At 70.0% G+C, this 57,671-nt stretch carries 47 protein-coding genes and 2 pseudogenes (1 of these 49 cut by a window edge); 37 read left to right on the forward strand and 12 right to left on the reverse strand.

Annotated features, from left to right (window positions below):
- Positions 1 to 92 precede the first annotated feature (92 nt).
- Positions 93 to 722 carry an NUDIX domain-containing protein gene (locus ACFVAV_RS08930; protein WP_379032291.1) on the forward strand — a complete coding sequence of 210 codons (630 nt, stop codon included), beginning with the start codon at positions 93 to 95 and terminating at the stop codon, positions 720 to 722.
- A gap of 19 nt (positions 723 to 741) precedes the next feature.
- Here the strand turns inward: ACFVAV_RS08930 and ACFVAV_RS08935 are convergent, their stop codons facing one another.
- Positions 742 to 1,482: a metallophosphoesterase gene (locus tag ACFVAV_RS08935; protein WP_379032294.1), complete on the reverse strand. Its 741-nt coding sequence runs from the start codon at positions 1,480 to 1,482 to the stop codon at positions 742 to 744.
- Between the two features lie 174 nt (positions 1,483 to 1,656).
- On the opposite strand from ACFVAV_RS08935, the gene ACFVAV_RS08940 reads away from it, so the two are divergent.
- The 21 genes from ACFVAV_RS08940 to ACFVAV_RS09040 all read left to right on the forward strand — a co-directional run bounded on the left by ACFVAV_RS08940 (position 1,657) and on the right by ACFVAV_RS09040 (position 28,393).
- Entirely contained in the window at positions 1,657 to 3,324 is a 1,668-nt protein-coding gene (locus ACFVAV_RS08940) for a fatty acyl-AMP ligase (protein ID WP_379032297.1), read from the forward strand.
- A gap of 28 nt (positions 3,325 to 3,352) precedes the next feature.
- Entirely contained in the window at positions 3,353 to 3,619 is a 267-nt protein-coding gene (locus ACFVAV_RS08945) for an acyl carrier protein (protein ID WP_379032300.1), read from the forward strand.
- The gene (locus ACFVAV_RS08950; protein ID WP_379032303.1) at positions 3,616 to 7,869 is read left to right on the forward strand and encodes a type I polyketide synthase; all 4,254 of its coding nucleotides are present in this window, start codon (positions 3,616 to 3,618) and stop codon (positions 7,867 to 7,869) included. The genes ACFVAV_RS08945 and ACFVAV_RS08950 overlap by 4 nt, the downstream gene beginning before the upstream one ends.
- Positions 7,870 to 7,988: 119 nt before the next feature.
- Positions 7,989 to 9,005, forward strand: a complete 1,017-nt coding sequence (locus tag ACFVAV_RS08955) for an alkaline phosphatase family protein (RefSeq protein ID WP_379032306.1) — start codon at positions 7,989 to 7,991, stop codon at positions 9,003 to 9,005.
- Positions 9,006 to 9,167: 162 nt separating this feature from the next.
- Positions 9,168 to 11,537, forward strand: a complete 2,370-nt coding sequence (locus ACFVAV_RS08960; protein WP_379032309.1) for a RelA/SpoT family protein — start codon at positions 9,168 to 9,170, stop codon at positions 11,535 to 11,537.
- 255 nt (positions 11,538 to 11,792) lie between these two features.
- On the forward strand, positions 11,793 to 13,397 hold the full coding sequence (locus ACFVAV_RS08965) for a cutinase family protein (RefSeq protein WP_379032312.1): 1,605 nt from the start codon (positions 11,793 to 11,795) through the stop codon (positions 13,395 to 13,397).
- Positions 13,398 to 13,455: 58 nt separating this feature from the next.
- On the forward strand, positions 13,456 to 14,514 hold the full coding sequence (locus tag ACFVAV_RS08970) for a hypothetical protein (protein ID WP_379032315.1): 1,059 nt from the start codon (positions 13,456 to 13,458) through the stop codon (positions 14,512 to 14,514).
- Between the two features lie 12 nt (positions 14,515 to 14,526).
- Entirely contained in the window at positions 14,527 to 15,378 is an 852-nt protein-coding gene (locus ACFVAV_RS08975) for a MinD/ParA family protein (protein ID WP_379032318.1), read from the forward strand.
- Positions 15,375 to 16,019, forward strand: a complete 645-nt coding sequence (locus ACFVAV_RS08980; RefSeq protein WP_379032321.1) for a hypothetical protein — start codon at positions 15,375 to 15,377, stop codon at positions 16,017 to 16,019. Before ACFVAV_RS08975 ends, ACFVAV_RS08980 begins: the two co-directional genes overlap by 4 nt.
- A gap of 94 nt (positions 16,020 to 16,113) precedes the next feature.
- The gene (locus ACFVAV_RS08985) at positions 16,114 to 16,410 is read left to right on the forward strand and encodes a hypothetical protein (RefSeq protein WP_022566424.1); all 297 of its coding nucleotides are present in this window, start codon (positions 16,114 to 16,116) and stop codon (positions 16,408 to 16,410) included.
- Positions 16,407 to 16,661: a hypothetical protein gene (locus ACFVAV_RS08990; protein ID WP_379032323.1), complete on the forward strand. Its 255-nt coding sequence runs from the start codon at positions 16,407 to 16,409 to the stop codon at positions 16,659 to 16,661. Before ACFVAV_RS08985 ends, ACFVAV_RS08990 begins: the two co-directional genes overlap by 4 nt.
- 11 nt (positions 16,662 to 16,672) lie before the next feature.
- Positions 16,673 to 17,269, forward strand: a complete 597-nt coding sequence (locus tag ACFVAV_RS08995; RefSeq protein ID WP_379032326.1) for a hypothetical protein — start codon at positions 16,673 to 16,675, stop codon at positions 17,267 to 17,269.
- Entirely contained in the window at positions 17,266 to 18,081 is an 816-nt protein-coding gene (locus ACFVAV_RS09000; RefSeq protein ID WP_379032329.1) for a hypothetical protein, read from the forward strand. The genes ACFVAV_RS08995 and ACFVAV_RS09000 overlap by 4 nt, the downstream gene beginning before the upstream one ends.
- An 89-nt stretch (positions 18,082 to 18,170) precedes the next feature.
- Positions 18,171 to 19,586, forward strand: a complete 1,416-nt coding sequence (locus tag ACFVAV_RS09005) for a hypothetical protein (RefSeq protein WP_379032332.1) — start codon at positions 18,171 to 18,173, stop codon at positions 19,584 to 19,586.
- Positions 19,583 to 21,079 (forward strand): SCO6880 family protein, encoded by a 1,497-nt coding sequence (locus ACFVAV_RS09010; protein WP_379032335.1) that lies wholly within the window; start codon positions 19,583 to 19,585, stop codon positions 21,077 to 21,079. The genes ACFVAV_RS09005 and ACFVAV_RS09010 overlap by 4 nt, the downstream gene beginning before the upstream one ends.
- 7 nt (positions 21,080 to 21,086) lie before the next feature.
- Positions 21,087 to 23,498 carry a hypothetical protein gene (locus tag ACFVAV_RS09015; protein ID WP_379032338.1) on the forward strand — a complete coding sequence of 804 codons (2,412 nt, stop codon included), beginning with the start codon at positions 21,087 to 21,089 and terminating at the stop codon, positions 23,496 to 23,498.
- Positions 23,495 to 23,803 carry a transposase gene (locus ACFVAV_RS09020; protein WP_189023742.1) on the forward strand — a complete coding sequence of 103 codons (309 nt, stop codon included), beginning with the start codon at positions 23,495 to 23,497 and terminating at the stop codon, positions 23,801 to 23,803. The genes ACFVAV_RS09015 and ACFVAV_RS09020 overlap by 4 nt, the downstream gene beginning before the upstream one ends.
- 58 nt (positions 23,804 to 23,861) lie before the next feature.
- The gene (locus ACFVAV_RS09025; RefSeq protein ID WP_379032341.1) at positions 23,862 to 25,523 is read left to right on the forward strand and encodes a peptidoglycan DD-metalloendopeptidase family protein; all 1,662 of its coding nucleotides are present in this window, start codon (positions 23,862 to 23,864) and stop codon (positions 25,521 to 25,523) included.
- Positions 25,520 to 26,104: a hypothetical protein gene (locus ACFVAV_RS09030; protein WP_379032344.1), complete on the forward strand. Its 585-nt coding sequence runs from the start codon at positions 25,520 to 25,522 to the stop codon at positions 26,102 to 26,104. The genes ACFVAV_RS09025 and ACFVAV_RS09030 overlap by 4 nt, the downstream gene beginning before the upstream one ends.
- Before the next feature lie 43 nt (positions 26,105 to 26,147).
- The gene (locus tag ACFVAV_RS09035) at positions 26,148 to 27,971 is read left to right on the forward strand and encodes a type IV secretory system conjugative DNA transfer family protein (RefSeq protein WP_379032346.1); all 1,824 of its coding nucleotides are present in this window, start codon (positions 26,148 to 26,150) and stop codon (positions 27,969 to 27,971) included.
- Positions 27,968 to 28,393 carry a DUF4913 domain-containing protein gene (locus ACFVAV_RS09040; RefSeq protein ID WP_379032349.1) on the forward strand — a complete coding sequence of 142 codons (426 nt, stop codon included), beginning with the start codon at positions 27,968 to 27,970 and terminating at the stop codon, positions 28,391 to 28,393. The genes ACFVAV_RS09035 and ACFVAV_RS09040 overlap by 4 nt, the downstream gene beginning before the upstream one ends.
- Before the next feature lie 75 nt (positions 28,394 to 28,468).
- On the opposite strand, the gene ACFVAV_RS09045 is transcribed toward ACFVAV_RS09040, so the two are convergent.
- Together ACFVAV_RS09045 and ACFVAV_RS09050 are read right to left on the reverse strand one after the other, a co-directional pair.
- Entirely contained in the window at positions 28,469 to 29,011 is a 543-nt protein-coding gene (locus ACFVAV_RS09045) for a hypothetical protein (RefSeq protein WP_379032352.1), read from the reverse strand.
- A gap of 277 nt (positions 29,012 to 29,288) precedes the next feature.
- The gene (locus tag ACFVAV_RS09050) at positions 29,289 to 30,182 is read right to left on the reverse strand and encodes a peptidylprolyl isomerase (RefSeq protein WP_379032355.1); all 894 of its coding nucleotides are present in this window, start codon (positions 30,180 to 30,182) and stop codon (positions 29,289 to 29,291) included.
- An 85-nt stretch (positions 30,183 to 30,267) separates the two neighbouring features.
- On the opposite strand from ACFVAV_RS09050, the gene hisS reads away from it, so the two are divergent.
- Positions 30,268 to 31,542 (forward strand): histidine--tRNA ligase, encoded by a 1,275-nt coding sequence (hisS, locus tag ACFVAV_RS09055; protein WP_379032358.1) that lies wholly within the window; start codon positions 30,268 to 30,270, stop codon positions 31,540 to 31,542.
- A gap of 71 nt (positions 31,543 to 31,613) precedes the next feature.
- Positions 31,614 to 32,258, forward strand: a complete 645-nt coding sequence (locus ACFVAV_RS09060; RefSeq protein WP_379032361.1) for a hypothetical protein — start codon at positions 31,614 to 31,616, stop codon at positions 32,256 to 32,258.
- Positions 32,259 to 32,267: 9 nt separating this feature from the next.
- Here ACFVAV_RS09060 and ACFVAV_RS09065 read toward each other — a convergent pair whose 3' ends face one another.
- Positions 32,268 to 33,281, reverse strand: a complete 1,014-nt coding sequence (locus ACFVAV_RS09065) for an Rv2578c family radical SAM protein (protein ID WP_379032363.1) — start codon at positions 33,279 to 33,281, stop codon at positions 32,268 to 32,270.
- A gap of 180 nt (positions 33,282 to 33,461) precedes the next feature.
- Between ACFVAV_RS09065 and ACFVAV_RS09070 the strand changes: the two genes are divergently transcribed.
- The gene (locus ACFVAV_RS09070) at positions 33,462 to 34,310 is read left to right on the forward strand and encodes an SGNH/GDSL hydrolase family protein (RefSeq protein WP_379032366.1); all 849 of its coding nucleotides are present in this window, start codon (positions 33,462 to 33,464) and stop codon (positions 34,308 to 34,310) included.
- Positions 34,311 to 34,322: 12 nt separating this feature from the next.
- On the opposite strand, the gene ACFVAV_RS09075 is transcribed toward ACFVAV_RS09070, so the two are convergent.
- Complete coding sequence (locus tag ACFVAV_RS09075) at positions 34,323 to 35,297, reverse strand: NAD-dependent epimerase/dehydratase family protein (protein WP_379032369.1); 975 nt, start codon at positions 35,295 to 35,297, stop codon at positions 34,323 to 34,325.
- A 191-nt stretch (positions 35,298 to 35,488) separates the two neighbouring features.
- On the opposite strand from ACFVAV_RS09075, the gene ACFVAV_RS09080 reads away from it, so the two are divergent.
- Together ACFVAV_RS09080 and ACFVAV_RS09085 are read left to right on the forward strand one after the other, a co-directional pair.
- Complete coding sequence (locus ACFVAV_RS09080) at positions 35,489 to 35,818, forward strand: type VII secretion target (RefSeq protein WP_379032372.1); 330 nt, start codon at positions 35,489 to 35,491, stop codon at positions 35,816 to 35,818.
- Positions 35,815 to 37,446 (forward strand): hypothetical protein, encoded by a 1,632-nt coding sequence (locus ACFVAV_RS09085; protein WP_379032375.1) that lies wholly within the window; start codon positions 35,815 to 35,817, stop codon positions 37,444 to 37,446. The genes ACFVAV_RS09080 and ACFVAV_RS09085 overlap by 4 nt, the downstream gene beginning before the upstream one ends.
- A gap of 60 nt (positions 37,447 to 37,506) precedes the next feature.
- Here ACFVAV_RS09085 and ACFVAV_RS09090 read toward each other — a convergent pair whose 3' ends face one another.
- Both ACFVAV_RS09090 and ACFVAV_RS09095 read right to left on the reverse strand, forming a co-directional pair.
- On the reverse strand, positions 37,507 to 38,007 hold the full coding sequence (locus ACFVAV_RS09090; RefSeq protein ID WP_379032377.1) for a hypothetical protein: 501 nt from the start codon (positions 38,005 to 38,007) through the stop codon (positions 37,507 to 37,509).
- Positions 38,008 to 38,052: 45 nt separating this feature from the next.
- Entirely contained in the window at positions 38,053 to 38,979 is a 927-nt protein-coding gene (locus tag ACFVAV_RS09095) for a neutral zinc metallopeptidase (protein ID WP_379032380.1), read from the reverse strand.
- A 198-nt stretch (positions 38,980 to 39,177) separates the two neighbouring features.
- Between ACFVAV_RS09095 and aspS the strand changes: the two genes are divergently transcribed.
- Entirely contained in the window at positions 39,178 to 40,995 is a 1,818-nt protein-coding gene (gene aspS / locus ACFVAV_RS09100; protein WP_379032383.1) for an aspartate--tRNA ligase, read from the forward strand.
- 76 nt (positions 40,996 to 41,071) lie between these two features.
- Positions 41,072 to 42,040: a DUF389 domain-containing protein gene (locus tag ACFVAV_RS09105; protein ID WP_379032386.1), complete on the forward strand. Its 969-nt coding sequence runs from the start codon at positions 41,072 to 41,074 to the stop codon at positions 42,038 to 42,040.
- Positions 42,041 to 42,049: 9 nt separating this feature from the next.
- Here the strand turns inward: ACFVAV_RS09105 and ACFVAV_RS09110 are convergent, their stop codons facing one another.
- A complete protein-coding gene (locus ACFVAV_RS09110; protein WP_379032389.1) occupies positions 42,050 to 43,069 on the reverse strand; it encodes a hypothetical protein in 1,020 nt (339 codons plus the stop codon).
- A 193-nt stretch (positions 43,070 to 43,262) separates the two neighbouring features.
- Here ACFVAV_RS09110 and ACFVAV_RS09115 point away from each other — a divergent pair, with 193 nt between their 5' ends.
- Positions 43,263 to 44,432, forward strand: a complete 1,170-nt coding sequence (locus ACFVAV_RS09115; protein WP_379032392.1) for a phosphotransferase family protein — start codon at positions 43,263 to 43,265, stop codon at positions 44,430 to 44,432.
- Between the two features lie 188 nt (positions 44,433 to 44,620).
- Positions 44,621 to 44,887: pseudogene (locus ACFVAV_RS09120) on the forward strand (acyltransferase family protein); the annotation flags it as partial.
- Positions 44,888 to 45,073: 186 nt separating this feature from the next.
- Here the strand turns inward: ACFVAV_RS09120 and ACFVAV_RS09125 are convergent.
- The gene (locus tag ACFVAV_RS09125) at positions 45,074 to 46,756 is read right to left on the reverse strand and encodes an alkaline phosphatase D family protein (protein ID WP_379032394.1); all 1,683 of its coding nucleotides are present in this window, start codon (positions 46,754 to 46,756) and stop codon (positions 45,074 to 45,076) included.
- Between the two features lie 86 nt (positions 46,757 to 46,842).
- Between ACFVAV_RS09125 and ACFVAV_RS09130 the strand changes: the two genes are divergently transcribed.
- The 6 genes from ACFVAV_RS09130 (at position 46,843) to ACFVAV_RS09155 (ending at position 54,369) form a co-directional block, all read left to right on the forward strand.
- Positions 46,843 to 48,219, forward strand: a complete 1,377-nt coding sequence (locus ACFVAV_RS09130; protein ID WP_379033552.1) for a replication-associated recombination protein A — start codon at positions 46,843 to 46,845, stop codon at positions 48,217 to 48,219.
- A 75-nt stretch (positions 48,220 to 48,294) separates the two neighbouring features.
- Positions 48,295 to 50,961 (forward strand): alanine--tRNA ligase, encoded by a 2,667-nt coding sequence (gene alaS / locus ACFVAV_RS09135; protein WP_379032397.1) that lies wholly within the window; start codon positions 48,295 to 48,297, stop codon positions 50,959 to 50,961.
- Complete coding sequence (gene ruvX / locus ACFVAV_RS09140; RefSeq protein ID WP_379032400.1) at positions 50,961 to 51,527, forward strand: Holliday junction resolvase RuvX; 567 nt, start codon at positions 50,961 to 50,963, stop codon at positions 51,525 to 51,527. Before alaS ends, ruvX begins: the two co-directional genes overlap by 1 nt.
- A complete protein-coding gene (mltG, locus tag ACFVAV_RS09145) occupies positions 51,524 to 53,068 on the forward strand; it encodes an endolytic transglycosylase MltG (RefSeq protein WP_379032403.1) in 1,545 nt (514 codons plus the stop codon). Before ruvX ends, mltG begins: the two co-directional genes overlap by 4 nt.
- Positions 53,061 to 53,873, forward strand: coding sequence for a shikimate dehydrogenase (locus ACFVAV_RS09150; protein WP_379032406.1), 813 nt, complete (start codon positions 53,061 to 53,063; stop codon positions 53,871 to 53,873). Before mltG ends, ACFVAV_RS09150 begins: the two co-directional genes overlap by 8 nt.
- A 49-nt stretch (positions 53,874 to 53,922) precedes the next feature.
- Complete coding sequence (locus tag ACFVAV_RS09155; RefSeq protein WP_379032409.1) at positions 53,923 to 54,369, forward strand: B-4DMT family transporter; 447 nt, start codon at positions 53,923 to 53,925, stop codon at positions 54,367 to 54,369.
- A gap of 50 nt (positions 54,370 to 54,419) precedes the next feature.
- Here the strand turns inward: ACFVAV_RS09155 and aroB are convergent, their stop codons facing one another.
- From aroB to aroC, 3 genes and pseudogenes are all read right to left on the reverse strand, one after another.
- The gene (gene aroB / locus ACFVAV_RS09160; protein ID WP_189023672.1) at positions 54,420 to 55,535 is read right to left on the reverse strand and encodes a 3-dehydroquinate synthase; all 1,116 of its coding nucleotides are present in this window, start codon (positions 55,533 to 55,535) and stop codon (positions 54,420 to 54,422) included.
- 605 nt (positions 55,536 to 56,140) lie between these two features.
- A pseudogene (locus tag ACFVAV_RS09165) lies at positions 56,141 to 56,644 on the reverse strand (shikimate kinase); the annotation flags it as partial.
- Between the two features lie 125 nt (positions 56,645 to 56,769).
- On the reverse strand, positions 56,770 to 57,671 hold the 3' portion of the coding sequence (gene aroC / locus ACFVAV_RS09170) for a chorismate synthase (protein WP_379033555.1). It continues 307 nt past the right edge of the window; only the last 902 of its 1,209 coding nucleotides appear in the window; its start codon lies off the right edge, out of view — the gene reads right to left on this strand; the stop codon is at positions 56,770 to 56,772.

Here is a 57,671-nt window from a genome sequence, read left to right on the forward strand (position 1 = left end):
GGCTGCGGGGCGCGCAGGCCGGGGGCCTGCGCTGCCGGTCGCGGGCACCGCAGCTTCGCATCCGGGGTGCGCGTGCGGCAGGATGGGATGACGTGGAGCAATCCGTTGTGTCGATCGATGTCGTGACGTTGCGGTGCTGGGATACCGACAGCGGGGTGCTTATCGGGATCGCTGCCCGCGAGTTCGAGCCGTTCACCGGTGAACTCGCGCTGCCCGGTGTGCTGCTGGGCCGGGGTGAACGCCTTGCCGAAGCCGCCCGGCGTGCGGTGCATACCAAGCTCGGCGTGCCGATGGAGGCGATCGGCGCGGTCGGTCAGCTGGTCACCTTCGATGAACCGCACCGTGATCCGCGCGGGCCGACGCTGTCGATCGCCATGTGGGCCGTCGTCGCCGAGCACGAAGGGCCCGCCGAGTGGGTCGATTTCGACGCGGTGCCCCCGCTGGCGTTCGACCACAACCGCATCGTCGACACCAGCCGCGGCCTGCTCGCCGGGCTGTTGTGGAAAGACCAGGCCCTCACTCGCGCACTGGCGGGCGAAGAGTTTCCCGCGACCCGCGCGGTCGACCTCAGCACCTCGTTGCACGGCACCCGCCCCGACCAGGCAAACCTCAACCGGACACTGGCCGCGATCCCGGGTCTGGACCGCACCGGTGAACGGCGGCGGGTGAAGGCCACCGGGCGACCCGCCGTCGTGTGGGCGTTCAGCGACAGCGAGGCATAAGGCGGCGGTTGGTCACGGGCTACGCCTGATCGGCAGGCAGGTCGTAGACCGCGTAGGTCCGGCGCAGCACCGGGTACGAAACATTGCGCACGGGAACACCTCCCGCCGTCTGCCCGTACTCGCTCCCGGCGTGGGCGTGACCGTGCAGCGCGAACGTGGCACCGCCCGCGTCGATCGCCTCGCCCATGGCGTGACATCCCAGGCCGGGATAGATGGACGTGGGTTCGCCGACGAGGGTGTCGACGACGGGGGAGAAGTGGGTGAGGGCGATCCGGATCTCGCAGTCCAATCCCTCGAGTGCCCGGCACAGGCGCTGAGCGTCGAGGGGGCCACGGAGCATCCTGGCCCGATGTTCCGACGACCCCGAGTCGGGATCACCCGGGTGACCGGGGAATCCACCGGAACCGCCCATCACCCCGGCGATTCCGACCCGGTGCCCACGGATTCTGACCGTCGTCGAATTACCGTCCAGGACAACGACACCGGCCTCGGTGAGCCGCCGCGTGATCAATTCCCCGCGGTGCTCGTCATGGTCGTGATTGCCCAGGACGGCGACCACCGGCACCGGCAGGTCCGCGAGTTCTGCGCACAGCAACTCGGTGTTGGCCCGGGTACCGCCCTCGGTGAGGTCGCCACCCAACAGCAACAGGTCGGCGTGGCGATCGAGTCGGAGGAAGCCGGGCCGGAACTTGCCCGCGACGGCTGGTCGCATGTGCAGGTCGGCGGTGGCGGCGAGACGGACCGGCGCGATATTCCCCACCTGCCAAGACAGCCACAGCGGGGCCCGGCTGTCAACGCGATTCCCCGATCCACCCAGGGGGAGGGACAGCCCACCCTGAGGGTTCGGCGGGCCGCCCCTGAGGTCTCTTCCGATGTGCGGTCGAGGAGCGCAGAGTAGTAGCTACACCATCGACCACCGAAGGAAACCGAGGATATGCAGTCCAGCTACGTGCACCACGTCAGGCAGCGGTTTTCCCGGTATGCGGACACTCGGTCGTACATCTACCTGCGGGAATCCGGACGAGAGCTGGTCGAAGAGGTCGTCACCTACGGTGAACTCGATCGCGATGCCCGAGCGTTTGCCCAGTGGTTGTCCGAGCAGCCCGAGTCGGCGCAGCCGGTGGTGTTGCTCTACCTCGACGGGATGGCGTTCCTGCGGGCCTTCCTGGGCTGCCTCTACGCCGGTGTCATCGCCGTCCCCGCCCCGCTGCCCCACGATGAGCGGGCCGCGCAGCGGGTAACGGGCATCATCGCCGACTCCGGGGCGCAGCTGGTGATCACCACCACCGACTTCGCACCGCTGGTCGAGGCCGCCACCGAGGCGACCGTGGTCGCGACCGATCAGCCGCTCGGCGACGCCGACGCATGGCAGCTGCCCGCCATCGATCCGGGGACGATCGCGTTCCTGCAGTACACCTCGGGATCGACCGGCATCCCGAAGGGCGTCGTGGTCACCCACCGCAACCTACTGCACAACGAAGCCGCGATCGCCGCGACCGGTATCGACGACACGTCCACGATTGTCAGCTGGATCCCGCAGTACCACGATATGGGCCTGATCGGCACGTTGCTCGCCCCGGCCTACGCCGGCGCGAATCTGGTGCTCATGGCGCCGACGACCTTCCTCAAACGTCCGGTGCGCTGGCTGCAGGCGATCGACCGGTATCGAGGGACAATCACCGCCGCCCCGAACTTCGCCTACGACCTGATCGTGCGCCGGGTCACCGACGAGCAGATCGCCGAACTCGACCTCAGCAGCCTCGTCGCCGCGATGTGCGGCGCGGAGCCGATCCGGGCGCGGACCATCGCCGCTACGCTCGACCGGTTCGCACCGGCCGGCCTGCGACCGACCGCCTTCCTCCCGGCCTACGGGCTGGCCGAGGTGACGCTGATGGCCAGCGTCGCGACGAAGGGCGCGGCCCCGGTCCGGTACGACACGGGACGCGACGCCCCGCTGATCGGCTGCGGCCGCGCGGCCCTAGGTCTCGAGCTCCGCATCGTCGATCCGGCGACCCGGCAGGAACTGCCGGACGGTGCCGTCGGCGAGATCTGGGTGCGCGGTGACAGCGTCGCCGCCGGGTACTGGAACCGCCCGGCCGAGACCCGCGAAACCTTCGACGCCCACCTCGACACCGGCGGCCCGTTCCTGCGCACCGGCGACCTCGGCCTGCTGCACGACGGTGAGCTGTTCGTGACGGGCAGGCTCAAAGAGCTGCTGATCGTCAACGGCCGCAACCTCTACCCCCACGATGTCGAGGAAGTCGTGCGCGAGTTGCATCCCGCCCTGACCGGCAATGTGGGCGCGGTCGTCTCCGTCGATGTGCGCGATCGGGAACGGCTGGTGGTACTGCAGGGCGTGAAGCCCGACCTGCTCGGCGACAGCACCCTCGCCGAGCTCACCTCGCTGATCAAGATCGCGGTGGCCCGCGGATTCGACGTCCCCGCACCGAATGTCGTGCTCGTCGCCACCCGATCCGTGTACCGCACCACCAGCGGCAAGATCCAGCGTGGCGCGATGCGGGAAGCGTTTCTCGCCGATCGCCTGGACGGGGTCCTGCACGAGGATCTCGAACCCGCGCTGACCCGTACGACGACCGTCTGACCGAGCTGTCCCCGCCGAGGAGGCGACCATGTTCAGCACCACCACCCACACCCCGACCACGATCCAGGGCTGGCTCGTCGAGCGGGTCGCCGACTACCTCGACCGTGCCCCACACCAGGTGGATCCGGCGACTCCGCTGGCCGAACTCGGAATGGACTCCGTCTCGGCGGTCTCGCTGTGCGGGGAGATCGAGGACCGCTGGTCCCTCGACATCGACCCGACGCTGGTCTTCGACTATCCCACCGTCGCCGCCATCGCCGCCTACCTCGCAGACGAGTTCGTTCTCGCGGCATGAGCGACATCGCGATCGTCGGACTCGACTGCCGCTTCCCCCAGGCGGCCGACCCCGCCGCACTGTGGCAGCTGCTGATCGACGGCCGCGACGCGATCTCGCCGGTGCCGGCGAATCGCTGGCACGCCGAGGACTTCCACGATCCGGCAGGCGCGCCCGGCACCATCAACACCCACAGCGGCGGGTTCATCGACGACGCCGACGCGTTCGACCACGAGTTCTTCGGGATCACCCCGCACGAGGCCGACGCCATGGACCCGCAGCAGCGGCTGCTGCTGCAAGCGACCTGGCGCGCCTTCGAGGACGCCACCCTCGACCCCAGAGCCCAATCCGGTTCGCGCACCGGGGTGTACATCGGGGTGATGGCCAACGAATGGGCCAACCTGCAGATGTCGGACTACACCGCGATCACGCCACAGCACGGCTCGGGCAACGGCTACTTCATGACCGCCAACCGGCTCTCCTACCAGCTCGACCTGAAGGGCCCGAGCCTGGCGGTCGACACCGCCTGCTCGTCCTCGCTGGTCGCGGTTCATCTCGCCTGTGCCGCACTGGCTTCCGGGGAATGCGATCAGGCCGTCGCCGGTGGCGTGAACCTGGTGCTCACTCCTGCGGTCGGGGTGTTCTACACCCAGGCGGGGTTGTCGGCGCCGGACGCGCGCTGTAAGCCGTTCAGCGGCAGGGCGGATGGGATCGTCCGAGGTGAAGGCGTGGCGGTGCTGGTGCTGCGCCGCCTGGCCGACGCGCAGGCGGCGGGTCTGCCGATCTACGCGGTGATCAAGGGCAGCGCGGTGAACTCCGACGGGCGCAGCAACGGCATCACCGCGCCGAACCGGTGGGCGCAGCAACAGGTGATCGGCCAGGCCTACCGCCGGGCCGGAGTCGAGGCGGCGGCGGTCGATTTCCTCGAGGCGCACGGCACCGGGACGGTGCTCGGTGACATGATCGAGGTCAAGGCGCTGGGCGGGCTGCACGGACGCGATCGCGCGAAGCCCTGCGGAATCGGTTCGATCAAAGGCAATCTGGGCCACACCGAGGGCGCGGCGGGGGTCGCCGGAATCATCAAGGTCGCGCTGGGTCTGCACCACGGCACGGCAGCGCCGACCCGATTCGCCGACCAGGAGAATCCGCGGTTGCAGCTGGAACGCAACGGGCTGCGCCTGCTCGCCGAACCGATGCCGCTCGACGGACCGTCGCTGGCCGGTATCAGCAGCTTCGGCATCGGCGGCACGAACGCGCACCTGGTGCTGGCCGGTGCGCCGGTGGCGGAGGACGCTCCTTCGGGTGGCGGCGGGGTGCTCACCGTGTCGGCCGACAATGCGAAAGGGTTGCAGCGCAACACACTTCGGATGGCGCACCTGCTGAACTCGGTTCCCGAGAACCGGTTCGCGCAGGTCTGCTGGACGAGCAATCGGGTGAAGTCGTCGGGCAGGCACCGGCTCGCGGTCGTCGCCGCCGACCCGGCGGAGGCGATCACGCGCTTGCTCGCCGGTGCGGAATCCGGGGTGGCGGGGCCGGTTCGGGTCGGCTGGATGTTCACCGGCCAGGGTTCGCAGTTCGCCGGCATGGCGCGGCCGCTGGATGCCGTGAGCGGGTCGTTCCACCGGGCGCTGCGGACCGTCGACGCGGCGATGACCGCCCACCTCGGCTCCTCGATCCGCGAGCTGCTGCTCGACGACACCACCGTCGTCGATCGCACCGAACTCGCGCAGCCGGCGATCTTCGCCATGGAATACGCACTGGCGCAGGCTCTCGCCGACGCGGGGGTGCGCCCGGCCTGGGTGATCGGGCACAGCATCGGGGAGTTCACGGCGGCGGCCGTGGCCGGTGTCGTCGACCTCGAGGACGCCTGCCGTCTGGTCGTCGCCCGTGGCCGGCTGATGCAGCAATTGCCCGGCGGCGGTGCGATGCTCGCGGTCCGTGCGACACGCGCACAGCTCGCAGAGCTGCTCGACGGCGAACCCGAAGTGGCCGTGGCCGCCGTCAACGGGCCCACCGATCTCGTGCTCTCCGGCGCCGCGACGGCGCTCGACCGGATCCGGGCCGTCCTCGCCGAACAGCAGGTGGTCAGCAAGCCGCTCACCGTCTCCCACGCTTTCCACAGTCCGCTGATGGCGCCGATGCTGGAGAAGTTCGCGGTCATCGCCCGGGAATGTGCCTACCGGGCACCGAATCTGCCGATCTACTCGACCGTGCGCGGACGGCTGCTCGACCCGGCCGAGACGATGGACGCCGAGTACTGGGTCGAACATGTCGGTGCCACTGTGCTTTTCAAGGACGCGCTGGCCGCGGCCGTCGAGGCCGATCCCACCCATGTCGTCGAGATCGGCCCGCGCCGCATGCTGACCCCGCTCGTCGGGCGCCTGCGCCCCGATCTGCTACCGCGGTGCCTGACGCCGAGCCCGGGGCCCGGCGCGACCGGCCGTGAACTCGCGGAGACCGTCGCCGCGCTGCACCGCGACGGCCTCGACCCCGACTGGGACCACCTGTACGACGCCGAACAGCGCGTCCGCCGTCGGCTGCCGGTCTACGACTTCTCGACCGAACACCGCTTCTGGCTCGAACCGACCACCCTCACCACACCTGCCACCCCGGCGGAGGACACCACCATGGAACAGCTGATCGCGCTCTTCCGCGAACAGAACGCGCTGCTGGCGAGCATGGCGCCGGGCGCGCCGGCGACCACCGCGCCGCCGCCCGCCGTTCCTGCCGCCACCCCCGCCGTGCCCGCCGCCACCCCCGGCGAGGTCGCCCGCGTCGTGCGCGCGGAGTGCAGCCGGGTCAGCGGGTACTCCGTCGACCGGCTCCGCGATACCGAAACCCTCACCGACGAGCTCGGATTCGATTCGATGATGCTGTCGGACCTGTTCGGTGGCCTGATGCGCAAGCTGCCTGGGCTCCAGGTCGACCCCACCTGGCCGAGCGCCGCGACCACCCTCGGCGACGTCGTCGACTACGTCACCGGTCAGGTCGCCGGTGCACCCGCTTCCGCCCCGGTCGTTCCCGCTCCGGCGCCGGTCGTGCCCGAACCGGCGCCGGTGACCGTCACCCCGGAGTACCGGATCGCCGACTTCGCGGAGGTGCGGGCGATCGAGGACCGGCTCACCGGCGCGGCGGCGCTGGGGCTGGACAACCCGTACTTCCTCGTCAACGACGGCGTCACCCGCGACACCTCGCTGATCGACGGTGTGCCGGTGGTGAACTTCTCCAGCTACAACTACCTGGGGCTGTCCGGTCACCCGGCGGTCGTGTCGGCCGTGCAGGACGCCGTCGCCCGGTACGGCAGCTCCTGCTCGGCCAGCCGGGTGCTCTCCGGTGAGAAACCGGTCCATCGGGAGCTGGAGGCCGAACTCGCCACGCTGCTGGGCACCGAGGACGCGATCGCGCTGGTCGGCGGCCACTCCACGAACGTCACCATCATCGGGCACCTGGTCGGGCCCGACGACCTGGTGATCCACGACAGCCTCGCCCACGACAGCATCCTGCAGGGCTGCGTGCTCTCCGGTGCGACGCGAAGGCCGTTCCCGCACAACGACCATGCCGCGCTGGACCGGCTGCTCGGCGAGCTCCGGCACCGCTATCGCCGGGTCCTGATCCTCATCGAGGGCGTCTACAGCCAGGACGGCGACATCCCCGACCTGCCCGCGATCATCGAGATCAAGAAGAAGCACCAGGCCCTGCTGATGATCGACGAGGCGCACAGCATCGGCGTGCTCGGCGCGCACGGTGGTGGCATCGGCGAGTACTTCGCCGTCGACCGCCGCGATGTCGAATTGTGGTCGGGCACCATGTCGAAGGCACTGGCCGGGTGCGGGGGATATGTCGCGGGCAGCGCGGAGCTGATCCGCTTCCTGAAATACACGACGCCCGGATTCGTCTACAGCGTCGGCATGACGCCGATGAACGCCGCCGCCTCGGCGGAAGCGATCCGGCAGCTCCGGGCCGACGGCACACCGCTGCAGCGGCTGCGGCACAACGCGCGGCTGTTCCTGGAGCTGGCCAGGGCCGCCGGGATCGACACCGGCGACAGCCACGACACCCCCATCATCCCGTGCATCGTGGGCGATTCGCTGAAGACGATGCGACTGTCGAACACGATGCTGCGCCGGGGGATCAACGTCAATCCGATCATCTATCCGGCGGTTCCCGAGGATCTCGCGCGGCTGCGCTTCTTCGTCACCGCCTGCCACACCGAAGAACAGATCCGCGACGCCGTCGCGATCCTCGCCGAAGAGCTCGGCACCACGACTTAGCCTGCCGCCGTTGGCTTGTCGTTCAGCGGGGCAACCGGTGTGCGCGACGCCGGTGAAACGTCGATGAACACCGACGCGGTGGCCTCGCCGGGCCGTCGGCGCTCCCGCATCGTGAGGACATGCGCGAGCTGTCGGCCCCCGCGAAGGTTCTCGTGGCACTGGCCACCGCCCTGGTGACCATCCCGCTGCTGTGCTCGGCCGCGGGCTCCGACACCACCTTCGACGATCCGGGTGTCGCGATCGATCCGGCGGCCGCGTTCGGTGTCCCGCGCCGCGGTGGTCCGGCCGCGGTCGCGAAGGTCGTCGTGATCGGGATCGATGGACTGCTGTTCGACAAGGCCGACCGCCGTCAGGCACCGCGACTGCGGCACCTCGCCGCGCAGGGTCTGCTCTCCCGCGGCAGCATCGCCGGGCACATCACCGTCTCCGGGCCGTCCTGGGCGAGTGTGCTGACCGGGGTGTGGGACACCGAGCACGGCGTCACCGGCAACGACTTCGACGCGAGCCCGTTCCGCACCCACCCCAGCGTCTTCACCCGGATCGAACGCGCCGACCCCGCCCGGCACACCGTGTCGATCGGCACCTGGCACCAGATCGCGACCATCGCCGCGAGCGGTGACCGGCGGGCCGACGTCGCGCTCACCACCACGCCCGACCCTCGCGACAGCGACGAGGCGGTCACCGACGCCGCCACCGCGACCGAGGTGGTCGCCGCGATCGAGCGGAGCGGGCCCGATCTGGTGTTCACCCACCTCGATCAGGTCGACCTGGCCGGTCATCAGCACGGTGGGGCATCGCGCGCCTATCTCGCCGCCATCCGCCGCGTCGACGTGCTGGTCGGGCAGATCGTCGCCGCCGTCGACCGGCGGGCGGCCGGCCACCCACGCGAACAGTGGAGCGTGCTGGTCACCACCGATCACGGTCACCTGCCGACGGGTGGGCACGGCGGCCAGACACCCGCCGAGACCGCCAATTTCGTCATCGCCCGCGGCGCCGACTTCACCCCCGGCATCACGACCAGCGCGTACACGCTGGTCGACATCACCCCGACCGTGCTCGATCTGCTCGGCGCCCCGCCCGGCCGTCTCGACGGTCACAGCCTGCGCATGCGGCCGCAACCGATCGACGAACGCTGATCGAACCGCAGGTCGGAGGCCGATTTCGGGCCGAGTCGGGACCGTCGCACGCCCGTGACCGCCTGGAATGGAACACCCGGTCGGTGTGGGGACTAAAGTTGGTGGTCCGGGCGGTTGCAGCACTCGGCCGAAGGGTCCGAATGCAGCGTGAGAGGCGGTGGCATGACTCGACAACTCGGCGAGGCGAAGGTTGGGCAGGAGTCCACCGGCGCCCCGCGGACCGACGGTGCCCCGGCGACCCCCGAACCCGCCAAACAGTCCCCGACCGCCTCTGTGCCCAGCTCGGCATCGCGGCGCGTGCGGGCCAGGCTGGCGCGCCGGATGACCGGTCAGCGCGGCATCGCGGCGGTGAAGCCGGTCCTGGAACCGCTGGCCACCGTCCACCGGGAGCTGTACCCGAAGGCCAATCTGGCGCTGCTGCAACGCGCCTTCGACGTCGCCGACGAACGGCACGCCAAACAGTTCCGCAAGTCGGGCGACCCCTACATCACTCATCCGCTGGCGGTCGCCAACATCCTCGCCGAGCTCGGCATGGACACGACCACGCTGGTCGCCGCCCTGCTCCACGACACCGTCGAGGACACCGGTTACTCGCTCGAGCAGCTCAAAGAGGAGTTCGGGCAGGAGGTCGCCCACCTCGTCGACGGCGTCACCAAGCTCGACAAGGTCAACCTCGGCGCGGCCGCCGAGGCCGAGACGATCCGCAAGATGATCATCGCCATGGCCCGCGACCCGCGCGTGCTGGTGATCAAGGTCGCCGACCGGCTGCACAACATGCGCACCATGCGTTTCCTGCCGCCGGAGAAGCAGGCCAAGAAGGCCAAGGAGACCCTCGAGGTGATCGCGCCGCTGGCGCATCGCCTGGGTATGGCCACGGTCAAATGGGAGCTCGAGGACCTCGCCTTCGCGATCCTGCACCCCAAGAAGTACGACGAGATCGTGCGCTTGGTCGCCGATCGCGCGCCCTCGCGCGACACCTATCTGGCGAAGGTGCGCGCCGAGATCGTCAACACCCTCGCCGCCTCGCGGATCAACGCGATCGTCGAAGGCAGGCCCAAGCACTACTGGTCGATCTACCAGAAGATGATCGTCAAGGGCAAAGACTTCGACGACATCCACGACCTGGTCGGCATGCGCATTCTGTGCGACGAGGTCCGCGACTGCTACGCCGCGGTCGGTGTCGTGCACTCGCTGTGGCAGCCGATGGCCGGCCGGTTCAAGGACTACATCGCGCAACCGCGCTACGGCGTCTACCAGTCGCTGCACACCACCGTCGTCGGTCCCGACGGCAAGCCGCTGGAAGTGCAGATCCGCACCCAGGACATGCACCGCACCGCCGAGTTCGGCATCGCCGCGCACTGGCGCTACAAGGAGACCAAGGGCAAGCACTCCGGTGACGCCGCCGAGGTCGACGACATGGCCTGGATGCGGCAGCTGCTCGACTGGCAGCGGGAAGCCGCCGACCCGGCCGAGTTCCTCGAATCGCTGCGCTTCGACCTGAAATCGCCGGAGATCTTCGTGTTCACGCCGAAGGGCGACGTGATCACGCTGCCGCAGAAGTCGACGCCGGTCGACTTCGCCTATGCCGTGCACACCGAGGTCGGGCACAAGTGCATCGGCGCCAGGGTCAACGGCCGGCTGGTCGCGCTGGAACGGCAGCTCGAGAACGGCGAAGTCGTCGAGGTGTTCACCTCCAAGGCGCAGAACGCCGGACCGAGCCGGGACTGGCAGAACTTCGTCGTCTCGCCGCGCGCGAAGGCCAAAATTCGCCAGTGGTTTGCCAAGGAACGGCGCGAGGAAGCGCTCGAAAGCGGCAAGGAGCAGATCTCCAAGGAGGTCCGCCGGGTCGGGCTGCCGCTGCAGCGGTTGATGAGCGTCGACGCCATGACCGCGGTCGCGCACGAACTGCACTACTCCGACATTTCCGCGCTCTACACCGCCGTCGGCGAGCACCAGGTGTCCGCGCACCATGTGGTGCAGCGGCTCATGGCCCAGCTCGGTGGCATCGGTGACGTCGAGAACGAGCTGGCCGAACGGTCGACGCCGTCGACCACGCCCAGCAGGCAGCGGGTCACCGGCGACGCCGGCGTGCTCATTCCCGGCGCCTCGGGCACCGTGGCGAAGCTGGCCAAGTGCTGCACGCCGGTACCGGGTGACGAGATCATGGGCTTCGTCACCCGCGGTGGTGCGGTGAGCGTGCACCGCACCGATTGCACCAATGCCGGATCGTTGCAGGCACAGGCCGAGCGGATCATCGACGTCGAGTGGGCGCCGTCGCCGTCGTCGGTGTTCCTGGTCGCCATCCAGATCGAGGCGCTGGACCGCACCAGGCTGCTGTCGGATGTCACCAAGGTGCTGGCCGACGAGAAGGTCAACATCCTGTCCGCGTCGGTGGCCACGCACGGCGACCGGGTCGCGATCAGCAAGTTCACCTTCGAGATGGGCGACCCGAAGCATCTGGGCCACCTGCTCAACGTCGTGCGCAATGTCGAAGGCGTGTACGACGTCTACCGGGTGACCTCCGCCGCCTGACCCCGAACCCCGGCCTGGGCACCCTCGTTCGCGACGGTGCCCGGGCCTTTTTCTGCGCGCACCCCGATCATCGATCGCCAGGAGATTGCTGAGACAACGGGGTTTGCCGGGGGCAGTGAAAGGGCCGCTTTGGGCAGCGGTTGGGGGTCTCGGAATCTGTTACGGTTTACTGCGTTTCAACGCTCCACTGGTCAGCCGAAACGGACTGTGATGCGGATCGATATGGCTCGGTGCACGACACGACTCACGGCGACGATGATCGCGTTCGCCGTCGCTTCGGTGACGGCATCGGCAGGTGTGGCCTCCGCGGACGAGGGCGCGCCCGGCGCTCCCTCCACCCAGGTATTGATCTCGGCGTGTCCGGCACTGTACGCCTTGGGGATCCAGGGCACAGGCGAATCGTCACCGGACGCCGCGACCAGTACCGACACCGGCATGCTGTCGACGGTCTTCCGGCCGATGTTCGCCAAGGCTGCTGAGCCGGGGCTGGTCGATCGCGCGTATGTGCCGTACGAGGCCGGATTCGGTGGCGCGGTACCGGGTGGGGCCGTGCCCTACACCCAATCGGTCGACGGTGGACTCGAGCGGCTGCGGTCGATGACCGCCCAGGTCGTGCAGCGCTGCCCCGACTCGCGGATCGCGGTGGTCGGGTATTCGCAAGGCGCCCACGTGGCCTCGCTGTTCGCCCAGGAAGTGGGCGCGGGCACCGGCAAGGTGCCCGCCGACAAGGTCGCCGCGGTCGCGTTGTTCGCCGACCCGACCCGGGGCACGAACGCCCCGGTGTTCCCCGGCGCGCCCGACCGGACGACGCCGAGCGCGGCACCCGGTACCTCGGGTGAATCGCTCGACGCTGTCGCCGCGGTGCGCCAGGCCCCCGCGCCAGGCGGTGGGCTCGGAGCGAGCGGCACTCAGCCCGCCGACTTCGGCAAGCTCACAGGCCGGGTCGCGAGCTTCTGCGCGACAGGTGATCTCGCCTGCGATGCGCCGCAGGGCGCCCCGCTCCTGCGGGCGGTGACCAATCTCGTCAGCCAGGTGAAACTGTCCGGTGGCGACCCGATCGGCTCGCTGGTCTCGATCGCGCAGGCGCTGGCCTACACGTCCATCAAGACGGCCTCGACGGTCGTCAACGAGGACATCTCCGGCAGCACGCTCGCGGATGTCTCGCTCTCGCCGAAGAAGTCGATCTCCCAGCGCATCGCCGACGCCTCCGACCCGCGCAACCAGCTCGATGTGAACGCCGCCTACCAGGCGCTGCTGAAGGTCGGCATGATCGGGCTCAACGCCGTCACCACCGTGGTGAAGACCCTGCTCAACCCGGCGAGCATCGCCGAATTGGCCACCGCGACACTGTCGAATCCGCTGGTCGGGCTCACCTTGCTCGGCACCAAGATTGTCGGCGCCGTGCCGCAGCTGGTACCGCCGACCACCGGGATCCGGCTGGTCAACGAGGCGTACACGGCCGTCCAGCAGAACATCACCGACAACTCCGAGCTGCTCGACGTGACCACCTGGGTGCGCTACTGGGACACCACGCAACGCCACGACGCATACTCGCGCATGGGCGTAGGCGCGCAGGGCACGACCCCGACCCAGTACGTCGCGGACTGGCTCGCCGCCGTCGCGCGAGACGCCGCGGGCGCCTCCGGACAGGGTGCGGTGCCGGTCGGCGGGTCGGACCAGCGCAGCGCCGGAATCTTCACCAGCCCGACCGGCGCGTCTACGACACCCAAACCCTCCGGTGGGGGACAATTTCCGTTCGGGACAGGAGCCGATGGCGCCTCATCCGGCGGCGCGTCGACTCCGCCTGCCGCGTTACCCGGAACCACCGCTCCCACCACCCGCCCGTTCTCTGTGAACTGATCACCGAGAGGTCTGCAATGCGAATCCATGTGCCCGGCGCCGCGGAAAGGGGGGAATGTTGAAGTCGTACAACGAACTGTCGCGCTGGTATTCGGCGCTCGAGCCAGAGACCGAGGCAGCCGACCCTGCGCGCCAGGACACCGCCGACCCGGCGGCGGGCGAGGACGACGGCCCCGCTCGGTATTCGCAGCGCCCCGAGCGCGCCCCGTCCGCCGACCAGGCAGCCGAGCCCGCCGGGCCCGAGCTGGGCACGACGGCGGAGGACGACTCGGACCGCACGACCGGCGTCGACACCGATCGACGGGACACCGGCCACGGCTCCGTGGCCGGCTACGACAACTCGGCCTCCGGCGCCCAGCCGTACCCGGCCGAGCCCGAACCGGAACCCGAACCTGCGCCGCCCGCCGAACTGGCTGCGCGCCGCAGCGAATTCACCGGCGGCTGGTCGGACTGGGTCGCCGAACCCGCACCGGGCCCACACGACGACTACCACGCCGAACTGGTCCAGTTCCCCTGGCCCGACGCCGCGGCCGACGACTACGACGAAGCGCGGGTACTCCAGCCTTCCGGCGCGCTGCGCGCGAACACCCGCCGCAACCGCACCTGGATCGTGCTCGCCATCTCGGTTCTCGTGTTCATCCTCGCCGCGACCGGCGTGTTCTTCCTGCTGTTCGCCCGCGGCGGCGACACCGCCAAACACGCCGCGCCCCTGCACTTCGTGGCGGGCAACCTCGCCGCCGACCCGCAGGGCGCCTGCCCGACCGAACGCACCGAGACGGTGGTGCGCAGCGCCGAAGCGGGCGGCACCGGCTCGGGCCCCGACGCCGTGCTCGCCTTCCAGTACGCCTACTACGTGAACCGATCGGGGGAGCAGGCCAGGGCGATGACCGCCCCCGGCGCCGATGTCTCGCCGGCCGCCGTGATCCAGCGCGGTATCGATTCCATCCCGGTGGGGACCACCCACTGCGTGCGGATCACCACCGTCGCCGCGGACCGGTACACGGTGGAGGTCACCGAGTTCCGGCCTGCGGGCGCACCGGCCACTTACACCAAGCAGTCGGTGCGGACCGCACTGGTCGGCGATCGCACGCTCATCACGGGCATCGCGGCAGGGTAAGGAGCAGAGGCGATGACAGACGACTGGAGCCGATGGCTCGACGAAGCCCCCGAGGGGGAGCCGTCGGGTGACGTGGCGCGTGATCCGGCTCCGGTGGTGCGGTTGCGGCGCAAGAACGGTGAACGTGGCGAGGGTGGACGCAGGCCGATTCTGGTCGTCGGCGGCTGCGGCGGCGCGGGCACGACGACGACGGCGCTCGGACTGGCCGGCGAACTGGTCACCGAGGGCGCGACGGTCGCGGTGGACGCCACCGCGGCGGGCAGCGATCTGGCCCTGCGCGGCGCCGACAAACACCTGCACCCGGTGAACCTGCAGTCGTGGGTCTACGGCCGCGGCGACGACGAACCGGCCCCGCTCGAGGACTGCCTGTCCCGGTCTACCTCCGGGTTCGGACTGCTCTGGCGCGACGCCACCCCGCTGCGGCGGCGCGCGACATATCTCACTGTCGCCAGGGCTTTGGACGCCGGCGGGTACACCGCGGTCTACGACGGCGGCAACCCGATTGCCGGTCGGCAACTGCGCCCGCTGCTCGACGACGCCGATATCGCACTGGTATTGGCCATTCCGGCTCGCGTCGATGCCGCCAACCGCCTGCGGGTGACGCTGGAATGGCTCGACGACCACTACGGTGACGACGGCGCCGGTGTCGTCGCCGACACCACCATCGTTGTCTCGCACCAGTATTCGCACGACGACTCGCGAGTAGCCGAGCATTTGCGCGAGCATCTGTCCGGCTGGGTGCGCGAGGTCGTCGAGATCCCCTACGATCCGCATCTGGCCCGCGGTGAGCTGGTTCGGCACAGCGAACTGGCCGAGCCGACGCGCGCAGCATATGGGCGGTTGCTCGCCGGGGTGGCATCATGACGGCCGCTATGAATCTTCGTCGTCGTCGTGAACCGGCGCCCGTCGGTGTCGGTGTCGTCGCGCCGCCCGAATCGCTGCGCGCGCCGATCTGGGAGCGTCCGGTGCCCGGGGTGGGCCGGGCGCCGCTGGTGTGGCTGCTCGGCGTGCACGGTGGCTCTGGTGCCACCACCCTCGCCCACGTGCTCGCCCCCGCCGCCGACGCCCGCGGCCGGTGGCCCGGTGTGTTCGACCGGGAATCCCCCTATGTCGTCCTGGTCGCGAGAGAAACCATCTCCGGCCTCACCCGCGCGCACGATCTGCTGCGCCAGCACCACGCCGGGCTCGCCGGTCCGTCGCTGGTGCTCGGCCTGATCACGGTCGCCGCGCGCCCGGGACGGGTACCACCGGAGATCCGGCGGTACCGGGACGTGGTCGGCTCCCTCGCCGGGCACGTCTGGCAGGTGCCGTGGATCGAGGAATGGACCCTGGTCGAGTCCGAGGCGCTGCCGGTGTGGTCACCGGGCGACGACGTGGCGCCGCGCAAGCGCCGGGTCGACCCGCTCGACGAGGTGCCCGCCGAGATCGGTGAGCTCGGAACCGATCTGGTCGCCGCGATCCGCTCGAGTATCGATGGGCCTTCGCCGGGGGAGGGTCGATCGTGAACGCCGGGCGGTCGGGCCGCCGGTGGTGTACAAACGTGTGTCGGCGTCGAAGTGTTTGTGGCACAACACCTTTACAGTGGGAGAAAGGCACCCGATGAGCATGATCCTCCTCGCCGTGCAGGACACGTACGGCACCGTCCTGGCCCAGGTGGGTAATCCGACACCGGAAGCTCCCCCCGGCTCGGAGAAGATCCTGCAGCTGGTGCGGTACCTCACCTGGTTCGTGCTGCTGTCGGGCATCTGCGGCATCACCTACGCGGGCGGCAAGTTCGCCTGGGAGCGCTGGACCGGCGGTGGCCTCGAGTCGCCGAAGATGGTGGCGGGCGCCATGATCGGCGGTGTCGTCGCGACCAGCGCCGGCACCATCATGAATGCGGTCATCGGTACGTGATCACCGTGCTCGCCTACAAACAGATCCCGGCCGACGTACTGGCGCCGATGATGCAGCTGCTGAACTGGCTGCTCTGGTTCGTCCTGCTGACGTGCCTGGCCTGGATGATCCTGTCGGCGGGTCGGCTGTGGATCGCGTTCCGCTCCGACCTGGCCGTCAACGATGCCTCGCACGGCGTCCTGATGAGCCTGCTCGGCGCGGCGGTCGCCAGTACCGCGTCCGCGATCGCGCTGGCGTTCCTGCCGGCGTGAAAGGAAGCACCATGACACGGCCGGTCGCGGTCGGTATCGCACTGCTGGCCGCGGCGGTGGGCTGCGGCAGCGGCGACGATGCCGGCGCTGATCTGTCCGCCGCACCGACCGGGGTGTGCTGGCAGGACTACCAGGGCATCGCCCTGCCCCAGTCCGACCAGGGCCCCACGACCGTGGCCCAGGGCGCCGCAACGGGTTTCGAGCATTCCCCGCGCGGGGCCGGGCTGGCGGCACTGACCCACACCATCCGGTTGTCGGTGGCGCCCGACAACCAGTGGGCCACCGTGGTGAACCAGGAACTCGTGCCCGGTCCGGCCCGCGACGAGTGGGCGATCAACCGCGTGCAGCTGTCGATCACCGGGCCCGCCGCGCCGGAGTACGCGCCGAGATTGTTGGGTTACAAAATCACCGAATACCGTGACGAACAGTCCCGGGTCGATGTCTATACCGAGTATTCGGACAGATCCAGGGCGGTGAACCACACCACGGTCAGCTGGTACGGCGGAGACTGGCGACTGCAGTTGCCCGATCCGCAGTCCACCGACCGGCCCGTCGACGCGATCGACGAATTACCTATCGACATCGTGACATTGGAGGCACCGAAGTGAGCGAGAGGGAGCCGGGCACGCGCGACCGCGCCTCTTTCGGCATGATCGCCTCGGGTGCCCTGCTCGCCCTGATCCTGGTCGTCGGCGCGGTCGTGTACTTCACCAGCAGTGGTGACGCCGATCAGGACAGCGCGCCGCCGCCGGCCCAGGCCGCGGGCGGAACGGGTTTCGCCGATCCCGAGATCGACCTGTTCGGCAGGCGGGTGGACATCCCGAACAACCCGGCGGGTCAGCCGCTGGCGCAGGAGCCGGGAACCCAGCGCACGCCCGTCGACTCGGACTGGCTGACCGGCGCGCCGGGAGGCACGACGAAACCGCATGGCTGGCAGCGGGTGTACGGCGCCTCGGTGCCGTTCTCCACTTCCGACGGGCCGACCAGGATCGAGGACGGGCTGGCAGTCGGCTACGCGCGGACCCCGCAGGGTGCCGCGCTGGCCGCCGCGCAGATCACCTACCGGCTCAATGCCAGGCCCGCCGACCGTTCGCTGTACGTGACGCAGGTGCGGGTCAGCTCCGCGCAGCTGGCCGCCTACGACTCGGCGCTGTCGAGCGATCGGCTGCCGAAACAGCAGCCGGAGAAGGTGACTCGATACTTCGTGGCCACCGACGCGTTCAAGATCGACGATTACGCCGACGACATGGCCATCGTGCGACTCGCTTCGCGCGGCCCGGTCATCGACGGTAAGCAGTTGTACGCCGCCATGCGGATGATCGTGGTGTGGGACGAGGGCGACTGGCGGCTCAAGCCGTCGTCCACGACCAACACCCAGACGGAATATGTGGAATCGCTGGCGGGGTGGACGAAATGGTGAGCATCGGTGTACAGCACAGCCCGGATCGATTCCCTGCGGACCATCGAGGGGTGCCAACAATGCTGAGGCGAATACTCACAATATTCGCGGTGATCTTCACCGTGATGATCGCGACGCCGACGGTGGCCTACGGCCAGACCTACGGCTTCGACCAGGCATGCAACGAGCTGCACGACACACTCGACAGTGTCGCCATTCCCGGCGTCTCCCTCGGTGACGCGGCCTCGGCGGTGTGCAAGGCGGGCAATGCCGCCACGCATCCGGGCGACGCGGCGACCGCGATCAAGGACAAGGCGTGGGACTCCACCTTCGGCAAGGTGGTCGACTCGCTGATGAAGGGTCTCGGCGAGGCGCTCATCCTGGCGCTGACCTTCTGGATGAAGGTGCCCAACGAGGCGGTGAGCGACTCGGGCGCCCTGTTCACCAAGATCAACGACTACACCTATCAGATCCAGATGCTGTTGCTGATCGCGTCGGTGATTATCACCGGTGGCAGATTGGCCGAGGCCAGACGCGGGGCGGCCGTCAGCGAGGCCGCCGAATCGTTCCGGCTCTTCGCCCGGGTCGTGTTCAGCTCGTGGATGCTCGGCGCGGTGATCGTCGCGGGCACCAGGGCCTCGGACAAGTTCTCCGAGTGGATCATCGAGGACGCCACCGGCGGCAATGCCAAGAACATGGCCGAGCTGATGGTGAAAACGTCCAAGCTGCAAGCGTTCTCGCCCGGTCTGGTGCTGATCATCGCGATCGTCGGCCTGCTCGGCGCGCTCGCCCAGATCGTGCTCGCCATCGTCCGGCAGGGTCTGCTGGTGGTCGCCGCGGGCGTGCTGCCGCTGGCCGCGGCCGCGTCGGCGACCGGGACCGGTAAGCAGTCGTATCAGAAGCTGGTCGGCTGGATCATCGCGTTCATGCTGTTCAAGCCGGTAGCGGCGATCGTCTACATGATCGCGTTCACCACCGCCGGGCACGTCGACGAGACCACCACCTCGAGTGGTCTGCCGGAAGGCGAACAGGCACAGCGGATGCTGGTCGCGCTGGTGCTGCTGTGCAGCGTGGCGTTCGTGCTGCCCGCGCTGATGCGCCTGGTCGCACCCGCCGTCGCCACGGTCGGCACCGGTGGCTCCGGTCTGATGGTGGCCGGTGGTACCGCGGTCGGCGCGATGGCGCTCGGCGCGATCGGCACCAAGGCGGTCGCCTCCCGGCCCGCCGCGGCGCCCGGCTCGGCAGGCTACTTCGGCAGCGGCGGCGGGGGTCCGCGTCCCGGCGGCGCCGGTCCCGGCGGCGGTGCCCCACGCGGCCCGGCGCCGACACCGCCACCGCGCGGCGGTGGTGGGGCCGCGGCGACGCCCAGTTCGGGCGCGGTGCCCTCGGGCGCGGCCCGCAATGTCGTGGCCGCGCGCGCCGCGGCGGGCAGCGCGGCGCGCGCCGACCAGGCGGCGGGCGACCTCGCCGGTGACCGCTGGGCGAATCGTTCACCCGACCTCGGCAGGAGCACGATTCCGCGATGACGACCACCTCGACCGACACCTACGAGCGGCGCTCGTACGGGCTGTGGCAGAAGCCGCGCAGCGCGGGCCTTTTCGGCCTGCGCTGGGAAGAGACCGTGATCGGTTTCGTCGTGGTGATCGCGGCCCTGATCAGCGCCATGGTCGGTGGGTTCACATGGGGTTTCGTCGTCGGCGGCCTCGGCGCGCTGGTGATGGTGCCCCTGGTATGGCGGACGGGGGGCCGCTCGGGATACGAGACGGGACTGATGATGTTCAACTGGATGCGCTCGCGCAAGAACGGCGAGCACGTGTATCGCGGCGGCCGGTTCTCCCGGATCCCCGGCGGCGTCACCAAGCTGCCGGGGCTGCTCGCCCCGTCGAAGCTCTACGAGGGCATCGACGCGGGTGGCTACCACTTCGGGATGATCCATCTGCCCGCGTTCGCGCAGTACACCGTGGTGCTGCGGGCCTGGCCGCAGGGTCACGAGGCGGTGGACCAGCCGGTGATCGACCGCTGGGTCGCCGCGTGGGGCACCTTCCTCGCCTCGGTCGGCCAGACCAGCGACATCGTCGCGGTGGTGCCGGTGATCGACACCGTGCCCGAGACCGGCAACCGGCTGCTCAACGAGGTCTCCACGATCACCCGCCCGGAGGCGCCCGAGCTGGCCCAGCAGGTGATGTACGAGCTGGCCACCGAGCTGCCGCAGGAGCGGGTGCAGCTGCTGCCGCGCGTCGCGATCACGTTCAAGGCCACCACCGCCGAGCGCCGCAAGAACCCGGCCGAGGAGGCCGTGGAGATCGGGCGCAGGCTGCCCGGCATCTGCGCGGCGCTGGCCGAGGCGGGCGTGCGCGCGCAGCCGATGTCGGCCGAGGAGGTCATCTCCTTCATCCGCCGCAGCTACGACCCGGCCGCCCAGGCCGATCTCGAGGTCGCCGCCGCCGATCCGGGCGGGCACGGCCTCGGCTGGGACGACGCGGGCCCGGTCTCACACGACGAGAAGTGGGATCACCTGATCCACGATGGTGGCCGCTCGGTCACCTGGGAGATGGACGCGGCGCCGGAGGGCGCGGTCGACGAGCGGGTGCTGCAGCGGCTGCTCGCGCCGAATCCCGAAGTGCCGCGCAAGCGGATCGCGATCGTCTACCGGCCGCACTCGGCCGCCGACGCCGCCGAGATCGTCGACGACGACTTCAAGAACGCGCTCGTCGCGCAGCAGAGCGAACGCGGTGTCGTCTCGGCCGCCGCGACACTGCGGGTCGGTGCGACCCAGCAGGCTCGCGAGGAACAGGCCCGCGGGCACGGTGTGACCCGCTTCGGCGCGCTGGTGACGATCACCGAGCCGCTGCGCGGTGATCTGCCGCGCATCGAGGCCATCACCCGCGACCTCTCGACGCAGGCCCGGCTCAAGATCCGGCGTTGCTACCGCTACCAGGCCGCCGCGTTTGCGGCGTCCCTCGGTTGTGGCGTCATCCTGCCCGAGCACGCGACCATTCCGAAGGCATTGGCGGGGTGAGGCGATCATGGGACGCGACTTCGACGACATCGCGCTACGGCCCGTGCACCGGCCGCCCCGCATCCGCGGGGAACGCGAGCCACGACCGGTCGGGAGTTCGTCGCGCGTGAGCGACGACGTGCTCGGCCTGGAGGAGCGCACCGAACGTGCCGAGCGGGAGTCGGCGCGCGGTACGGCCGTGGCCGACGAGCGCGAACGCACGTCGCGCGAGGGCAGGTCGCGAGCCGGGGAACCCGGCGGCAGGCCGCGCGCGGACGAGCCGCGTCGTCCGGCCGCCGAGCGCGGGCCGCAGGGCGCGGACCCCCGCAGGCCGCGCGCGGAGGACGAGCACCGCAGGCAGCACACCGGTGAGAACCGCAGGCCACGCGAGGACGAGGCGCGGGGCAGGCGCGGTGACGAGGCGCGCGGCCGTGGCGAACGGCCTGCCGCGGGGGAGCGGCGGCCGCGTGGTCCGCGGCCCGACGCCGACCGCGCCGCCAAAGCCCGCGTCGAGCGCGGCCTGCGCGCCGAGGACCACGGCCCGCGGCTGGACCACGAGCGCGCGAAGGATCCGCGCCGCAAGCCGCGTCCGACCGAGCCGGCCAGGCTCAAGCCGCTGCGCCCGGTGAAGGCCGACCGGCCCGACGACGTCGCCGACCGGGCGATGGGCACCGGCCGCTCGGCCAAGTCGAGCAAGGCCGACCGGCGCGCCCAGTCCGGCCCGGCGCTGCTCGACGACGCCACCCGCGCCCGCTACGAGATGATCGCCCGCGAGCAGTCCGGACTGCGCGCGGCCTGGGCGACCTTCCGCATCCACACCGACGACCTTCGCCGCAACAACGCGCAGGCGCGCACCGAGGCCGTCGTCAGCGACGGATTCGACCGCACCACCGCCGAATTGACCGACCGCGGCTACTCCGGCCCCGGCGGCGGCAAGATGAACGTGGTCGGCCGCCCGGTCGAGTACCGGGCCACCACCGCCCAGGTCGCCGGCCTGTGGCCGTGGTCGGTCGGCGCGGGCGCGCCACTGATCGGCACCCCGCTCGGTTCGCACCTGCACACCGGCGCGCCGGTCTGCTTCGACCCGATGAACTGGTTCATGCGCGGCAGCTTCATCACCGCGCCCAGCCTGTTCGTGCTCGGCCTCAACGGTTTCGGCAAGTCCTCGCTGGTGCGCCGGATCGTGCTGGGTGGCATCGCCCAGGGCATCACCCCGCTGATCCTGGCCGACGTGAAACCGGACTACCGCAAGATGGTCGAGCTCGTCGGCGGTCAGGTGATCGACCTCGGCTACGGGCACGGCAAACTGAACCCGCTCGCCGCTGGTGTGCTCGGCTCGGTGGTGCCGCGCCTCGAGGAGTTCCCCGCGCTGCAACGTCAAGTGCTGCAGGATCTGCGGGCCAGGCAGGTGACGCTGATCGCCGGCCTGGTGGAACTGGTGCGTGGCGCCAGGGTCGCCGACTTCGAGGAGACGCTGATCGCGACCGCGCTGCGCATCCTGTACCAGCCGGGCAGCGGTTACGCCCCCGACAAGCCGCCGATCATGGAGAACCTGCTCGAGGTGATCGTCGGCGGCGGCGCGGAACTGATGCTCGACGCGGGCGCCGACAACGAGGACGAATACCAGCACGCGATCAAGAACCTGCGCCGCTCGCTGCGCGCGCTCACCCAGGGCCCGTTCGGCGCGATCTTCAACGGGCAGACCAGCGTTCCCATCGACACCGGCGCCGTCGCGGTGTGCATCGACGTCTCGCACATCCCCACCGGCGACAAGAAGCTCAAGGCCGCGGTCATGCTGGCCTGCTGGGCCGACGGATTCGCCTCGGTGGAGGCCGCGCACGTGCTGGCCGACGCGAAACTCGGTCCGCAGCGCTACTTCCAGGTGGTGATGGACGAGCTGTGGCAGGTGCTCGGCCTCGGCGACTTCATGGTCGACCGCGTCGACGAGCTGACCCGTCTGCAGCGTGGCCTCGCCACCGCGCTGATCATGATCAGCCACACCATCAAGGACCTGCAGGCGCTGGGTTCGGACGCCGCGATCGCCAAGGCGATCGGCTTCCTGGAACGTGCCCGCGCCAAAATCTTCGGTGCACTGCCCGCCGAGGAGATCAGCAGGCTCGATTCCACCGTGCCCTTCACCTCCGCCGAGCAGGAGATGGTGACCGGCTGGTCGGCGCCGCAAGCGCTCACCGGTGAAGCGCTGCGCCCCGGCCAGCAGCGGCCGTCGCCGCCCGGCACCGGCAAATTCCTGCTCAAGATCGGTGAGGATCGCCGTCCGGGTATCCCCTTCCACATGGAGTTCACGGTGTCGGAGAAGGAAAGCGGAATCCACGACACGAATCAGCGGTTCAGCGAGTTCGGCGACAATCCGCGCGCCACGCCTGGGCAGGCGTCGACGACACCGCCCGAACCGCCGACACCGAACGGAGGCCGGCAATGATGCCGCACCGGTCCTACCGCCGGGTCTCGCCCGAGGTCCGCAACGCCGCCGTCGAGCAGGTCGTCGCCCTGACCGACAAGTTGCGCAGTGAGTCCGAGGCCTGCCGGGTGGTGGCCGAACAGATCGGTGTGCACGCCAATTCGGTGCGCAACTGGGTGCGCGCGGCCGAGGGGCCGAGCCTGGACCGGATGGACGCCACCGCGCTCCGCCGCAAGGTGGTGCTGCTGCAACAGCAGCTGGCCGCCGCCGCCGAGATGAACCGCACGCTCGCCGACACGCTCAACGAAACCCGGCGCCGCACGTGATCACCGCCGCGGCGGACCCGGATCCCGGCGCCCGGCGCGGAACGCCTGGAGGCGGCCGGTGAACGCCCGCACGATGCTGATGTCCGCGCTCGGCTCCGTCATCGGGTTGATCGCGCTCGTGCTGGTCATCGTGCTGCCCTCCGCGGACGAGACCTGCGAAACCACCGGCGTGCTCGACGGTTCGTCGGCGCCGACGCTGCCGCCGCTCGGCGGCCAGTCCTCCGGTGACGCCCGCGCCGCGGCATCGGCGACGCCGACGTCGAACGCGGCCGTCACCGGCACGCCGTCGCTGGCCGCAGGCGTGGGTCCGCTGCGCCGCACCCTGCCACTGGAGACCGGCACCTTCACCGTGTCCGACGTGTTCGGTTCCCGCGGTGGCGATCACCGGGGCATCGACATGGCGGCCACCGACGGGACGACGATCTACTCGGTGTCCGACGGCCGGGTCGTCGCCGCCGGTCCGGCCTCCGGCTTCGGCAACTGGATCGTCGTCGATTCCGTCGACACCAACGGGCGCGCCTTCTCCGCCGTCTACGGGCACATGTGGGATCACGGCGTCAAGGTGCGGGTGGGGGAGACGGTGACCGCGGGCCAGCCGATCGGGATGGTCGGCTCCGCGGGCCAATCCAGCGGCCCGCACCTGCATTTCGAGATCGTGCCCGGCGGTCGCTTCACCGGTGGCCGCCAGATCGACCCGATGCCGTGGCTCGACGGTGCGCCGACCCCGGATGTCGGTGGCGCGCGGGCGTTCTCGATCGACCCGAACTGTGTGCGCGGATTCGGCAGCGCCGGTGGCGCACTCGCCGACGGCAAGGTGCCCGCGGAACTGGAGATCTGGTATCGCCGGGCGGGCACCGTCTGCCCGGAGATCTCCTCGTCGCTGCTGGCCGCACAGGCCAAGCAGGAGTCGGGTTTCCGGCGCGGGCTGACCTCGCCCGCGGGCGCGCAGGGCCTGGCGCAGTTCCTGCCCGGCACCGCGGTGAGCATCAATCCCGACGACGGCTTGCCCTACGTCATCGACGCCGACGGCAACGGCACAGCCAGCGTGTGGGACGACGGCGACGCGATCATCGGCCAGGCCCGCTACATGTGCGCGATCGCGCACAAGATCGCGGGCTGGATGGCCGCGGGCAAGGTCTCCGGCGACCTGACCGCGCTGACCCTGGCCGGGTACAACGCCGGTGAGGGCGCGGTGCTCGCCTCCGGCGGCATGCCCAATCAGGTTGCGGCGCACTACTCCGAGACCCATCCCTACGTCACCAACATCCTGGCGATGGAACCGCAGTACCGCGCGCCCGGCGCGCAGGGCCGGTTCACCCCCGAACCCGGTGGCGGCGGCGCGCAGATCGTCGAGGCGGCACACGACTGGCTCGGCGCGCCGTACGTCTGGGGTGGCGGTGGCGCGCAGGGCCCGAGCAACGGCGGATTCGACGGGCCCGGACTCACCACCGCCGCGGTGTTCGCGGCGTCCTCGGGCGCGGTGACGTTGCCGCGCACCGCCGAACAGCAATGGGAGTCCGGCCGGGAGGTGCCCATCGCGAAAGTCGCGCCGGGTGACCTGGTGTTCAGCGGGTTCGGGCCCAAAGGTCCGGCGAAGGTGGGGATCTACGCGGGCAACGGTCAGCTGATCCAGGCGGTGCCGCCGTCGAGCAGCGGTGGCGGCGGTGGCGTCGTCGAGGTGGCGGTGCCGGGTGACGCTCGGGCGAGGAGGGTGTTGTGACCACACGGCGCTGCGCACCGGGGATAACCTGGTGGGAGAGAACACGAATCCGCACCATTCCGGCGGTGATGCTCGTGGCGGTCCTTGCTTCGGTCGCCGCTTGCGGCGGCGACTCCGATACCGCGCGCCCGGACGGCGCCACGTCGACCACCCGGCTGCTCGAGGCGGCCACCACCGTCGACCCGACGACGCCCGACGGTGTCGCGGTCGTCGCCCTGCGCGAGGTCTACACCTGGAACCCGGCGACCGAGCAGCCGGGCGAGTCCCTCCAGCGGGCGCGAAAATGGCTGGGGCCCAGCATGATACGTATGCTGGACAGTTCGGCCGGGACCACCGACACGCCGAAACCGACGCTGCAGTGGGCGGACTGGGGCAAGGCGAAGGCGCACGTCGAGGCGTTCACCTTCGCTTCGGGGGAGCAGGCGCCGCCGAGCGCGGATCCCGCGGTGGCGCAGTACAAGATCGGCATCGAGCAGACCGTCGTCTACCCGAACGGGCGGACCGAGGCCCTACCGCCGGGCACGGTCATCGCGACCGTGGTGCAGACGCCGCAAGGCTGGCGCCTCGACGCGTTCCGCTGAGAGCACCCACCCACCATCCGACAAGGTCCACAAGGAGGCACACGTGGCGAAGAAGAAGGTGACGGATCCGGCCGCGATCGGACCCGACACGACGCTGATCCTGATCGTGTTCGGCTTTGCGACGCTGATCACCCTCGCCGTCGCGCTGCACCTGGGCAACGCGTTGTCGGTGGTGCCGCAGAACATTCCGGTGAACCCGATCGCGGTGGTCGCGGATCTGGCTCGCGGGAAACTGCACTGGCCGCGGGCGTCCACGGTGATCGTGCTGCTGGTCATCGCCGCGGCCATCGCGTATGTGGTGATCCGCAAGAAGATGAAGACGCGCGCGGTGGCCGGCCGGTTGTCGATCGACGACAAGGCCGATCACATGGGCAGCGGCAGCGCCATCGCCTCGATCACCGAGGACGGGGTGCGGACCAAGGCCAAGGAACTCGGCGTGCGCCTGGGCACCAACGACGCGCCCGGTGTGCCGATCGGCATCGCCGTCGCCGACGGCACCCCGCTCTACGGTTCCTACGAGGATCTGCACCTCGACATCTGGGGTCCGCGTCAGGGCAAGTCCACCTCGCGCGTGATCCCGGCGATCCTGTCGGCCATCGGGCCGGTGCTGACCACGTCGAACAAGCGTGACGTGGTCGACGCGACCCGGAATGTGCGCGAGGCCAAGGGCAGCGCGACGTTCGTCTTCGACCCGCAGGGCGTGGCGGGCGAACGGCCGACGTGGTTCTGGGATCCGCTGGCCTGGGTCGACCACCGCAAGGAGGGCTGCGAGATGCGCGCGGCCCGGTTGGCGGGTCACTTCGCCGACGCCGAGAGCGGCGGCGCCGACAACACCGACAGCTTCTTCGACCCGGAAGCCGAGGACCTGCTCGCCGGGCTGTTCCTGGCCGCCGCGATCGCGAGCAAGCCCATCACCCAGGTGTGGGAGTGGGTGACCAACCCGCAGAACAGCGAGCCGATCGAGCATCTGCGCGGTGCGGGCCACGACTTCACCGCGGCCGGCCTCGCCATGCAGTACAACGCCGAACAGCGCACCAAGAGCGGAATTTTCGGCACGGCCAAGAAGATGGTCCGCTGCCTGCAGATGTCGAACGTGCATCCGTGGATCACCCGCGGCAGCGGCGACCGCCTGCAGTTCGACGAGCTCGAGTTCGTCGAGCGCAACGGCACGCTCTACTGCCTGTCGCTGGAGGGTCGCGGGTCGGCCGCGCCGCTGGTGAGCGCGCTCACCGAGGCGGTCATCGACGTGGCGATGCGCAAGGCTTCGCTGTCTTCCGGTGGCCGGCTGCCGATTCCGCTGCTCGCGGTTCTCGACGAGGCGGCCAATGTGGTGCGCTGGAAGGACCTGCCCAAGCAGTACAGCCACTTCGGTTCGCGCGGCATCGTGGTGATGACCGTGCTGCAGTCGTGGGCCCAGGGCGCGCGCTGCTGGGGCGACGCGGGAATGAGCGCGCTGTGGTCGGCCGCCAATATCAAGGTGCTCGGCAGCGGTGTCGACGACATGGCGTTCCTGCGTGACCGCTCCGAGGCGATCGGCGAGTACGACTCGATCTCGCAATCGATGTCGCAGTCGGGCAACAACAAGAGCTATTCGCGCTCGCTCAGTTCCTCGGTGACCTTCACCGCGCAGGGACTGGCCACGCTGCCGCGCGGCCGGGCGGTGGTGTTCACCTCGGGTCAGCCGGCCGTGCTGGTCCGGACCGTGCCCTGGTGGGAATCCGAGTACTCCGAGGCGGTCAAGCGGTCGATCGAATACAACGATCCCACGCGCAAGACCCGCATCGACGATCTCATCGGGACGCCGGTGCAGTCGAGTTCCACTCCGCCGGATCAGATCGGTGACATCGAGGAGGTCAAGCCACTGTGAACGAGCAGATGCAAGGACCCAACGACCTGACCAACGGGTATCCCAACGTCGTCGAGTTCGTCAACGGGTACCTGAGCAAGGTCTACCGCAGGCAGGTCACCGATATCAGTGACACCGTCTGGTGCCCCGAGTGGTGGCGGCACACCGAGGCGGTCATCCGTTTGGATGCGCTGTGGCAGGCATGGGAGCACTTCCGGCTGGAAGGCGGCCCCGGCATCAGCGTGTGGTTCCTCGATCACGCGGATCAGCACATGGCGAAGTTGTTCGATCCGCGTGGGCCGTTCAAGTACTGCAGCGTGCGTAACGGGCACAAGAACATGCTGGATCCGTTGCCGCTACGGGTGCAGGAAGGCTCCGATCAGGACATGTTCTCCGACCCGGAGGTCACCGGTCCCTGGCTCAAGACCAAACCGGCGTCGTAGCGCGGGGCCGAACCCGCGAGGTGCGGAGGTCGGTGGCGGCCGGTGATCCGGCCGCCGTTCGACCGGCAACGACGCTCAGCGGCCGCGTTCGATGCCGCGCGGATCGATGCCGCGTTCGAGACCGGCCCGGCGGGTGCCCGCGTTCGTGCGCCGGATCGCCTCGTCCGGCGAAATGCCCTGCCCCATCTCGACCAGCATCCGCACTTCGGCCAATTCCGGTGCGACACCTGCCCGTTCGAGATGTGCGGCGATGGCCGCGCGCCGCTCGACGGAGTCGTAGCCCACCTGCGGCGCGTTCGCGCCGACGGAGGCCGCGGTGCTCGCGAACGGTGAGGACGGGTCCTTCTCGAGCGTGAGGCCACGCGCCTGCGTCGCCTTGGTGCCGACCGACATCATCTGCCCCAGCTCGTAATTGCGCGGGTCCTTCGCCTTCAGATCGCGGGCCTCGCGGATCTGGAGTTCCTTGGCTTCCTTCATCTTCGCCTCGACCGCCTTGGCGCGGGCCTCGGCCTCTTTCTGGCCGTGCTCACGCGACTTGAGGGCGACGAGGGTGGCCATCTGCAGCATGGTGCGCATCATGGACGCAGTTTCGCTGCCGATGTCGTCGAGTTCCGCCATGACTGCTCCCCGATGCTGCTGTGGAAGTGGACATCTGAGCCTACCGCGCGAAGGACACGGCTGTATGTCTGGCGGAGCCACGCAAGGGAGGTGTCGAGAAGTTTCGGTGGACGCGGAGTGGCGGGGGAGAAAATACGGAACGTGCGGGGATCGGCCGGATGATCCCAAGGATTGCCTTGCCTCTGATGATCTTCCGGCGGTGTCGGGGCGGTTTCACCGGAAACGGGCCGGACACCGTGGCGGTGTCCGGCCCGTTCGGTGCCGTATGCGGGGGCTGTCAGCCCACCTTGACAGTGTTGAAGCTGATCGGCATCTTCGGCTTGCCGCCGCCCGCCGACATGGAGCCGTCGTCGCCCGCGGCGCCGACCTTCGCCAGCGTCTTCAGGCCCGCCTCGTCGATGGTGCCGAAAATGGTGTACTTCGGCGGCAGGATCGTGTCGCCGTAGACCAGGAAGAACTGGCTGCCGTTGGTGCCCTCGGGGGTCAGCCCCGAGTTGGCCATCGCGATCACGCCACGCTGGTACTTGATCGGGCTTTCCAGGTTCGGATCGTTCGCCGGGTACTGATCGGTCGGATACTCGTTGGCGAAGCTGTAGCCGGGGCCGCCCATGCCGGTGGCGGTGGGGTCACCGCACTGCAGCATCTCGAAGCCGGTCTCGGCCGAGATGCGGTGGCAGCTGGTGTTGTCGAAGTAGCCCTGCTGGGCCAGGCTCACGAAACTGTTGACGGTGCACGGCGATTCGGCACTGTCGAGCTCGAGGCCGATCGGGCCCTGGGTGGAGTCGATGGACACCTTGGTCTTCGGCGCGTCGGGGCCGGAGGCGACCGTGGTGGTGGTCGGCGGCGCCACCGGCTTGGACGCGGGCTCGGCGCCGACCGGGTAGGCGCAGTCGACGGTGGCCGGCTTGGCGGCGACCGCGGGCGCGGCGGCGGCGGGCGGCAGTTCGCGCTTGCTGGTGGTCGTGGCGCTCGCCGTGGCCGAGGATTCCGGCTCGTCACCGCCCTTGGTGAGGAAGTACACGCCGGTCACGGCGGCGGCGACCACGATGACACCGAGTACCGAGCCCGCGATCACGAGGCGCTTGCGCTTCTTCTCCTGCTCGGCCCGTCGTTCCAGCTGGCGCTCCAGCTTGCGCTTGGCCGCCGCCCGTCGCTGTTCGTTACTCGGCACTACCGCGTTCCTCCCGTGTCGTCAGGTTCGTCTAGAGGGTAACCGGTTGGACTCCAGGGGCGCCCGTGGGGAAAACTGGATGATCGTGACCAAGACCAGCAGCTTCACCGCCCCGAAGGGGGTCCCGGATTACGTGCCCCCCGGCTCGGCCGAGTTCGTCGCCGTCCGCGACGGCTTGATCAACGCCGCCCGACTCGCCGGGTACGGGCACATCGAGCTGCCGGTATTCGAACAGACCGCCCTGTTCGCGCGCGGTGTCGGCGAGTCGACCGACGTGGTCAGCAAGGAGATGTGGACCTTCGCCGACCGCAACGGCGAGAGTTTCACCCTGCGCCCCGAAGGCACCGCGGGCGTGATGCGCGCGGTGATCCAGCACGGTCTGGACAAGAGCGGGCAGTTGCCGCTCAAGCTCTGCTACGCCGGTCCGTTCTTCCGCTACGAGCGCCCGCAGGCAGGCCGGTACCGGCAGTTGCAGCAGGTCGGCATCGAGGCGATCGGTGTCGACGACCCCGCGCTCGACGCCGAGGTCATCGCCATCGCCGACGCGGGGTTCCGCGGTCTGGGCCTGGACGGGTTCCGGCTCGAGATCACCTCACTCGGCGACGAGACCTGCCGTCCGCAGTACCGGGACCTGCTGCAGGAGTTCCTGCTCGGCCTCCCGCTCGACGAGGAGACCCGCCGCCGCGCCCAGATCAACCCGCTGCGCGTGCTCGACGACAAGCGGCCCGAGGTGCGCGAGCTGACCGCGAACGCGCCGTTGATGATCGATCACCTCTCCGAGTCGGCCAAGACACACTTCGAGCAGGTGCTCGCCCACCTCGAGGCCCTCGGCGTGCCGTACGTGGTGAACCCGCGCATGGTCCGTGGCCTGGACTACTACACCAAGACCACCTTCGAGTTCGTGCACGATCAGCTGGGCGCGCAGTCGGGCATCGGTGGCGGTGGCCGCTACGACGGGCTGATGGCCGAACTCGGCGGGCAGCCGTTGTCGGGCATCGGGTTCGGCATCGGTGTCGACCGGACCGTGCTGGCACTGGCGGCCGAGGGCAAGGCGGCGGCCGATCCGGCGCGCTGCCAGGTCTACGGCATCGCGCTCGGTGACGCGGCCAAGGCGCGGTTGGTCGGGCTCGCGGGCGATCTGCGCGGCGCCGGGATCAGCGTCGACCTGGCCTACGGCGGACGCGGGATGAAGGGCGCCATGAAGGGCGCCGACCGCTCCGGCGCGAAATACACGCTGGTCCTGGGCGATCGCGATCTCGAGGAGCACTCGATCGGGGTCAAGGAAATGGCGACCGGCGAGCAGCGGCAGGTGCCGCTGGGCGAGGTCATCGGCGTACTGCGCAGCGCACTCGGCAACTGAGCCCGGCGGGTCGGGGCGCGGTAGTCTGACCGCGCCTCGGACCGGACGAGCCGGTGCGGGTGGAGAGGGACATGGTGGACGGGGAGTCCGGGCGGGCGGCGGAACCGGTCGGCATCGACCTGGTGGCGCCCGAAGTGTTCGCGCCGATGTTGCGCAGGCTAGCGCTGGCCGCGCTCGGTGTCGGTGTCGGCGTGACGCTGCTGTCGGCGGTGTGGCTGAGCTGGCCGTACGCGATCGCCCTCGGGCTCGTCGTCGCGGTGCCGACACTCGGCTATGTGATCGCATTCCGGCGCAGGCGGATGTGGTTGAGCGGCACCGAGATCCGCGCGCACCGGCTGCTCGGCGAACATCGCATCGACCTCGCGGACGCGACCGGCGTACAGCTGCTGGTGTTCCCGGGCAGGCTGAGCCGGATCGTGCTGAAGGTGACCGCGGGCGCGGACATCCAGCTGGTGCCGCTGGCGATGTACACCGACGCGGGCAGTGGGCGGGAGCTGCATCTGCTCGGGCTGCGCAAGCTCGCCGACGCGCTCGCCGCCAGCGAACTCGCCGCCGCCGTCGTCGTCTCGGAGGTGCTGGTGCAGCAGTTGCGGGCCGAGGCGCGCGATGCCGGACTGGGGGAGCGGCCGCTGTATCGCGGGGTGCGTCTGGTGCGTGTGAAGGACGTCGTGTCACCGGTGGTGCTCACCGATTCCGAGGTCGCCTCGCTCGTGTGAGCGCCGGGCTCAACCGAACAGCGCGAGCTGGGGATCCGGGGGTGCCGTGGTCGGCGGCGTCGGTGTGGTGCGGCCCTGGGGACGGCGCAGATCGTAGGCGGCGAGCAGCGGGTCGACCCGTTCACGAAGCCAGGCGCTGTAGGTAGGGGTGACAGTGCCGCCGCGGCCGTAGAGCTGGCGGTAGCGCCGCAGCAGGGCCGGGTGTTCGGTGGCCAGCCAGCTCAGGAACCAGCCGCGTGTGCTGCCGCGCAGGTGCATGGGGAAGGCCATGGCGCTGTCGGCGCCCGCGTCGGCGATCGCGGCGAACAGCGCGTCGAGATGAGCGCTGCCGTCGGTGAGACACGGGATGATCGGGGCCGCCATGACGTGGACGGCGAAACCCGCGTCGGCGAGTGCGCGGACCAGGTCGAGGCGCGCGCGAGGAGTGGGCGTGCCGGGTTCGAGGCTGCGGTGCAGGTCGGGGTCCAGGATGGCGATCGACACCGCGACGCTCACCGCCACCCGCCGCGACGCCTCGGTGAGCAGCGGCAGATCACGGCGCAGCAGTGGACCTTTGGTGAGAATCGAGAACGGCGTGCCCGAGTCCGCGAGGGCGCCGATGATGCCCGGCATCAGGCGATAGCGGCCCTCGGCACGCTGATAGGGGTCGGTGTTGGTGCCGAGCGCCACCGGTTCGCGCTGCCAGGACCTGCGCGCCAGTTCGCGGCGCAGGATCGCGGCGACATTGGTCTTCACCACGATCTCGGAATCGAAATCGTTGCCTGCGTCCAGGCCGAGATACTCGTGGCTGCCGCGCGCGAAGCAGTACCGGCAGGCATGCGAACACCCGCGCATCGGATTGATCGTCCAGCGGAACGGCAGCGAGGAACTCTCCGGCATCTTGTTCAGCGCGCTCTTGCAGAGCACCTCATGGAAGGTGATGCCGTCGAACTCGGGGGTGCGGACGCTGCGAACCAGCCCGGCCCGGGTCAATCCGGGCAGGGCGCCGTCATCGGCGTCGAGGGTCTGGGCTTGCCACCGCACTCCCTGAGTCGAACATGTGTTCGATGTAGTGTCAAGCGTGGTCGTGATGTCTTGCTGACGAGCTGCCGCGGAAAACCAGACTGGACGGCCGCATTTTAGTCGCTGCGCGCGTAAAATTGCTGGTGGCGGACCGTGTGGCCCGGCTTTTGGTGGTATGGGTGTCTCGGTAAGAAGTGTTCGATGGAAAGACCGTTGGTTGCCGCGGCCGTCGCTCAGCTCGTCCTCGGCCTGCTGTTTCCGGGTGCCATCTCGGCTCCCCCGGTGTCCTATGTCGCGATCGGTGACTCCTACACCGCCGCGCCCGGCCTGCTCGATCCCACTCCCGGTAGCCCGCCGCTGTGCACGCGATCGGCGCAGAACTATCCGCATCGGCTGGCCGCGGCGACCGGGTGGGAACTCACCGATGTCAGCTGCGCCTCGGCGGCGACCGCGCATATGAGCACCGCCCAATATGCCGATCAGCCACCGCAATTCGACGCGCTGTCGCCGCGGACCGGGGTCGTCACCTATCAGATCGGTGGTAACGACGGCAATCTGTTCCAGACCATGGTCATCGAGTGCGTAACGCTCAATCTCGGTAATGCCGCCGGCGTCGGCACACCGTGTCGCGACACCTGGGGATCGCGGTTCAGCGACGACATCGCCGCCTACGAGCCCGGGATGGGTGCGGCCATCGGGCGCATCGGGACGCTCGCGCCGAACGCGCGCGTGTATGTCGTCGGATATCCGGCGGTGCTGCCGGAATCGGGCAGCTGCTATCCGCAGGTTCCGCTCAGCCCCGGCGATATCGCCTACGCGCGCGATGTCGAGAAAGAGCTCAATACCGCGTTGCGGCGACAGGCCGAAGTCAACGGCGTGAGCTACATCGACATCTACACCCCGAGCATCGGGCACGACGCCTGCCGCGACCTCGCGACCCGGTGGGTCGAGCCGCCGGTGCCCGGCCAGCTCAACGCGACACCGGTGCACCCCAACGCCGCCGGACAGCAGGCGACGGCGGACATCATCCGTGCGGTCGTGGCGGAGTAGGGGTGCGTGGGGTCAGACGCTGCGCGGTGCGCGCAGGAAGTCGACCAGGTCGGCGACGGTCTCCTCGGTCGGGCGCGGCCGGTAGCCGAGCTCGCGTTCGGCCTTGCCGTGGTCGACGATCGGCGCCGAGAGCAGCGCGCCGAGTGCCGCCTTGGACAGGATGTCGGAGCCGAGCCGCCTGCTGATCGGCTCGACCACCGGCAGGACGGCGCCGAGCGCCTTCGCCGGAATCGCGAAACGCGGGCCCTTGGCGCCGGTGCGCGCCGCGGCCATCCGGCACAGATCGATCAACTCGGTCATGTACCCGCCGAGCAGGTAGTTCTCGCCCGTGCGGCCCTTCTCGCCCGCGAGGATCAGGCCGCTGGCGACGTCGCGCACGTCGACCAGGTCGAAACCGCCGCCGATCATGACGGGCACCCGGCCGCGCATCGCGTCGGCGGTGACGCGATTGAGCCGGGACAGCTGCTTCGGGTTGTCGATCGGGCCGTACACGCCGGTCGGGTTGACGATCACCGCGTCGAGGCCGCGCTCGATCACCGGGCGCAGCGCCTGCTCGCCCGCCCATTTGGACCGGTCGTACACCGGCAGGCCCGGGTCGACGGAGCGGCCCGTGGTCTCGTCGATATGCCCGCCGGCGCGGTACTGGTCGAAGGCGTGGATGGAGCTGGTGTGCACGAACCGGCGTACGCCGACCTCGAGTGCCGCCTCCGCGGTGACCCGCACGCCTTCGGTGTTGACCCGCCACGCCAGATCGTTCTTCTCGGCGAGGGTGATCAGCGCGACCAGGTGGTAGACCACCTCGGCGCCCGCCAGCGCCGTGCGCATCGACGCCGGATCGAGCACGTCACCGGAAATCCAGGTGACGGCCGGATCGGACGTGGTCGGTGCGGCGCGATCGATGGCCACCACTTCGTGGCCACGCTCGACGAGCTGCGGGATCAGGTTGGTTCCGAGGTAGCCGGCTGCGCCGGTCACTGCGACCTTCATTTCGCCGAGGATATAGAACATGTTCTAGTTTTGAAAGCGAATCCCGCAGATCGGAGCCGACACGGCTCGATAGAGGCCGGGGTGTTCGGTTATATTTGGCGCACTGCGCCCTCGGGCGGCCGCGACGGGAGTTTCGCAGCCACCGATCGCGGTCTCAGGGCAGGCTTTTCACGACGAGTTGGGGGATTCGCATGACCGATCTCTCGGTGCAAACCGATGCCGTCACCGCGTTCGCGGCGACGAACGCCGCAGTGGCGGGGGATATCGCCGCGGCAGGTATCACCGACGCGGCGGGCAATGTCGCCGCGATGACCCCGGTGTTCGGGCTCATCGGCGCCGACTACCTGGCGATGTTCGCGGCCGCACAGGCCTTGCAGGCCAAGGACATCAACGATCTGTCGGCCAAGTTCTCCAAACTCTCCGACGCCGCGTTCAAGTCCTCGGTGACCTTCGACGCGACCGATGTCGCCAACGCCGCCGACCTGGCGCGTCAGGCCGCCGGGATCGGAGGCATCGCATGAAGCCGCTGAGCGGCGACGCGGGCGTCATCACGCCCGACACCGCCCTGGCCGCCGCCGACGCCGCGACCCAGTCCGCGTTCGGCGCCGTCCCGGTCGACTACAGCGCTCAGGCGATCCTCGACGTCCCGCTGATGCAGCTGCCCGAGGACATCGCGACCAGCGAGGATCCGGTCTTCACCCTCGCGCAGAAGATCACCGAGGAGACCCAGAACGCCGCGGTCTCCCCGGCCGGGCTGTCGGGTCTGTCCGGGCTCGGCACGGGCGGCACCGTCGACGCGCAGGACATCCTGTCCGGTGTCGCCACCGACGCGTCCGCGGCGCTGAGCGGCGTGCAGAGCACGCTCACCCAGGCCGCCGCACCCGCGCTGGCCACCGCGCAGACCGCGTTCGACTCGGCCAAGAGCGCACTCACCGGCACGTCGACCTCCGGCGCGGCGAGCACGGGCAACGGCGCGAGTTCGGCCGCCGCGACCTCGCTGACCGAGGATCCGGTCTCCGCGCTGCTCAACGGGGTGTCGATTCCCGCGCTGCCCGGCATCGACTCGCTGTTCGACCCGATCCTGCAGCTGCTGAGCAGTTTCGGCACCGGCGTGTTCGGCTCGCTCGATCCGACCACGCTGCTGAGCAATTCGTCCACGCTGATCGACTCGGCGATGAGCGTCGCCCAGGGCGGCCTCAAGACCGTCCAGCAGCTGTGGGAGGGCGAGGCCTCCGACGCCGCGACCACCACCAGCCAGCAGGCCCAGGTCGAAGGCCAGGAGACCAGCCAGCGCGGCTTCGACATCTCCGCCCTCACCGAGCAGGCCGCTGCCGTCGTCCAGTCGGGCAATGCGCAGCTGTCGGCGATCGCGACGACCTTCGCCGCGCAGGCCACCGCGCTCGCGCCGACGATCATGCTGCCGCCCACCCAGGCCACGCTGATCGGCCTCGCGACCGAACACCTCGGCTCGGCGGTGACCGTCGTCAACACCACCCGCGGCCAGCTGGCCGGGCACACCGCCGAACTCGGCGGCGTGGTGCAGCAGCTCGTCGGCCAGAGCGGCCTGCCCTCCCCGGAGGAAGTGCTCAGCGCCGCGTCCGAGAACATCGCCGAGCCGCTGCTCACCCAGGCCGAAGAGGCATTGTCGGGCACGGGCGACGACTCCACCGCCGCCGCCAGCGCCTCGCCCACCAGCACCACCCCCACGCCCGGCGCGACCACTCCGTCGGGCCTGGGCTCCGGCGGTACGGGCGGTGGCACCGGTGGGGCGCTCGGTGCGCTCGGCACCGCCCGCGGCGGATCGACCGGCGGCGCCGGTGGAGGCACCCCGAGCACGGGGACCCCGAAAGCCACGACCGCCGTGCCCGGTTCGGCACTGCCCGGCGGTCGCGTCATGACCACCGCGATGGGTGGCACCGGTCTCGGCAACACCACGACCGCGGGCACCAGCGGCTCCGGCTTCATGGGCGGCGGTGGTGGCGCGGGCGCGGGCCAGCGCGGCAACGACGAGGAACACGGCCGCACCGTGCAGCCCTACCAGAGCCGCACCGGCAACGACGACCTCACCGGCCCGCTCGGTGAATCCACGCCGGAGGTCATCGGCGCGGTCCACGAGGACGAACGCGACGCCGACGAAGACCGGTTCTGAGCTCATACGACGCCGCCCCGGACACCATGATCAGGTGTCCGGGGCGGTGTTGTCGTCAGCTCAGCGCTTTTCCTTGAAGGCGTCGACCAGCTTCTTGTAGAGGTCGGTGAAGCGCTTGCGCGCGGCCTGCTGGTCCGGGTTCAGGCCGTTGGCGGAGTCGGGGGAGTAGACGACGAGATGAGCGTCGCCCGCCGGGTCCTCCGGCATCAGATCGATGATCGCGGTGCCCTTGCCCTCGCCGTCCGGTATGCCGAAGTCGACCTCTTTCAGCGCGTTGATCTCGTCACGCGCGGCCGAGATCACGTCCGCGGCCACGGTTCCCGTCACCTGCTTGGCCGCGGTCTCGGGCTTGCGGTCCTTGCTCACCGCGTCCGGGGAATGCACGGCCTTGCCGTCGTCGAAGACCTGGAGCACCGGCCGCAGATCGGTGCGCTGGGTCCAGCCGTCGGGGATCGTGGTCACGCTGATCAGGGGTAGCGGCGCCGGGTCGGCATGGGCGACGGCGCTCGCGCCGGGCAGGGCGAGAGCGCAGACGAGCAATCCGGTCATGGTCAGGCGCATGGGTTCCCCTCGGTCGAAAACGATGTGTCGGTGTCGCGTCGGGGGTCAGCGTAGCCCGGGCGGGTTGTTCAGGTCACTCGCGGAATAGGTATCGCAGGCCTTGACCGAACCGGTCTTGTAGCCGGTGAGGAACCACTTCTGGCGCTGCTCGGACGACCCGTGCGTCCACGATTCGGGGTTGACGCCGCGCCCGGCGGAACGCTGGATGCGGTCGTCGCCGACGGCGTTGGCGGCCGAGAGCGCGTCGCGGATGTCGTTGTCCGACAGCGGCTTCAGGAACGGCTGGGTGCTGCCCGGCGCGGGCTGCTTGTCGGCGAAATGGGCCCAGATGCCCGCGTAGCAGTCGGCCTGCAGCTCGGTGCGCACCGCGCCGGACTTGGCGCCCTGCGGGTCGCGCTGGGCCCGGCCGATGTCGCCGAGCTGGTTCTGGATGTGGTGGCCGACCTCGTGGGCCACCACGTACTCCTGGGCCAGCGGGCCCGCGCTGGCGCCGAACCGGTCGGTGAGATCCTGGAAGAAGGCGGTGTCGAAGTAGGCGGTCTGGTCGGCGGGGCAGTAGAACGGGCCGACGTCGCTGGTGGCATTGCCGCAGCCGGTCGACACGGCGCCGGAGAACAGCACCAGCTCGGGCTCGACGTAGCGTTGACCGGTCTGCTCGGGCAGCTCCTGCGACCACACCCCGTCCAGGCTCTGCGCGGTCGCGACCACCCGGCAGTCGACGTACTTGTTCGCGTCGGCGCCGGTCTTGCAGTGGCTGGGGGTGCCCGCGGTGCCCGGCTGACTCTGCTGGGTGTCCTGCACGCCGGTGAAGTTGCCGAGCACCGACCCGGGATCACCGCCGAGGAGCAGCGTGATCACGAGCAGGATCAGACCGCCCGCGCCGCCGCCGACGGCGAGCTTGCCGCCCATACCGGGCCCGCCGCCCGAGGAAGCCCGGCCGGGATCGATCTCCATACCTTCGTTGAAGGTCATCGCGGTACTCGCCTTCGCTCGTTGTCCAGCTGTCCTGCAGCGCGATTCACCGCAGGCGGACCCCTCGCCCGCGGGCATGCGTCACAAGCTTGACACGGCCGGCCGAGATATCGGTTTTCCCTCGGGGATCGTGTCTCACTACGATGGCAGTGCACCTGGTCTTCTCCGCCGGTGCGACGAGTCGTCGAAAGGAATACCGTGCTGCGCACCCACTTGGCTGGTTCGCTGCGAAGCGAGCACGCCGGTCAGACCGTCACCCTCACCGGCTGGGTGGCCCGGCGTCGTGACCACGGTGGCGTGACCTTCATCGATCTGCGCGACGCCTCCGGTGTCGCGCAGGTGGTTTTCCGCGAGGGCGAAGCTGCCGAACAGGCCCACAAGCTCCGCGCGGAATTCTGTGTGCAGGTCACCGGTGTGGTGGAGCAGCGTCCCGACGGCAACGAGAACCCCGACCTGCCGACCGGCCAGATCGAGGTCAACGTCACCGACCTGGTCGTGCTCAACGAGAGCGCCCCGCTGCCGTTCCAGCTCGACGAGACCCCCGGCGACGAAGCCCGCCTCAAGTACCGCTACCTCGACCTGCGCCGCGAAGGACCCGGCCACGCCATCCGGCTGCGCTCCAAGGTCAACGCCGCCGCCCGCGAGGTGCTGGCCCGCCACGAGTTCATCGAGGTGGAGACCCCCACGCTGACCCGCTCGACCCCCGAGGGCGCCCGCGACTTCCTGGTCCCCGCGCGTCTGCAGCCGGGCAGCTTCTACGCCCTGCCGCAGAGCCCGCAGCTGTTCAAGCAGTTGCTGATGGTCGGCGGCATCGAGCGCTACTTCCAGATCGCGCGCTGCTACCGCGACGAGGACTTCCGCGCCGACCGTCAGCCCGAGTTCACCCAGCTCGACCTCGAGATGAGCTTCGTGCGCCAGGAGGACGTGATCCTGCTGGCCGAGGACATCCTGACCGCGCTGTGGAAGCTGGTCGGGCACGACATCGCGACCCCGATCCCGCACATGACCTACGCGGAGGCGATGCGCCGCTTCGGTTCGGACAAGCCCGATCTGCGCTTCGGTGTCGAGATCACCGAGCTCACCGATTACTTCAAGGACACCCCGTTCCGGGTGTTCCAGTCCGAGTACGTCGGCGCGGTCGTCATGCCGGGCGGCGCGAGCCAGCCGCGGCGTCAGCTCGACGCCTGGCAGGAATGGGCCAAGCAGCGCGGCGCCAAGGGCCTGGCCTACATCCTGATCAACGAGGACGGCACCCTGGGCGGCCCCGTCGCCAAGAACCTGACCGACGCCGAGCGTGAGGGACTGGCCAAGCAGGTCGGCGCCGAGCCGGGCGACTGCGTGTTCTTCGCCGCGGGTGCGGTCAAGTCGAGCCGGGCCCTGCTCGGCGCCGCGCGCGGCGAGATCGCCCGCAAGTGCGACCTCATCGACCCGAACGCCTGGGCCTTCGTCTGGATCGTCGACGCCCCGATGTTCGAGCCCACCGCCGAGGCGACCGCCAGCGGTGACGTCGCGCTGGGCTACTCGGCCTGGACCGCGGTGCACCACGCGTTCACCTCGCCCAAGCCCGAGTCGATCGACACCTTCGACACCGACCCGGGTTCGGCGCTTGCCTACGCCTACGACATCGTCTGCAACGGCAACGAGATCGGTGGCGGTTCCATTCGTATCCACCGCCGCGACGTGCAGGAACGCGTGTTCAAGGTGATGGGCATCGGCCACGACGAGGCGCAGGAGAAGTTCGGCTTCCTGCTCGACGCCTTCGCCTACGGCGCCCCGCCGCACGGCGGCCTCGCCTTCGGCTGGGACCGCATCACCGCGCTGCTGGCGGGCGAGGACTCGATCCGCGAGGTGATCGCGTTCCCGAAGACCGGTGGCGGCGTCGACCCGCTCACCGACGCGCCCGCGCCGATCACCGCGCAGCAGCGCAAGGAAGCGGGCATCGACGCCAAGCCCGAGGTCAAGGGCGACGGCAAGGCCGCCGCTGACGCGCCGAAAGCCGTTGCCGCCGAGAAATAGCGGTCGCCGATCGTAGCCGGTACCTTCTGGTCAGTTCTCGTGTCGCCCTCGGCGGCACCGACCAGAAGGGCCACCGGTGCTGCATCTGCGTGTGATCAGTCCGCCCGAGCAGACCGACGCCCTCGTGCGGGCGCTCGAAGCCGACGCGGGGGTCACCCATCTGACGGTCGCGCGCGGGATCGCCGTGGAACCACACGGCGATCTCGTGCAGGCCGACGTGGCGCGCGAGGCCGCCAACAAGGTTCTCGCCGACGTCAAGGCCCTCGGGATCGAGCAGACCGGTGGCATCACGCTCGGACCCGTCGAAGTGGTGCTCTCCGATGCCGCCGACCGGGCGATCAGGGCCGCGCCCGGTGACCCGAGCGAAGCCGTGGTCTGGGAGCAGCTGATCGAGGAGACCCACGAGGAGTCCTCGCTCAACGCCACCTTCGTCGCGTTCCTGACCATCGCCTGCCTGCTGGCCTCGGTCGGTGTGGCGACGAACTCCCCGGTCACCATCGTCGGCGCGATGGTGGTCGGCCCCGAGTTCGGTCCGCTGGCGGCGCTGTCGGTGGCGCTGGTGCGCCGCAACTGGCGGCTGGCGCGGCGCTCGGTGATCGCGCTGGCCGTGGCCTTCCCGGCGGCGATGGTGATCACGCTGGCCGCGACCCTGCTGTGGGAGCAGCTCGGCTGGATCACCACCGAAGGCGTCGTCGGCGCCCACGATGTGGACTTCATCTACCAGGTCGGGCCGTTCTCGCTGGTCGTGGCGATCCTGGCCGGCGCGGCGGGCATGCTGTCGCTGGTGACGGCGAAATCGGCGGCCCTGATCGGCGTGTTCATCTCCGTCACCACGGTGCCCGCCGCCGGGTACGCGGTGGTGGCGGCGACCATCGGCCAGTGGCAGCGCGCGTTCGAGTCGGCGGGTCAGCTGGCGGTGAACCTGCTCGGCATCGTCGTCGCCGGCGTCCTCGTGCTCGAGCTGCGGCCGCGCGCGGGCGACGAGGAAGGTCCGGTCGGCCGGTTCAAGCGGGCCATCGGGATGCGCACCCCGCTCGAGCACTGAACCCCGGGTTCAGACCCGGGCGACCGGCCCCGCGGTGAGCATCCGGTAGGCGTAGGTCACCGCGATCGCGCACACCGGACCGGCGACGAACAGGCCGAGCCCGCACAGCGCCGCGCCGACGAGGGTGACCAGCGTGACCGTCAGCGCGAGCAGCAGCGAGGCCCACACATTGGCCAGCACCAGCACCGCGCTCGCCTTGATCGCCTCCAGCGGACCGTAGTCCTGATCGATGACGAAGTGCAGCGAGAACATGCACAGGAATCCGACGACCAGGCCCGGCAGCAGGCACAGCGACGAGGCGAGCAGGGTCGCGGCGAAGGCCAGCAGGGCCGTCAGCAAGACATTGCCCGCGTTCACGAATCGGAAGAACGATCCGAAAGCCGGTGGGTAACCGTCGGTTTCGTAGAGCGCGCCGCGGATCATCACCGCCTGCAGCAGCCACAGCGACACCGCGACCGTCAGGAACAGGAACAGCACGGTGAACAGCGAGGTGGGATCGAAAATCTGGACGATCGCGAGGACAGCTAGATAGATGAGCACCCCGACCGCGGTGACGCCGAGCCACGGACCCGGATTGGTGCGGAACCGCTCCCAGCCGTAGCTCAGCGAGCGGCCGACATCGAGCGCTTGTGTTCCCGAATGGTAGTAACCCGGCGTCTGCCCGCCGCCGATGGCCGACACGCCGGGCGCGGGGGCGGCGGCGTACCCGAGGTTGTCCGGTCTCGCCTGCGGCGCGGCGTAGCCGGGACCGGTGCCCGCGGGCCCGTACTGTGGTGCGGCGGGACCCGGACCGGCAATCGGCGGTGCGGGCTCGAGCGGTTCCTCGCCGTACTGCGCGGCGCCGGGGCCTTCGAATTGCGGATAGCCTGCGCCACCGGCCATTCCATGCCTGCTCGGCCCGGAACCGGACGTGGGCGGCTGACCCTGGCCCTCGTGGCGGCCGGTGTCCTCGGCGAACTGTCCGCCACCGCCGGATCGCGGCGGTCCACCCGGTGAATCGCTCGATGCGGCGTACGGTGTGTCGGTCACTGTGGTAGACCTTTCGACTCAACCGGTTTGCGGTGTGGCGCACAGCAGTTGACGTTGAGAAAACCCGACGACAGTCGGGTGTGTCAAGCGAACAGTCACACTCGCGCAACCTCGGTGCCAACACGCCGGGCGACGCGGAAAGGTTGTGTAACCGCTCGCTAGAAGTGACCAGGTACGAGTAGCTTGAGAGGCGATGACCGCACTATTGGCCGAACGCGCCGCCGACGTCGTGTCCGCAGCACAACAGTTGCTCACAAAGCGAATGGGTGCTCCGGTGAAGCTGAGCGATCCGATGGAGCTCAGTGGCAGTGGTAGGACGACAGTCCTACGCGTGCGTGTTGCGGAAAACGCTTTCTCGTTGCCGCGCACGCTGATCGTGAAGCAGGTGCGCGGTTCCGCTCAGGACCGCAGCACCGGTGGCATGGCGCCCGGAGTCACCAACATCGACGCGGCATTCCTGCGCGAGGCGGTGTCCTACCAGTTCACCACCGCGCTGAGCCGCGAACAGCGCCCCGGTGCCTACCTGATCGCGCACAGCGTGCCCGACCGGCTCCTCGTGCTGTCCGATCTGGGCGACAACGCGTTGCTCACCTCCGTCCTGCAGACCCGCACCGAGCCGGGCACCCGCAACGCGCTGATGGCCTTCGCGCAGGCGCTGGGCCGGATGCACGCCGCCACCGTCGGCCGGGAGCCGGACTTCGTCGCCCTGATGCGCCGGGTCGACTCGGTGCATCGCGTCGACGGGATCGCCCAGCAGGCCCAGGCCGCGATCGCCGACGTCCCCGGGCTGCTCGAGGCCGAACTCGGCATCGAGGTGCCCGGCGAGATCGCCGAGCGCATCGTGCACGGCAATCGCCTGTTCACCGGCGGCCGGTATCGCGCGTTCAGCCCGTCGGATCTGTGCCCCGACAACGTGATCATGAACGACGAAGGCGCCCGGTTCCTCGACTACGAGTGGGGTGGTTTCCGCGACGCCACCCTCGACATCGCCTACGCGCTCGTGTCGTTCCCTGGCTGCCTCTGCGATTTCGAGCTCTCGCGCGGCCGCGCCAGGGAAATGGTCGAGGCCTGGCGCTCGGTCGTGGTCGGGGTGTGGCCGTCGCTGGCCGACGACACCGTACTGGCCGAGCGGATCCTCGAGGCGCGCCTGATCTGGGTGTGGCTGTCCACCTACTGGTTCCTGCCCGCCGATCACACCCGCATCGCCACCGCGCGCGAACACGGGCTGTCCGTGCCGCGCTCGGAAGCCCTGATCAACCGCTGGTCGGCGCTGGCCGAGGACGCGCGGGTGACCGGCGACGACGCGGTCGGCGACTTCGCCGAGCAGGTGTCGGCGATGCTGGAAGAGCGCTGGGCGGAGTAACCGAGCCATACGAACGCAGGGGGGTTGCGTGTTTCGAGCTATGGCGCGATGTCTGAACCCGACGTAGCTTCGCAAGGATTTCCCATGGACGACCGACGCAATGGCTGACGCTCGGCATGCAAGTAATGCCGCTCTTCTTTCTTGCTGGCGGATTCACCGCAGCCCATTCGTGAACCAGGCGGAAGCGCGAATCCGCGGAGTGGGCGCACAGCCGGGCGCTTCGCCTGCTCCTGCCCACTGCCGTGTATGTCGGCATCGCGGTCCCGATTCTCGCTCTTGCCGGCGCGCTCGGGCTGAGCACCGACATTCGCGGAGCTGTCGGCTGGTTGCCGGCGTTGCATTTCTGGTTTCTGCCGGTCTATCTGATCGTCTCCACCTTGACGCCGTGGCTGTTCGCCGTGCACACCCGATGGGGTTTGTCGCTGCCGATCGTGCTCGGTGGTGCCGGGGCCGCGATCGACTATCGTCCTGGCAGGCTGGATGACAGCGTTCCTGCCGCTGTGTTTCTGGACGTTTTCCGGGCTGGGGTATCGAAGCGTTCTGAATTGGCCGGCGTTGCTCATGTTCGCTGCGGGAACGGTGATCCTGGTCCGATTGTCGATTCAGTCCGGCGCTGCCGACTAGTTTCCGCGGCGGCGTGCTCAGGGCACCGGGGTCGGCCTCGGTTCGACGCGCCCACCCGCCGGGACGGCGAACGACGCGCCGTGCCGCACGCCGGTCGCCGGGTCGGTGACGTCGGCGACGTAGAACCAGTCCATCTGCGCCTGTGCCGGGGTCACCTCGAGCACGCCGAAACCGTGCGAGTCGAGTTCGGTGTAGCGCAGGTGGTGATTGGCCGCCTTGATGGCCTCTTCGGCCGGGACCGACGCGGTGCGCGGCGGCATCTTCAGCAGATCGCCGACGCTGGCGGAGGTGACCGACGGGATGACGAACTCCGCGCCGACCGTCGGCCCGCCCGGGTAGTTCGCGGCGTCCAGCGGCAGATCGGCAGCCCAGGAGGTGTGGATGTCGCCGGTGAGGAACACGACGTCGCCCACCTTGTTGTCGGCGATGGTCCGGAACAGGGTGCGCCGGTCGGCGGTGTAGCCGTCCCACTGGTCGCCGTTGACGGTCAGGCCGCCCTGCGGCACGCCGAGCGCCTCGGTGATCGCCTGGGTGGTCGCCGGTTCCAGCGGCGGGAACACCAGGGGCGCGACCATCACCGAGTTGCCGATCAGCTTCCACCGCGCGGGGGAGGAGGTCAGACCAGCGGTCAGCCAGTCCATCTGGGCGCGGCCGGTGATGGTGCGGGCCGGGTCGTCGGCGTGGCGCCAGCCCGCGCCGGGGCCCGCCTCGTGGTCGCGGTAGCTGCGCAGATCGAGCATCGACAGTTCGGCGAGGGTGCCGAACCGCAGTCTGCGGTAGATCTGCACCTCGGTGCCGGTGCGGGCGGCGCGCACCGGCATCCACTCCAGGTAGGCCTGCGCGGAGGCGGCGCGGCGGGCGCTCCACGGACCGTGCACGGCGGGGTCGTGGTTCTCCGAGCCCTCGCGCCAGGAGTTGTCGGCCGACTCGTGGTCGTCCCAGGTGCAGATGAACGGCACCGACGCGTGCAGCGCCATCAGGTCGGGGTCGGTCTTGTACTGGCCGTGCCGGGTGCGGTAGTCGGTCAGGCTGACGATCTCGGCGGCCGGATCGTGCGCGCGCACCGCGCCGCTGCGTCCGGTGTACTTGCCGCGGCCGTACTCGTAGATGTAGTCACCCAGGTGCACGACCGCGTCCAGATCGGTGCGGGCGGCCAGGTGCCGGTAGGAGCCGAACCAGCCTGCTTCCCAGTTGGAGCAGGAGACCAGGCCCAGGCGCAGGCGCTCGACGTCGCTGTCGTTCGCGGGCGCGGTCCGGGTGCGGCCGATCGGGGACGTCTCGCCGAGGGCGGTGAAGCGGTAGAAGTAGTCGGTGGCGGGCGCAAGGCCGGTCGCGTCGACCTTCACGGTGTGGTCGCTGTCGGCGGTGGTGGTCACCGTGCCCGAGGCGGCGATGCCGGCGAAGGACTCGTTCGCGGAGATCTCCCAGCGGACCGTCGCGGGCGCGCCCAGGCCGGAGCCCGGGGTGGCCTCGTCGGTGACGCTGACGCGGGTCCACAGGATCACCGCGCCGGGCAGCGGGTCACCGGAGGCGACACCGTGCCGGAACACCGCACTCGCCGCATGCGCCGTCGCGGTACTCAGCACCAGCACCGCGGCCGCGGCCGCCGCCGTCCCGCCGGTGAACAGGGTGCGCCGGGCGAACTGCCCTGTCGCGGAGGAGATGACGGCGTTGTTTTCGACCACGAGGAGCGATCTCATCCCACGGACCGGCTTACGCGCAAGTCCTGTTCGTAAAGTTGGTCAATCGTTCAACGTCGCGTCGGGCCGCCTCCGCCGCCGCGAACCTGTCCGACCGCGTCGGTACCCTGCTGAACGTGAGCGAGAGCCTGTTCGACGTGCCCGGAGAACACGCCGCGCCCGAGCACGGTCTCGACGCGGTGGTCCGGCGTGACCCCGGTGCGCCGCTGGCGGTCCGGATGCGGCCGCAGTCGCTCGACGAGGTGATCGGCCAGCAGCATCTGCTCGGTCCCGGCTCGCCGTTGCGCCGCCTGGTCGAGGGTTCGGGCGCGGCGTCGGTGCTGCTCTACGGCCCGCCGGGCACCGGCAAGACCACCCTGGCCTCGCTGCTGTCGCAGGCCACCGGCCGCCGGTTCGAGGCGCTGTCGGCGCTGTCGGCGGGTGTCAAGGAAGTCCGTGCCGTCATCGATGTGGCGCGCCGCAGGCTGTCGGTCGGGGAGCAGACCGTCCTGTTCATCGACGAGGTGCACCGGTTCTCCAAGACCCAGCAGGACGCGCTGCTGGCCGCGGTCGAGAACCGGATCGTGCTGCTCGTCGGCGCGACCACGGAGAACCCGTCGTTCTCGGTGGTGTCGCCGCTGCTGTCGCGCTCACTGGTACTGCAACTGCAGTCGCTCACGCCCGCGGACATCCGGCAGGTCCTCGATCGCGCGATCGCCGACCCGCGCGGGCTCGACGGGCAGTACACGGTGTCCGACGACGCGCTCGACCACATCGTCCGGATCGCCGGCGGTGACGCGCGTCGCGCGCTGACCGCGCTGGAGGCGTCGGCCGAGTCGTCCCTCGACGGCCTCGTCGACGTGGAACTGGTCGAGGCCAGCGTCGACAAGGCCGCCGTCCGCTACGACCGCGCGGGCGATCAGCACTACGACGTGATCAGCGCCTTCATCAAGTCCATCCGCGGCTCCGACGTCGACGCCGCCCTGCACTACCTGGCGCGCATGCTCACCGCGGGCGAGGACCCCCGCTTCATCGCCCGCCGCCTGATGATCCACGCCAGCGAGGACATCGGCATGGCCGACCCGATGGCCCTGCAGACCGCCACCGCCGCCGCCCAGGTGGTGCAGCTGGTCGGCCTGCCCGAGGCCAAGCTGGCCCTGGCCCAGGCCACCATCCACCTCGCCACCGCGCCCAAGTCCGGCGCGGTGACCTCGGCGCTGGGCGCCGCCATGGCCGACATCGCCGCGGGCAAGGCGGGCGCGGTACCCCCGCATCTGCGCGACGGCCACTACGCGGGTGCCGCCGCCCTCGGCAACGCGCAGGGCTACAGATTCCCGCACAACGCCCGCGAGGGTGTCCTCGCCCAGCAGTACCCGCCCGACGACCTGGTCGGCACCGACTACTACCAGCCGACCGACCACGGCTTCGAGCGCGAGGTCGGCGGCAGGCTCGGCAAACTGCGCCGCATCATCCGCGGGAAGTAGCCCCGCGCGCAGTGTCGCCGAGACCACGGACTCCGGCGGAAAACAGGTGGAATGCAGGCGGTAAGCTGGACTGCTGTGCAGACCCACGAGATTAGACGGCGTTTCCTGGACCATTTCGTCCGTGCCGGACACACCGAGGTGCCCAGTGCCTCGCTGATCCTGGCCGACCCCAACCTGCTGTTCGTCAACGCAGGCATGGTCCAGTTCAAGCCGTATTTCCTGGGGCAGGAGGCGCCGCCGTATTCGCGCGCCACGAGCGTGCAGAAGTGCGTGCGCACCGGTGATATCGACGAGGTCGGCGTCACCACTCGCCACAACACGTTCTTCCAGATGGCGGGCAACTTCTCCTTCGGCGACTACTTCAAGGAGGGTGCCATCACCCTCGCCTGGGAGCTGATCTCCAAGTCCCAGGAGGAGGGCGGCTTCGGTTTCGATCCCGAACGCATCTGGGTGACCGCCTACGAGTCGGACCCGGAGGCCGCGGAGATCTGGCATCGCGTCGCCGGAATCCCGAAGGAGCGGATCCAGTTCCGCGACGGCAAGGACAACTACTGGGACATGGGCGTGCCCGGTCCCGGTGGCCCCTGCTCGGAGATCTACTACGACCGCGGCCCCGCCTACGGCAAGGAAGGCGGCCCGGTCGCCGACGAGGATCGCTACCTCGAGATCTGGAACCTGGTCTTCATGCAGGACATCCGCGGTGAGCTGAGCCCCAAGCTGGGTCACCCGCCGGTCGGTTCGCTGCCGAGGAAGAACATCGACACCGGGATGGGTGTCGAGCGCGTCGCCATGCTCCTGCAGGGTGTGGAGAACGTCTACGAGACCGATCTGCTGCGCCCGATCATCGACAAGGCCGAGGAGCTGACCGGCCGTTCCTACGGCGTCGAGCACGCCGACGACGTGCGTTTCCGCGTCATCGCCGACCACGTCCGCAGCTCGGCGATGCTGATCGCCGACGGCGTGAACCCCGGCAACGACGGCCGTGGCTACGTGCTGCGCCGCCTGCTGCGCCGCATCGTGCGCTCGGCCCGCCTGCTCGGCGCCGAGAAGCCGGTGATGGCCGAGCTGATGAAGGTCGTCTCCGACCTGATGTCGCCGTCGTACCCGGAACTCGGCACCGACTTCGCCCGCATCGACACCGTCGCGGTGGGCGAGGAGACCGCCTTCCTGAAGACCCTGAACACCGGTGAGACCCTCTTCGACAACGCCGCCACCGCGGTGAAGTCCAAGGGCGGCAAGCAGATCACCGGTTCGGACGCCTTCGCGCTGCACGACACCTACGGCTTCCCGATCGACCTCACCCTCGAAATGGCCGCCGAGGCGGGCCTCTCGGTGGACGAGGAGGGCTTCCGCTCGCTCATGGCCGAGCAGCGCAAGCGCGCCAAGGACGACGCCCAGGCCCGCAAGCACGCGCACGCCGACCTGACCGTCTACAAGGAACTGGTCGACCGCGGCGCCACCGAGTTCACCGGCTTCGACGAGCTCACCTCCGAGGCGAAGGTGCTGGCCCTGATCGCCGACGGCGTGCGGGTGCCCGCCGCCCAGGCCGGTGCCGATATCGAGGTCATCCTCGACCGCAGCCCGATGTACGCCGAGTCCGGCGGCCAGATCGCCGACCGCGGCACCATCACCGCCTCCGGTCTGAAGCTGCGCATCAACGACGTGCAGAAGATCGCCAAGAAGCTGTGGGTGCACAAGGCCACCGTCGAGCAGGGCCAGATCACCGAGGGCGATGTCGTGCTCGCGCAGGCCGATCCGGCGTGGCGCAAGGGCGCCACCCAGGGCCACTCCGGCACGCACATGGTCCATGCGGCGCTGCGTCAGGTGCTCGGTCCCAACGCTGTGCAGGCAGGCTCGCTGAACAAGCCGGGCTACCTGCGTTTCGACTTCAACTGGCAGGGTGCGCTGACCGACCAGCAGAAGGCCGACATCGAGGCCGTCTCCAATGACGCCGTCGGTGCGAACTTCCCGGTGAACACCTTCGTCACCGACCTGCCCAACGCCAAGAAGATGGGTGCGATGGCCCTCTTCGGCGAGAACTACGGCGACGAGGTGCGCGTCGTGGAGATCGGCGGCCCGTTCTCGATGGAGCTGTGTGGCGGCACGCACGTCGAGCACTCCTCGCAGATCGGCCCGATCACCGTGCTCGGTGAGTCCTCGGTCGGTTCGGGTGTGCGGCGCGTCGAGGCCTTCGTCGGCCTGGACTCCTACCGGTACCTGGCCAAGGAGCGCGCGCTGCTGGCCGGTGTCGCGTCCTCGCTGAAGGTGCCCTCGGACGAGGTGCCCGGCCGGGTCGAGCAGCTCGTGGAGCGGCTCAAGGTGGCCGAGAAGGAACTCGAGCGCACCAAGATCGCCGCGGTGCTGTCCTCGGCGGGCACGTTCGTCGAGCAGGCCGAGCGGATCGGCTCGCTGCTGCTGGTCGCCGCCGCGGCGCCCGCGGGCGTCGCCGCGGGCGACCTGCGCACCCTGGCCACCGACATCCGTGGCCGGTTCGGCAGCGATCCCGCGGTGGTCGTGCTGCTCGGCAACACCGAGGGCAAGGCGCCGTTCGTGGTGTCGGTCAACAAGGCGGCCCAGGATCTCGGGATCAAGGCAGGCGATCTGGTCGCGAGCTTCGGCCCGAGCATCGCCGGTCGCGGTGGTGGCAAGCCGGAGATGGCGCAGGGCTCGGGTTCGGATCCGTCGGGTATCCCGGCCGGTCTGGCCGCGGTCCGTGCCCGGGTGGCCGAACTCGCCGGCTGATGTCCGCCACTGCTGGTCCGGCGGAACAGGACCCGGCCGACCGCCCGGACGCGGCGACCGACCCCGGACGGGGCCGCCGCATCGCCATCGATGTCGGCAGCGTCCGGATCGGGGTCGCCTCCAGCGACCCCGACGGCATCCTCGCGACTCCGGTGGAGACCGTGCCGCGCGCCAAACCGGCGAAATCCGGCGGGCGCGCGGCCGGTCCACCCGCCGACATCAAAAGAATTGCCGACATTGTGCGGGAGTACGAAGCCGTCGAGGTGGTCATCGGGCTCCCGCGCACGTTGCGCGGTGAAAACGGCACCGCGGCCACCATCGCGCGCAAGTTTGCCCGAGAGTTGCGCCGGGTGATCGACCCGATTCCGATACGCCTTTCCGACGAACGTTTGACTACGGTATCTGCTGCACGTGCGCTGCGCGACAGCGGAGTTCGCGCACGTGGCCAGCGGCAGGTGATCGACCAGGCAGCAGCCGTGTCGATTCTGCAAGGATGGTTGGACGAGCGGAGTTCGGTGTTGAAGGACGCAGCAGACACGGCAAGCGTGGTCGGAGATGATGCATGACCGACCGATGGGCCAGGGCCGAGGAACGCTACCGGGCGCGGGAAGCTGATCGGCGCTACCCCCGGCGCGACGACTGGGGTCTGGACGCCCGCACGGCCCGCGACGAGCCGCCCGCGGCCGAGCCCCCCGGCTGGGACGACGATGACGGCACCGATGTCATCCCGCGCTACGAGGACGAGGTCTACGACGACGAGCCCGAGCCCGAGCCGGAACCCGAACCGGCCGCAGCGCCCCGTCGCGTCGGCCAGCGGCCGCCCGCGGGCGGGGCAGGCGCGGCCGGACGGGCCAAAGCCGAGCGTGGGCGCGGCAAAGAGGCCTCGGGCCGTGGCAAGGCGCCGTCGGGGCGGAGCAAGCGATCGCGGATCGCCTCGCGCAAGGCGGCCGAGCGTAAACGTCGCCGCCGCAACCTCTGGGTCGTCGGCGCGGTCCTCGTCGTGTTGTTCGTCTCCGCCGCCGGTTTCGCCGGCTACAAGCTGATGAGCAGTTTCGCCCCGCCCGCGGATTTCGCCGGTCCGCCCGGTGCGCTCGTCGTTGTCCAGGTGCATTCCGGTGACACCGCGACGCAGATCGCCGGTGCCATGCACGAGCGCGGCGTGGTCGCCAGCCGCGAAGCCTTCTACGAAGCGGCCGTACGGAACTCGGGCATGAACAGCGTGCAGCCGGGGTACTACGCGGTCGGCGTGAACAGCCCGGCCGCCGCCGCCGTCACGACGCTGGTCGGCGGGAAGTCGCGAGTCGGCAACGTGACCGTCTCCGAGGGCCGGTTGCTGCACGACAAGCACGACGCGAGCACCGGTGGGCGATACGACGGCATCTACCGCAAGGTCGCGCAGGCCAGCTGCTACGGCGCCGACCAGAAGAAATGCGTGACCTACGAACAGCTCGACGCCGCGGGCGCGAGTGCGGACCTGGCCGGACTAGGCGTGCCCGAATGGGCGATGAAGGGCGTGCGGGAATCCCCGGACCGGTCCAGGCAGCTGGAAGGTCTGATCGCGGCGGGCACGTGGGATTTCGATCCGAGCGGGACACCGCAGCAGATCTTGCGGCAGTTGGTGACCGCGAGTGTGCAGCGCTACGAGTCGACCGGACTGCTGCAGTCGGGTCTCACCACGAGCCTGACACCGTACGAGACCCTGGTCGCCGCCTCCCTGGTGGAGCGTGAGGCTAAACCGCAGGACATGAGCAAAGTGGCCCGGGTGATCGTGAATCGGCTGAAGGTCGACCAGATGCTGCAGTTCGACTCGACGGTGAACTACACCCTGGACACCACCGAGGTGGCCACCACCAACGCCGATCGTGCCCGGGAAACCGCGTGGAACACCTATGCGATGCAGGGCTTGCCCGTGACTCCGATCGCGGCCCCGTCGCTGGACGCGTTGCGGGCCATGGAGAATCCGGCGCCGGGGGAGTGGCTGTACTTCGTCACCGTCGACAAGGAGGGCACCACCCTGTTCACCGACAGCTATCAGGAACACCTGCGGCTGGTCACCCAGGCGCAGCGCAGCGGCATCCTCGACAGCTCCCGGCCCTACGGTGGCTGAGCTTCGCAAGGCGGCGGTGCTCGGCAAGCCGATCGCGCACTCGCGTTCGCCCCAGCTGCACCTGGCCGCCTACCGCGCGCTCGGCCTCGACTGGACCTACGAGCGGATCGAATGCGGTGCCGCGCGGCTGCCCGGGCTCGTCGGCGGCCTCGGCCCGGAATGGGTCGGGCTCTCGGTGACCATGCCGGGTAAGGAAGCGGCGCTGGCCTTCGCCGACGAGCGCACCGAGCGGGCCGTGCTGGTCGGCTCGGCCAACACCCTGGTCCGCACCGAGACCGGGTGGCGGGCGGACTGCACCGACGTCGACGGCGTGTTCGGCGCCCTGCGCGGCGGCGGCGTCGAGGCGATCGACGAGGCCGTGGTGCTCGGTGCGGGCGGTACGGCACGGCCCGCGCTGCTCGCGCTGTCGGAACTGGGCGCGAAGTCGGTCACCGTGATCGCGCGCGATGCCGGTCGGGCCCGCAGCGCGGTGGAGCTGGCCGAGCGGCTCGGCATGCGGCCATCGGTCGTGCCGCTCGACGCGGAGCGGGTGCGCGCGGTGTGTGCGTCGGCAGGGGCCGTGGTCAGTACCGTGCCCGCCGAGGCGGCCGCGACGATCGCCGAGGCCGTTGCCGTCGCGCCGGTCGTCCTCGACGCGATCTACAACCCCTGGCCGACCCCGCTGGCCGCCGCGGTCGAGGCGGCCGGGCACACGGTCGTCAGCGGCCTGCAGATGCTGCTGAACCAGGCCTACGGTCAGGTCGAGCAGTTCACCGGCCTGCCGGCGCCGCGCGCGGAGATGGCCGCGGCGCTCGCGAGTACCTGATCCGCGGAATTGATACCTGTTCTAGTTTTTACGGGTTAAGGTGTTGCTCATGACCGCTTGGGTGTTGCGAGCCACCGTTCTCGGCGCGTTGGTCGTCGCCTTACGGCTGCTGCTCGGATTCGCGATGGCGTTCGCGCCGACCTACGGCACCGTGTGGCGTATGGCCTGCCTCGTGGTGCTCGTGGCCGTCGTCGTCGCCTGGGGCGTGCGCGACGGCCGTTCGGGCACTGCCGCCGATCTCACCGTGCGCTGGCTGTCCGCGGGCGCCGTCGCCGGTCTCGCCAGCGGCGCGGTGTGCTGGGTGCTCGATCAGCTGCCGAGGATCGAACTCGGCGATTCCGGGGCGCTGTTCGAACTGACATCCGCCGCGGCGTTCATCATGCTGCTGATCTTCTTGCCCGCGCTGGCCGGTGTCGCGTTCGGTCACCGCCGCGGGCGGCGCGCCACCGAATCCGCTGCTCCCGTCACCGAACCGGAGTTCGCGCCCGCTACCTGAGACTCGGGGTGATCGTGCCCGGCAGGTTTTCCTGCCGGGCACGACCCGTCTCAGAGCAGGATGGGACCGCCGGTGGAGCCTTCGCGGGCGATCGCCGAGTAGGCCGCCGCCAGCAGCGACGGATCCGGTCCTTCGAGGCGGCCGGGCTTGGCCAGGCCGTCGAGCACCACGAAACGCAGCACTCCGGAGCGGGTCTTCTTGTCGGTCTGCATCGCGTCCATCAGCTGTGGCAGCGCGTCACCGTCGTAGGTGACCGGCAGGCCGACGCTCTCCAGGATGGTGCGGTGCCGGTCGGCGGTGGCGTCGTCGAGGCGACCCGCCAGCCTGCCCAGCTCGGCCGCGAAGACCAGGCCGACGGACACGGCGGCGCCGTGGCGCCAGCGGTAGCGCTCGCGGCGCTCCACGGCGTGGCCCAGGGTGTGCCCGTAGTTCAGGATCTCGCGCAGGCTCGACTCCTTGAGGTCGGCCGCGACGACGTCGGCCTTGACCTGGATGGCCCGCCGGATCAGTTCGGGCAGCACGTCACCGGTGGGGTCGAGAGCGGCCTCCGGGTCGGCTTCGATGAGGTCCAGGATCACCGGGTCGGCGATGAAACCGGCCTTGATGATCTCGGCCATGCCCGCCACGATCTCGTTGCGGGGGACCGTCTCCAGGGTGGCGAGGTCGACCAGCACGGCGCTCGGCTCGTGGAAGCTGCCGACGAGGTTCTTGCCCGCCTCGGTGTTGATGCCGGTCTTACCGCCGACCGCCGCGTCGACCATCGCCAGCAGCGTGGTCGGCACGTGCACGATGCGCACGCCGCGCATCCAGGTGGCGGCCACGAAGCCGGCCAGGTCGGTGGCCGCGCCGCCGCCGAGGCTCACGATGGCGTCGTTGCGGGTCAGCCCGATCCGGCCGAGCACCTCCCAGCAGAACCCGGCCACGGCCAGGTCCTTGCCGTCCTCGGCGTCGGGGATCTCGATGCGGTGCGCGTCGATCCCGGTGTCGGCCAGCGCTTTCCGCACCACCTCGGCGGTTTCGGCCAGCGGTGGCTGATGGAAGATCGCCACGGTCCGCACGGCGTTGCCCGCGGTGACCGCCTCGACGAGGTCGCCGAGCAGCCCGCGGCCGATGATCACCGGGTACGGGTCGGCGGTGCGGACCTGGATGGTGGTCGGCTCTGTCACGTGCGCTGCTCCGATTCTTTCTGGTCGTTGTTCTTGCGTCTGCCGCCGCGTCGCCGCGGCCTGTTGCGTCGCGTGCGATCGCCCTGCGCCGCCTCGCCGGACTGGCCCGCTCCGGTCCGCTGCCCGGTCGGCGCCGGTGCGCCGGTGCGCTGGCCCGCCGGGCGCTCTGGCGATGCGGCGCCGGACTGCGCCGCGTGCTCGGCGCCCCCCGTGCGCGCGGCGGCCCTGCCGTCGGCGTCCCGGTTCGTCCCCGCGGTCGAGCGGATGCGGACACCACCGCGGCGGGATCTGGTCCGCCGCGACCGTCGGGTCCCGGTCGTGCGTGCACCGGCGGCCTCGCCCTGCGGTGTGCCGCTGCGAGTGCCCGCGGTGTCACCGGTCGGTGCGGTGTCGGTTCCGGATCGTGTTGTCGCTGAACCGGTCCGGTCGATCGTGTTCTGCTCGTTCGCCCGGCGGGCGGCCGCGGCGCGCGCCCTGGCACGGCGCCGCGCCCTGGACCGATTGCTGCCGATGCCGGGCCTGCTGGTGACCGAACCCGAAGCGGCAGAGCCGGTTCCACCGGTGTTGCGCTCGGCCTCGAGGTCGGTGCGCACCGATTCCAGGCCGAGCTTGGCCAGGATCATCCGCACCACCCGGCCGGGACTGCGTCCGTCGGTGCGCACCCGAACGGTGGCGACCTCGCGGTAGAGCGGGCGCCGGATGCGCATCAGTTCGCGGTACTTGGCGCCGGGATCGGTGCCGTTGAGCAGCGGCCTGGCATTGCTCGAACCGGTGCGCCGAAGTCCTTCGCCCACACTGATTTCCAGGTAGACCACGGTCGCCCCGCGCAGCACCTCGCGGGTCTGCGCCGACAGCACCGACCCACCGCCGAGGGAGACGACGCCGTCGTGTTCGAGCACGGCCCGGCGCACCACCTCCTCTTCGATCCGGCGGAACTCCGGTTCACCGTCGGTGGCGAAGATCTCGGGGATGGTGCGGCCGGTGTCGGCCTCGATCCCGGCGTCGGTGTCGTAGAGCTCGACCCCGAGTTCCCTGGCCAGCTTGCGCCCGATCGTCGACTTGCCCGAGCCGGGTGGCCCGACCAGCACGACGCGCGCGCGAGGTGCGATCGCCTGCTCGGTGTCCGCGGTCTCGCCGGCAGTACTGGGCGAGTCGCCGGCGGACCTTTCGGTGCCGACAGTCGGTGGGGGGCCCGCGTCGTTGTCCTCCGCGGCCCCCTCCTGCCCCGGCCCGGTCACGACGTACGGCTGTCCGCGGGCACGTGCGGGCGGTTGCCGATCCGCTTGACGTAACTGGTGATGTTGTCGAGGGTCTCGGCCAGCGAGTCGCCGCCGAACTTCTCCAGCGCGGCCTGCGCCAGCACCAGCGCCACCATCGATTCGGCGACCACGGCCGCCGCGGGCACCGCGCACACGTCCGAGCGCTGGTGGATGGCGACGGCTTCCTCGCCGCTGGACATGTCGACGGTCGCCAGCGCGCGCGGAACGGTCGAGATCGGCTTCATCGCGGCGCGCACCCGCAGGGCTTCGCCGTTGGTCATGCCGCCTTCGAGGCCGCCCGCCCGGTTGGTCGAGCGCAGCACGCCGTCGGGGCCGGGACGCATCTCGTCGTGCGCCTGGCTGCCACGCCTGCGCGCGGTCTCGAAACCGTCGCCCACCTCGACGCCCTTGATCGCCTGAATGCCCATGAGGGCCGCGGCCAGGCGCGAGTCGAGCCGCTGCTCACCGCTGGTGAACGAACCGAGCCCGATGGGCAGGCCTGCGACGATCACCTCGACGACGCCGCCGAGGGTGTCGCCGTCCTTCTTGGCCGCCTCGATCTCGGCGATCATCGCCGCTTCGGCGTCGGCGTCGAACGCGCGGACCGGGCTGGCATCGACCGCGTCGAGATCGTGCGGGCCGGGGATGACACCGGTGGTGTTGGCCGCGGTGCCGATGGACACGACGTGCGAGATCACCTCGGCGCCGAAGGCCTGGCGCAGGAAGTTACGGGCGACGGTGCCCGCCGCGACGCGGGCCGCGGTCTCGCGCGCACTGGCTCGCTCGAGGATCGGCCGGGCATCGTCGAAGTTGTACTTGAGCATGCCGGAGTAGTCGGCGTGCCCGGGGCGCGGACGGGTGAGCGGCGCGTTGCGCG

Origin of the sequence: Nocardia sp. NPDC057663 (assembly GCF_042799895.1) — a bacterium.
Classification (GTDB): Bacteria; Actinomycetota; Actinomycetes; order Mycobacteriales; family Mycobacteriaceae; genus Nocardia.

What these genes read in the sequence shown, in the direction of transcription:
- ACFVAV_RS09010 (WP_379032335.1), top strand. Translation starts at nt 19,583, where the DNA reads ATGACGACCACCTCGACCGACACCTACGAGCGGCGCTCGTACGGGCTG.
- ACFVAV_RS09020 (WP_189023742.1), top strand. Translation starts at nt 23,495, where the DNA reads ATGATGCCGCACCGGTCCTACCGCCGGGTCTCGCCCGAGGTCCGCAAC.
- ACFVAV_RS09075 (WP_379032369.1), bottom strand. Translation starts at nt 35,297, where the DNA reads ATGAAGGTCGCAGTGACCGGCGCAGCCGGCTACCTCGGAACCAACCTG.
- ACFVAV_RS09115 (WP_379032392.1), top strand. Translation starts at nt 43,263, where the DNA reads ATGACCGCACTATTGGCCGAACGCGCCGCCGACGTCGTGTCCGCAGCA.
- ACFVAV_RS09045 (WP_379032352.1), bottom strand. Translation starts at nt 29,011, where the DNA reads ATGGCGGAACTCGACGACATCGGCAGCGAAACTGCGTCCATGATGCGC.
- ACFVAV_RS08940 (WP_379032297.1), top strand. Translation starts at nt 1,657, where the DNA reads ATGCAGTCCAGCTACGTGCACCACGTCAGGCAGCGGTTTTCCCGGTAT.
- ACFVAV_RS09125 (WP_379032394.1), bottom strand. Translation starts at nt 46,756, where the DNA reads ATGAGATCGCTCCTCGTGGTCGAAAACAACGCCGTCATCTCCTCCGCG.
- ACFVAV_RS09085 (WP_379032375.1), top strand. Translation starts at nt 35,815, where the DNA reads ATGAAGCCGCTGAGCGGCGACGCGGGCGTCATCACGCCCGACACCGCC.
- ACFVAV_RS08950 (WP_379032303.1), top strand. Translation starts at nt 3,616, where the DNA reads ATGAGCGACATCGCGATCGTCGGACTCGACTGCCGCTTCCCCCAGGCG.
- ACFVAV_RS09060 (WP_379032361.1), top strand. Translation starts at nt 31,614, where the DNA reads ATGGTGGACGGGGAGTCCGGGCGGGCGGCGGAACCGGTCGGCATCGAC.
- ACFVAV_RS08995 (WP_379032326.1), top strand. Translation starts at nt 16,673, where the DNA reads ATGACACGGCCGGTCGCGGTCGGTATCGCACTGCTGGCCGCGGCGGTG.
- ruvX (WP_379032400.1), top strand. Translation starts at nt 50,961, where the DNA reads ATGTCCGCCACTGCTGGTCCGGCGGAACAGGACCCGGCCGACCGCCCG.
- ACFVAV_RS09095 (WP_379032380.1), bottom strand. Translation starts at nt 38,979, where the DNA reads ATGACCTTCAACGAAGGTATGGAGATCGATCCCGGCCGGGCTTCCTCG.
- ACFVAV_RS08960 (WP_379032309.1), top strand. Translation starts at nt 9,168, where the DNA reads ATGACTCGACAACTCGGCGAGGCGAAGGTTGGGCAGGAGTCCACCGGC.
- ACFVAV_RS08980 (WP_379032321.1), top strand. Translation starts at nt 15,375, where the DNA reads ATGACGGCCGCTATGAATCTTCGTCGTCGTCGTGAACCGGCGCCCGTC.
- ACFVAV_RS08955 (WP_379032306.1), top strand. Translation starts at nt 7,989, where the DNA reads ATGCGCGAGCTGTCGGCCCCCGCGAAGGTTCTCGTGGCACTGGCCACC.
- ACFVAV_RS08965 (WP_379032312.1), top strand. Translation starts at nt 11,793, where the DNA reads ATGATCGCGTTCGCCGTCGCTTCGGTGACGGCATCGGCAGGTGTGGCC.
- ACFVAV_RS09080 (WP_379032372.1), top strand. Translation starts at nt 35,489, where the DNA reads ATGACCGATCTCTCGGTGCAAACCGATGCCGTCACCGCGTTCGCGGCG.
- ACFVAV_RS09155 (WP_379032409.1), top strand. Translation starts at nt 53,923, where the DNA reads ATGACCGCTTGGGTGTTGCGAGCCACCGTTCTCGGCGCGTTGGTCGTC.
- ACFVAV_RS08975 (WP_379032318.1), top strand. Translation starts at nt 14,527, where the DNA reads ATGACAGACGACTGGAGCCGATGGCTCGACGAAGCCCCCGAGGGGGAG.
- ACFVAV_RS09015 (WP_379032338.1), top strand. Translation starts at nt 21,087, where the DNA reads ATGGGACGCGACTTCGACGACATCGCGCTACGGCCCGTGCACCGGCCG.
- ACFVAV_RS09070 (WP_379032366.1), top strand. Translation starts at nt 33,462, where the DNA reads ATGGAAAGACCGTTGGTTGCCGCGGCCGTCGCTCAGCTCGTCCTCGGC.
- ACFVAV_RS08985 (WP_022566424.1), top strand. Translation starts at nt 16,114, where the DNA reads ATGAGCATGATCCTCCTCGCCGTGCAGGACACGTACGGCACCGTCCTG.
- ACFVAV_RS08945 (WP_379032300.1), top strand. Translation starts at nt 3,353, where the DNA reads ATGTTCAGCACCACCACCCACACCCCGACCACGATCCAGGGCTGGCTC.
- ACFVAV_RS09090 (WP_379032377.1), bottom strand. Translation starts at nt 38,007, where the DNA reads ATGCGCCTGACCATGACCGGATTGCTCGTCTGCGCTCTCGCCCTGCCC.
- mltG (WP_379032403.1), top strand. Translation starts at nt 51,524, where the DNA reads ATGACCGACCGATGGGCCAGGGCCGAGGAACGCTACCGGGCGCGGGAA.